Origin of the sequence: Mesorhizobium sp. L103C105A0 (assembly GCF_000502215.1) — a bacterium.
Classification (GTDB): domain Bacteria; phylum Pseudomonadota; class Alphaproteobacteria; order Rhizobiales; family Rhizobiaceae; genus Mesorhizobium.
Genome location: NZ_AYXF01000003.1, coordinates 284,186 through 338,567, shown reverse-complemented (window position 1 = coordinate 338,567; position 54,382 = coordinate 284,186). Strand labels below are relative to the sequence as shown.

Here is a 54,382-nt window from a genome sequence, read left to right as displayed (position 1 = left end):
ACTTTTCTCGGCGCCGGCGGCAGGATAGAGAAGGCGCCGGCTTCGTCGAATCCCAGCACCAGGCCGTCGCCCGCCGTCACCACGCCACTGGTGAGGCCGCTGCAGCGCAGTCCGTCGACGGTCTCGCGCTCGGTGGCATTGGCATCGACGCCGGCCAGCACCATGGCCTCGCGCCGGTTCATGAAGACCTGCGCGAGTTCCTTCAGCACCGGTATCAGCCGCACCACCTTGGCCGGCGAAATGGCGATGGCGAACACCGGCTTGCCGGCGGCGACCCCCACCAGCCGCTCCAGCGCCGTTGATGGCAGATTGGCGTCGCAGAGCACCGCATCGACCTCGGCGACCACCTCGCGCACCTTGGAGCGGCGGATCTGCTTGGGGAACGCCAAATCGTAGAGCGCCATATCGGCAAAGCCGGTGATCAGCTCGCCGTCGCGATCGATCAGCGCCGTGTAGCTCGGCGTGGTGCGGTCGAGGAACACCGCCGACAGATCGGCAATGCCGGCCTCAGTGATGGCGCGCGCAACCGTCTCGGCCGAGGCATCGCCGCCGCGCACCGACAAAAGCGAGGCCGAGACGCCGCGCCGCACGAGGCTGCGCAGCGCGTTGAAGACGCCGCCGCCGACATCCTCGCGCATCGTGCCGGGGTTGGACGCCGCCGGCACGTAAGCACCGGACACCTGACCGCGCCGGTCGATATGGGCGCCGCCCACCGCCAGTATTTTTGCTGATTTCACCATGTAGGCGATATGACCTTTGTTATTCGAACCAGACAAGCGCTAGGCTGTGCGACGGAGCTTCGCAAGCAAGCCAGCGATTCGGGCGGAGCCAAACCGCCGGAGCGCCTGGCCCAATGGTGGATACATCCGGAAACGAAACCATGAGACAAAAAAAGAACAAATCCGGATAAAGATTGCTTTTCAGATATTTGACCCCTCTTGCCAAACGAGAACAAAAAAGGTACAAATAGGGCAGGGATTACGGATTGTCCGGCCTTCATTGACGACCAAGGGGTGATGTATCATGGCTCAGAATACTTTGCGGCTTGTAGAGGACAAAGCGGTGGACAAATCAAAGGCTCTGGACGCGGCGCTGTCGCAAATCGAGCGCGCCTTCGGCAAGGGCTCGATCATGCGGCTGGGCGCCAACGAGCAGGTCGTCGAGATTGAAACCGTGCCGACCGGATCGCTTGGCCTCGACATCGCGCTTGGCGTCGGTGGCCTGCCGCGCGGCCGCATTGTCGAGATCTACGGGCCGGAAAGCTCGGGCAAGACGACACTGGCGCTGCACACAGTTGCCGAAGCCCAGAAGAAGGGCGGTATCTGCGCCTTCGTCGATGCCGAGCATGCGCTCGACCCGGTCTATGCCCGCAAGCTCGGCGTGGACCTCGAAAACCTGCTGATCTCGCAGCCCGACACCGGCGAGCAGGCGCTGGAAATTTGCGACACGCTGGTGCGTTCCGGCGCCATCGACGTTCTGGTGGTCGATTCGGTGGCCGCCCTGACGCCGCGCGCTGAAATCGAGGGCGAGATGGGCGATTCGCTGCCCGGTCTCCAGGCTCGTCTGATGAGCCAGGCGCTGCGCAAGCTGACCGCCTCGATCTCGCGCTCCAACACCATGGTCATCTTCATCAACCAGATCCGCATGAAGATCGGCGTCATGTTCGGTTCGCCGGAAACCACGACCGGCGGCAACGCGCTGAAATTCTACGCTTCGGTGCGCCTCGACATCCGCCGCATCGGCTCGGTCAAGGACCGCGACGAGGTCGTCGGCAACCAGACCCGCGTCAAGGTCGTCAAGAACAAGCTGGCGCCGCCCTTCAAGGTGGTCGAGTTCGACATCATGTATGGCGAGGGCGTGTCCAAGACCGGCGAGCTGGTCGACCTCGGCGTCAAGGCCGGCGTGGTCGAGAAGTCGGGCGCGTGGTTCTCCTACAATTCGCAGCGTCTCGGCCAAGGTCGTGAAAACGCCAAACTGTTCCTGCGCGACAATCCCGACACGGCGCGCGAGATCGAACTGGCACTGCGGCAGAATGCCGGGCTGATTGCCGAGAAGTTTCTCGAGAATGGCGGCCCCGAGCGCGGCGAAAGCGACGACGGCTTCGAGGAAGAATCCGGTGCCATGTAGGGTACGGCCAGAGTTCGGCCATAAATCCGGTCTATTACCCGATGCTTAAGTAACCGAGTTCTTTAGTATTGCGTTTCAAACCGCCGGCCTTCGCGCCGGCGGTTTTCGTTTTTGGGCAGCGTGAAGCCGGCTTGGCAGTTGCCGGATTGGCCCAATTCCGTGTTTCTGGACAGGGTGGGGCGTGCCCGCTAAAAGGCCAAGTCAATCTTCTAAAAAGCAGAGACCAGTGTCCGCCGGCCGTGCCGGCGGTTTTCGCGAAAAGGCAGCAGTCATGAGTGGCGTGAACGAGATCCGGTCGACATTCCTCGACTATTTCCGCAAGGAGGGCCACGAGGTCGTGGCCTCGAGCCCGCTGGTGCCGCGCAACGACCCGACGCTGATGTTCACCAATGCCGGCATGGTGCAGTTCAAGAACGTCTTCACCGGCCTGGAGAAGCGGTCCTATTCGCGCGCCACCACCGCGCAGAAAAGCGTGCGCGCCGGCGGCAAGCACAACGACCTCGACAATGTCGGCTACACCGCGCGCCATCTGACCTTCTTCGAAATGCTCGGCAATTTCTCCTTCGGCGACTATTTCAAGGAGCGCGCCATCGAACTGGCCTGGAACCTGATCACCAAGGAGTTCGGGCTGAACAAGGACAAGCTGCTGGTCACCGTCTATCACACCGATGACGAGGCGGCCGGCTTCTGGAAGAAGATCGCCGGTTTCTCCGATGACCGCATCATCCGCATCCCGACCTCCGACAATTTCTGGGCTATGGGCGACACCGGACCGTGCGGGCCGTGCTCGGAAATCTTCATCGACCGTGGCGAGCACATCTGGGGCGGCCCTCCCGGCAGCCCGGAGGAGGATGGCGACCGCTTCCTTGAATTCTGGAACCTGGTGTTCATGCAATATGAGCAGGTCACCAAGGATGAGCGCATCGACCTGCCGCGGCCGTCGATCGACACCGGCATGGGCCTGGAGCGCATGGCCTCCATCCTGCAAGGGGTGGAGAGCGTCTTCGAGACCGACCTGTTCCGTCATCTGATCGATGCGGCCTCGTCAGCGCTCGGGCAGGGCCCGGACAAGGAGACGGTCGCCTCCTTCCGCGTCATTGCCGATCATCTGCGCTCGTCCTCCTTCCTGGTTGCCGACGGCGTGCTGCCGTCGAACGAAGGCCGCGGCTATGTGCTGCGCCGCATCATGCGCCGCGCCATGCGCCATGCGCAGTTGCTCGGCGCCAAGGAGCCGTTGATGTGGAAGCTGGTGCCGGCGCTAGTGCGTGAGATGGGCCAGGCCTATCCCGAACTGCTGCGCGGCGAACAGCTGATTACCGAGACGCTGAAGCTCGAGGAGACCAGGTTCCGCAAGACGCTGGTGCGCGGCCTCGGCCTGCTCTCGGAGGCGACAGATACGCTGCACGCCGGCGATATGCTGGATGGCGAGACGGCGTTCAAGCTCTATGACACGTACGGCTTCCCGCTCGATCTGACGCAGGACGCACTGCGCCAGCGCAACATCTCGGTCGACCTTGCCGGCTTCACCCATGCGATGGAGCAGCAGAAGGCCGAAGCGCGCAAGCATTGGGCTGGCTCCGGCGACGCGGCCACCGAGACCATCTGGTTTTCTGTACGCGAGAAGGCCGGCGCCACNGCGCCACCGAATTCCTCGGCTACGAGACCGAACAGGCGGAAGGCCTCATCCAGGCCCTGGTCAAGGACGGCAAGACAGTCGATAGCGCCGGCAAGGGCGACGCGGTGGCGGTGGTCGTCAACCAGACGCCGTTCTATGGCGAGTCGGGCGGCCAGATGGGCGACACCGGCATCATCTCCGGCGAAGGTTTCTCGATCGAGGTTTCCGACACGCAGAAAAAGGCCGACGGCCTGTTCGTGCATCTGGGCAAGGTGACGAACGGCACGGTCAAGCCAGGTGCAGCCGTCGAGCTGAAGGTTGACCATGCGCGCCGCACCCGGCTGCGTGCCAACCATTCGGCAACGCATCTGATCCATGAGGCGCTGCGCGAGGTGCTGGGCACCCATGTCGCGCAGAAAGGTTCGCTGGTCGCGCCCGAGCGCCTGCGCTTCGACATCTCGCACAACAAGCCGATCTCGGCCGAAGATCTCGAAGAGGTCGAGCGCATGGCCAACGAAATCGTCGTCCAGAACAGCCCGGTGACGACGCGCCTGATGTCGGTCGATGACGCCATTGCCGAGGGCGCCATGGCGCTGTTCGGCGAGAAATATGGTGACGAGGTGCGTGTCGTCTCGATGGGCACCGGCGTGCATGGCGCCAAGGCCAATAGACCCTATTCCGTCGAACTTTGTGGCGGCACCCATGTCCGGGCGACCGGCGATATCGGCCTGGTCCGTGTCGTCTCCGACAGCGCGGTCGCCGCCGGCGTGCGCCGCATCGAGGCGCTGACCGGCGAAGCCGCGCGCAAACATCTCGATGAGCAGGACAGGCGCCTGAAGGCAACTGCGGCCGTGCTGAAGATCTCGCCGGCCGACGTGCCGGCGCGTGTCGAGACGCTGCTCGAGGAGCGCAAGAAGCTCGAGAAGGAGCTGAGCGAAGCGCGCAAGAAACTCGCGCTGGGCGGTGGTGCCGCGGCCGATGCTCCGGCCACCACCGAAACCGTCGCNGCCGGTATCGGCTTCCTCGGCAAAGCGGTTTCCGGCGTGTCGCCGAAGGATTTGAAGCCGCTGGCCGATGCCGGCAAGACATCGCTCGGCTCCGGCGTCGTCGTCTTCGTCGGTGCGGGCGAAGACAACAAGGCAAGCGTCGTGGTCGCCGTGACGGACGATCTCGTCGGCCGCTTCAGCGCTGTCGATCTGGTGCGCGTTGCCTCGGCCGCATTGGGCGGGCAGGGCGGCGGCGGACGGCCCGACATGGCGCAAGCCGGCGGTCCGGACGCCTCGAAGGCCAATGATGCGATCGCCGCGGTGAGGGCGGCGCTGGAGGCAGCCTGAAAGCCACCCTATGTCGTATCTGGTTCGTGTGCGGCTTTCCGGCCTTCGCCGCCGTGCTTGCCATTCTGTGGCTGATAGTGGCAAGCCGGCAATCAGCTCTTAGACGGTCCGTCTAGCTAGTCTAGTTCTTTTCGCCGCCTTCAGGGCGCGCGTCATTCTGCTGGAATCGCCCCAGGTGGACAGCCAGATCAGCACGTCCGTGGCGATCGAAATCAGCGACCGTAAAAAGTTCAGCGCCGGGCCGGGCGATTTCAGCTGCTCTTCGGCGTGATGGAGATGGGCGAGCTCTTCCTCGCGGATCGCCAGGATGATGCCTTGCAAGTCGTGGTCGCGATTGGCGAGGAAAAACAGCTGATCGTCCAGATGGCGATGCACCGCCGCTTCAACCGCCGCCGTGCAGGCCCAGATGCCTTGCGGACCGAGCAGGGCGGTGACAGAACCCAGCAGCCAGCCACCCCAGCTCCAGAATTGCATCACCCGGCACGGTCGCGCCTTCCGCGCCGGCATGGCGGCACGGAAGGCGGCGCAATGCGTGCGCTCGTGCCCGAGCATCTCCGACAAGGATGGCACGCAATCCGGCCAGAAGCGCCTGGCGACAAGAATCTGCGCCGAATAGATCCTGATCGCACCGAACTCACCGGCGTGGTTGACCCTGACAATTCTGGCGATGGTGAGCGCGTCCTGGCGAGATGGGTCAGCCATGGCCCGAACCCATATCAGCCCGCCGCCAGGCTCGGACGTTTTGCGATGCCGTCCCACCAGGCCTGGATGTCGGCGAACGCCGCAAGCAGCTTTTGCCCGTCGGCGACCTTGACGAAATAGGCGATGATGGATGCCGCATGCAGGTCGGCCAGCGTCAGCTGGTCGCCGAGCAGCCACGGCCCGGGAGGCTTGAGTGCGGTGAGCACCCGCAGCACCGTTTCCGCCTGGCGCAGCCCGTTGGCGACCAGTGCCTCGTCTGGCGCTTCCTTCTCAAGCCGCTCGACGGCGACGTCCCAGACCATCGATCTGTAGGCATAGGCGTCGAGCATGCCGATGATCTGGTTCATCGTTGCGCGGGTGCGGGCGTCTTTTGGCTGCAGTGCCGGGCCGTCGAACGCCTCGTCGACATAGCGGGCGATTGCGCTGGTTTCGAACAGGCGAAACCCGTCATGCTCGACGGCCGGAATGCGGCCGAAAGGGTGATGCTCGAAGTACCAGGCGGGAGTGCCCTCGGCGGCAAAGACATCGACCGGCACAAGGTCGTAGTCGATGCCTTTTTCCGCCAGCACGAGGCGGACGATGCGCACATAGACGCTGTAGTCCGCCCCGTAGACGACCGGCTTGGCCATGGCTGCCGGCTTACGCCATCGCCTTCTGCAAATTCTCGTCGATCTTGTCGAGGAAGCCGGTGGTCGACAGCCATGGTTGGTCGGGACCGATCAAGAGCGACAGGTCCTTGGTCATGAAGCCGCTCTCAACCGTCTGGATGCAGACCTTCTCCAGCGTGTCGGCAAACCGCTTCAACTCGGCATTGTCGTCGAGCTTGGCGCGGTGGGCGAGGCCACGCGTCCAGGCGAAGATCGAGGCGATCGAATTGGTCGAGGTTTCCTCGCCCTTCTGGTGCTGGCGATAGTGGCGCGTCACTGTGCCGTGCGCGGCCTCCGCTTCCACCGTCTTGCCGTCCGGCGTCATCAGCACGGAGGTCATCAGGCCGAGCGAGCCAAAACCTTGCGCCACCGTGTCGGACTGGACGTCGCCGTCATAATTCTTGCAGGCCCAGACATAGCCGCCAGACCATTTCAGGGCGGAGGCCACCATGTCGTCGATCAGCCGGTGCTCGTACCACAGCTTCTTCGCCTTGAACTCGGCCTCGAATTCAGCCTCGTAGACCTCCTGGAAAATGTCCTTGAAGCGGCCGTCATAGGCTTTGAGGATGGTGTTCTTGGTCGAGAGATAAACCGGATAATTGCGCAGCAGGCCGTAATTCAACGAGGCGCGGGCGAATTCGCGGATGGAGTCGTCGAGATTGTACATCGCCATGGCAACACCGGCGCCGGGTGCGTCGTATACGTCGTGCTCGATCACCTTGCCGTCCTCGCCGACGAACTTGATGGTCAGCTTGCCCTTGCCGGGGAAGCGGAAGTCGGTGGCGCGATACTGGTCGCCGAAAGCATGACGGCCGACGATGATCGGCTTGGTCCATCCCGGCACCAGACGCGGCACGTTCTTCATGATGATCGGTTCGCGGAAAATGGTGCCGCCGAGAATGTTACGGATGGTGCCGTTCGGCGACTTCCACATCTTCTTCAGCTTGAATTCCTCTACGCGCTGCTCGTCGGGCGTGATCGTCGCGCATTTCACGCCGACGCCCCATTTCTTGATGGCATTGGCCGAATCGATGGTCACCTGGTCGTTGGTGGCGTCGCGGTGCTCGACGCCGAGGTCGTAATATTCGAGCTTCAGGTCGAGATAAGGGTGGATCAGCTTGTCCTTGATGAACTGCCAGATGATGCGGGTCATCTCGTCGCCGTCGAGCTCGACGACCGGGTTCGCCACCTTGATCTTCGCCATGAAAAGAATGCCTCGCTTTTGGGGAACAAAACGGCCTCGCCCGCATGGCTTCGGCCGGGTATGCGGAGCGTATATCAAAGCCTATTTGGCCGCGCAAACGACCATCCGTGCAGAATGGGTCGTCTGTGCCGCGACCGGTGTTTGCAAAAGCTTCATTTTGCCGAGCGGATGTGGCAGGGAACGCTGAAATGCCGCAAACAGCAGTTCATTGAGATCATGTCCGCCGTCGATCATCCTGAAAACGCATCCGCCGCCGCGCCGGCGATCATCCTGGTCGAGCCGCAGCTCGGCGAGAATATCGGCATGGTTGCGCGCGCCATGGCCAATTTCGGCCTTGCCGAGTTGCGTCTCGTCAATCCGCGTGACGGCTGGCCGAGCGAGAAGGCGCGCGCCGCCGCCAGCCGCGCCGACCATGTCATCGATGCCGTAACAGTGTTCGGCGACCTGGCGTCCGCCGTCGCCGACCTCAACTTCGTCTTCGCCACCACGGCGCGCGAGCGCGACGGCTTCAAACCCGTGCGTGGTCCGGTCGAGGCGGGCAGGGCGCTCAGGGCGCGTCAGATAGCCGGCCTGCGCACCGGCATCTTGTTCGGCCGCGAGCGTTTTGGGCTCTACAATGACGAGGTCGGGCTGGCCGACGAGATCGTCACCTTCCCGGTCGATCCCGGCTTTTCGTCGCTCAACATCGCCCAGGCCGTGCTGTTGATGTCCTATGAATGGATGAAATCCGGCCTGGAGGACGAGACGGCGACTAATTTCTCCAGTCCTGAAATGAAGCCGGCGAGCAAGGAAGAGTTGCACGGCCTGTTTGCCTATCTCGAAGGCGCGCTCGAAGCGCGCGGTTATTTCCGCCCGGCGCCCAAGAAACCCAAGATGGTCGACAATCTGCGCGCCGTCTTGACGCGCGCCGGTTTCGCCGAGCCGGAACTGAAAGTGCTGCGTGGCATCATCTCGTCGCTCGACCGGTTTTCGCCGGCCATGCCGCGCGGTGACGGCTCGCCGGGAGACGATCCAAGGCGTTTGCCGGCCGCTGCGCGAAAACGCCAGGCAGACAAAGAAGATTAGAAATCGCTAAGCTTCGAACGGCTGAAGTAACCGAATTTTATTTGCCTCTCGTCCATTGTTGTCAAAACGGTGTGGTGGCAAATGTTCACGTCCAAAATCGGCCGTATGCGCTTCTTCTTCTATTCGCTCGGCGTAGCCCTGCTCGAGGCCATTCTTGCTGTGCTGTACATCGTTGGCACGATCGGCTTTGAGGGGCTGGTCAACTCGGCGCCCGGTCCATCGCGGCAAGGCATGGCAGGCGCGGTTCTGATAGTTTCCCTCCTGGCTGTGGTCATGCGTGCCAACATCGCCTGGCGACGCAGCCGCGACGCCAACGGCAAAGCCTGGATCCTGTGGTCCTACATCGTGTTCTGCGCCATCTACGCCTTTCTGCAGGCAGGCACGCTGCTGGTCATCGATTTCAACAATCCGGAAAGCACGTCCAGCGGTTTGAACCTGCTTGCGCTGTCGATCTTTGGCCTTTGGTGCACGATCCTGGTGGCTAAGCCGGTGGCGGGCATCAATATCGACGAACTGACATCGGTTTTCGATTTCGATGGCGATACGCCCATGCCTGGGGGATCCGGCCGGATGGCCAGCAGCACGGCACAGTCTTCCATGCGCAACGCCACACCGGCCACGCGCTCGGTGCCGTCCGCCCAGCCTATGGGCCGCCCGCGGCCCGCCGGCTTCGGCAAGCGCGGGCTCTAGGCCGAGGCAAGGTCGTCTTCGCCGGCTTTGCATAGAACTTGCTGACATTCGCCACTTCAAGACCATGATGGTTGCAGATAGAAGAACGGCATTGGCCAATGACCGCCAAGCCTTCTGATCCAGCCTCTTTCATGGTCCGATATCAATGAGCCACCGTCCGATCCTGATGTTCGATTCCGGCGTTGGCGGATTGACCGTGCTGCGCGAAGCGCGCGTGCTGATGCCCGACCGGCGCTTCGTCTACGTCGCCGATGACAAGGCCTTTCCCTACGGCGCGTGGGAAGAGCCGGCGCTGCAGGCCCATATAGTCGAGCTCTTCGCCAAGCTGCTCGACCGTTTTGATCCGGAAATTTCGGTCGTCGCCTGCAATACCGCTTCGACGCTGGTGATCGATGCGTTGCGGGAAAAATTCCCTGACCATCCCTTTGTCGGCACGGTGCCGGCAATCAAGCCGGCGGCCGAGCGCACCCGGTCCGGGCTGGTCTCGGTGCTGGCGACGCCGGGCACGGTGAAGCGCCAGTACACGCGCGACCTGATCGGCAAATGGGCGCAGAAATGCCATGTCCGGCTGGTCGGCAGCAACAATCTCGCCGGACTGGCCGAGTATTTCAGGAAATTGCACGGCCATNACTGGCCGAGGCCTACATGCGCGAGGGCTTTGTCGACGAGGAGGCCGTGCGTGCCGAGATCGCACCGTGTTTCGTCCAGCATGACGATTTGCGCACGGACATCGTCGTGCTCGCCTGCACGCACTATCCGTTTCTGGCCAATCGCATGCGCAAGACCGCGCCCTGGCCGGTCGACTGGATCGACCCGGCCGAAGCGATTGCGCGGCGTGCTCTGTCGCTGCTTCCGGCTGTCGACGGACCATTGCCGCAAAGCGAGCCCGACATCGCCGTCTTTACCTCGGGAAAGGCGGATTTCGCCATCAGCCGGCTGATGCAGGGTTTTGGATTGAGCGCGCGCTAATGCATGTCGCCCAAAAGTGCGCAGCGGTTTTGGGACAACGACATGCATAAAACGAAAAACTAAAGCGCGTCGCCGACGCGCTTTAGGCAGGCTCGAAGACAATGACGCGTCGATCCGGATCGGCCGAAACAAGCCTTAGCGTCAGGCCATCGCCCTGCCTGAACCCTGAGGCCTTCACATTCGCAACGACAGGCATGTCCGAGAGCTGAACGCGCACACGCCGATCACCGACGTCGGTGACGACGGCCTTGAATGTTTCACCCATGCGCCCCCTCAGCATCACCGCCTCGGCAAGGTCGATGGCCGCGTGGTTGATCTGCGAGGCGCGGGCGCCTGCGCGGCCCATCACCTTCGGCAGTCTGGAAAACGCCTCGGTAACGGCTTGCGGCACCGGCTGGCCGTTGACGATGGCCAGCACGCATCGCACGACATAGCGATCGGCCAGCCGCCTCAGGGGTGCGGTGGCGTGGGCATAGGTCGCGGCCATCGCCTCGTGCCAGGGGACAACGCCTTCTTCATAGGGCTGGTAGGACGCACCGGAGCCGGCGCGGCGGATTTCCAGCATCAGCGCTGCCTGTTGCATGTTGGCAGGATCGAGGGTTCGCTGATAGTCGGGCAGGCTGGTCGAAGGAGGCCAGGACAGGCCTAAGGCCCGTGCCGCGCTGCGCAGTCTTTGCACTTTGGAAGCATCGGGCGGCGCCATCACCCGAAACAAGCCGGTCCGGTGTGCCAGCATGGCGTCGGCAATCGCCATGTTGGCGGCCAGCGAAAGTGCTGCGTTGTCTTGCTCGGATTGCAGCAGCGGTCTGAACGCAAGCTGGAATGTGCCATCGGCAAGCTGTTCCACCTCCTGCTCGGGCGGGTCGACGCGCGAAGCGCCGCGACGGTCTTCGGCCGCCGCCATGCGCCGCGCGATTTCGGCGAAGCCGACTGGGACGTCGGCGGCCTGCACGCTGTCATAGGCGAGCTTGGCGCGGCTTTGAATGATTGCCCGCTCCGCGCCATCCAGCCTTACCGCTCCGTCGTCGGCGATCCGGACCGTGAAGATGACAGCCGGACGCGGACCGCCGGGCAGCAAGCTCGCGGCGCCCTCGGCAATGACCCGGGGATAGAGCCCGGCCTTGCCGTCCGGCAAATACAGGGTTTCGCCCCGCGCCCAGGCTTCGCGATCCACCGCGTCGCCGTCTGCGACGAACCAGGCTACGTCGGCGATGGCATAGTGCAACAGAAGGTCGCTACCGCTCGCTTCGATCGAAAACGCTTGGTCAAGATCGGTGGAAGCCGCGGGATCGAGCGTCACGAAGGGCATCGCCGTGCGGTCGGCATGCTGGTCGGGCACGCACCTGGCCGCCGTCTGTGCCATGACCACTACATCAGGGGGAAATCCCTCCGGCACATGGAACTCGGTGCGGATTTTCGCGAGGCCGGTGGCGAGTGCCTGCGAGGGATCGTTCAACGATTTCATGGCGCCGTCCTACACCGGCGTTGCGGGCACGGGAAGGTGGTTTTGCCGGCAGTGCCGGCCGACCATGGGCAGGCATGAGCGCGGAACGGAAGTTGACCGCCAGCGCTGGAACCGTCGCCGGAGCGCAACGTTTCCTCCTCTGGCAAAGGAGGAGCCGATATGCCTGCAACCTCAAAAGCACAGCAAAAGGCCGCTGGCGCAGCCCTGTCGGCCAAGCGCGGCGAGACCAGGAAGAGCGAACTTCAAGGCGCGTCGAAGTTAAGTACAATTCGATGAGCGAAAAGCAGCTCGAGGAATTCGCAGAGACCAAGCGCAAAGGCCTGCCGGAGAAGAAATCGGCAGACTGAAACATTGAACCGAGTCGATAAACAAAGCCCGTGGCCGAAACCACGGGCTTCTTCGATTCAGGCCAAGCCCGAAACTCCTGACGTCACCAGCAGCGCTTCACCTTGTAGCGGATGACCTTCTTGTGGCCATGCCGCCAGATGATCTTCTTCTTCACCACGACATGGCAGGTCTGACGATGCTTGTGGCCCTGCCAGTGCTTGGCCATCGCTGGCTCGGGCACGGCGATCGACATCGTCCCGGCCATGACGGCTGCACCGACCAACGAGAGGAAAAACTTCTTCATGCGACTTCGGGCTCCTTTGGCTCCAGTCCCTTCCTAAATGCCGTCGGCGCAACAACCTCCCGCCGCATCCGGCACGGCACTCAACGCCAAAAGACGTGATATGGTTGCCGGGCCCAGCGCCAGCGACGCGCTTGACTCTGCTCAAATCTCCGTTTATCGAGCGCACCAACACCGGGCCGCAATGCCCGGTTGTTTCTTTTGCATGGCAAGCCCGGGAAAGCAGGTTTATCGTTTCCTGGGTTTTGTCTAGACTGACGTGTCCCGTGGGTTTTCCGCCGCGTTGCGTGGGAAAACCCTGTCAGGCCTCGAAAACGGAGGCCAGAGGAGGGCGCGTTTCCTTCACCCGGACCATGAGGCTCCGGGTGGTTTGTTTTGAAAGGGAATGCGATGAGCAAGCGCGAATCCGCGAAGTACAAGATCGACCGCCGTCTCGGCGAAAACATCTGGGGCCGCCCGAAGTCCCCGGTCAACAAGCGTGAATACGGCCCCGGCCAGCACGGCCAGCGCCGCAAGGGCAAGCTTTCCGATTTCGGCCTGCAGCTGCGCGCCAAGCAGAAGCTGAAGGGTCACTATGGTGATGTCTCCGAAAAGCAGTTCCGCAAGGTCTATGAAGAGGCTGATCGCCGCAAGGGCGACACCTCCGAGAACCTGATCGGCCTGCTCGAGTCGCGTCTCGACGCGGTCGTCTACCGCTCCAAGTTCGTGCCGACCATTTTCGCGGCTCGCCAGTTCGTCAACCACGGCCACGTCAACGTCAACGGCAAGCGCGTCAACATCGGCTCGTACCGTTGCAAGCCGGGCGACGTCGTCGAAGTGCGCGAAAAGTCGAAGCAGCTGGTCATCGTGCTGGAAGCGGTCGGCCTCGCCGAGCGCGACGTGCCGGACTATATCGAAGTCGATCACAACAAGATGGTCGCGACCTTCTCGCGCATCCCCGGCCTGGCCGACGTACCGTTCGCCGTGCAGATGGAGCCGAACCTGGTCGTCGAATTCTATTCGCGCTGATCGATCGCTTTCTGCGATACCGGAAAGGGCCGCCCGTCGAGGCGGCCTTTTCTTTGTCGGCCATGTCCGCTAATCCGGCACTCTCGGCTATGGAAAGCGACAAGCCATGAACATGCTGGCAGACATCGAAACAGTTGAACCGATTGCTGAAGGCGGCTTCCATCCGCTGTTTGCCGACGTGCCGTCTTCCGTCGAGTTCAACAAACTGCGCAAGCGGCTGTTGCGGTTGACCCGTCAGGCGGTCGATGATTTCGCCATGGCGAGGCCCGGCGACCGCTGGCTGGTGGCCTTGTCCGGCGGCAAGGATTCCTACGGGCTGCTGGCCGTGCTGCTCGATCTCAAATGGCGCGGGCTGCTGCCGGTCGAGCTGCTGGCCTGCAATCTCGACCAGGGCCAGCCGAATTTCCCGAAGCACATTTTGCCCGATTACCTCGATGCGCATCGCATTCCCCATCGCATCGAGTATCAGGACACCTATTCGGTGGTCACCGACAAGCTGCCTCAGGGCAGCACCTATTGTTCGCTGTGCTCGCGGCTGCGGCGCGGCCATCTCTATCGCATCGCGCGCGAGGAGGGCTGTTCGGCGCTGGTGCTCGGCCACCACCGCGAGGACATTCTCGAAACCTTCTTCATGAATCTAATCCATGGCGGCCGCCTTGCCGCCATGCCGCCAAAGCTGCTCAATGACGACGGCGACGTCATGGTGCTGCGGCCGCTGAGCTACTGCGCCGAGGTCGATCTGGAAAAATTCGCGGCCGCTATGAAATTCCCGATCATTCCCTGCGATCTCTGCGGCAGCCAGGAAGGCCTGCAGCGCAACGCCATGAAGGCGATGCTGGACGACATGGAAAAGCGCATGCCGGGCCGCAAGGACACGATGCTGCGCGCGCTGTCCAACACCAGGCCGTCGCATCTGCTTGACAGAAAGCTGTTCGACTTTGCCGCCCTCAATGGCAGCCTCAGCACAGGACAAGACGTTTCCGATGATATTTGACGACCAAGCGATCGACTGGCTGGCCGAGCTTCTCGCCGATGCAGCCAGGGCCGAAATCATGCCGCGCTTCCGCCGGCTGGGCGAGGGTGACATCAGGCAGAAAACCTCGGCCGCCGACCTGGTGACCGAGGCCGACATCAACGCTGAGCGGCTGATCACGGCCAGGCTGCGCGAGCGCTATCCCACGGCGATGATCGTCGGCGAGGAAGCCTGTTCCGACAGTCCGGCGCTGCTTCAGGGGCTCGGCGATGCCGACCTCGCCTTCGTCGTCGACCCGGTCGACGGCACCTTCAACTTCGCCTCCGGCGTGCCGCTCTTCGGCGTCATGCTGAGCGTCGTCGTCAAGGGCGAAACCGTCGCCGGTATCATCCATGACCCCGTAGGCCGGGACTGGCTGATCGGCGCCAAGGGCGCCGGCAGCCATATCCGCCATGCGCATGGCGCGCTGGAGACGGTGCATGTCGCCGATGCCGTGCCGATCTCGCAGATGACCGGCTCCGTCTCCTGGCAATATCTGGCGGAACCGCAACGCTCGCTCCTGGCGCGCAACCAGACCAAGACCCTGTCGCAGTTCGGCTATCGCTGCGCGGCACATGAATACCGTCTTCTGGCCAGCGGCCATGCCCATTTCGTCGTCTACAACAAACTGATGCCGTGGGACCATCTGGTCGGTGTGCTGATCCACGCCGAGGCCGGCGGCTACACCGCGCGGATCGACGGCAGCGCCTATCTGCCCTCGCATATCGACGGCGGCATTCTTGTCGCCCCGGACAAGGAAAGCTGGCAGGAGTTGCGCAGGGAACTCTGGGCGCAATAATCGGTCCAACTGCTGGTAGAGGCTTTCGTCAAGTATATTGGCTCTGTTATAGTGTCCAATCTCTCGCGAAGTCGGAAGCTGCGAAATGAAACATCGGTCCGCAATTGTTGCAACGGCGCTTGCACTTGCCTTGGCCGCCGCTGGCGCCACTGAGGCAAGATCGCAGGAACGCGCGTGCGGCAGTCGCGATCCCGTCGATACCATAGACGAGATGTTTTCCGCGATCTTTGCCTGTTGGCAGCCGCCGCCTGGAAGTGCTGGCATGACCCTGACGCTGAGTTTCTCAATTCGCAAAAACGGCACGCTGATGGGCAAACCGCGCGCCACTTTCTCCCATATGGGAGATGATGCCTCGCTCAACCGGGTCTTTGTGTCATCCGTGCTCGAAGCTCTCGACAAGGCTCTGCCGATGCCTCTTTCGGACAGCATGGGTGGCGCCATCGCAGGGCGCCCGCTGTTCCCTCGTTTCACGGCAGTGATTGGCGGCGCATCCTGAAACGCGTCGCTTGAAGGTGGCTGCGGTCTGAGACAAATAAAACTCGTAGCGCAGAACAGTTGCTCAATGCAGGTCGGTGACGTGCCCTGAAATGGGTGGGTTGTGCGGCTGGAACATCTTGCCGCGCTCGGCGATCAGGATCATCAGCAGGGCCGCGACCGAGACGCTGCAGAAGCCGGCGGCAAGCGGCGTCACCGTGCCGTTGAAGGCCTGGCCGATCAGCGTGCCGAGGATGCCGCCGAGAAAAGTCTGCATGAAGCCCAGGATGGACGACGCGGTGCCCGCCAGTTGGCCGAGCGGCTCCATCGCGAGCGCGTTGAAATTGGCGCCGAGCGCGCCGAACGGGAGCATCGCGCTGGCGAAGAAGGTGATGAACAGCCAGAGTGGCATCTTCATTTGAAGCGAAACGGTGAGCCAGGCAAGGCTGATCACCAGGAACAACAGCAGTGCGCTCTGCGACAGGCGGCGCATGCCGATGCGGCCGACCAGGCGCGAGTTGAGGTAGTTCGAAAAAGCGAGAACGCCGGCGACACCCGCGAAGATGACAGGAAACAATTCGCCGACATGAAAAATGTCGACATAGATCTGCTGTGCGGAGGCGATGAAGCCGAACATGGCGGCGAAAATGAAGGTGCTGGCAAAGGCGTAGCAAAGCGCCATGCGGTTGGTGAGCACGATGCGGAAACCACCGACGACGGATGAGACTGTCAGCGGCCGGCGGTACTCCGGATGCAGCGTCTCCGGCAGCCGCAGCAGCGACCACGCCGACACGATCAGCGCTCCGACGGCCATGGTGACGAAGATCCAGTGCCATGTTGCGAACAGCATGATGAACTGGCCGATCCCAGGCGCGATCACCGGGATGGCCATGAACACCATGAAGATCAGAGACATCACCTCGGCCATGCGCCGACCGTCGAACGTGTCGCGCACGATCGAGACGGCGATGACGCGGGTCGCCGCCGCACCGATGCCTTGCACCAGCCGGCACAGCAGCAGGACGGCGAATGACGGGGCGATGGCGGCAGCTGCCGCCGCCACGACATAAATCGCCAGCCCGGCAACGAGCGGCGCGCGGCGCCCGAACCGGTCCGAGATCGGTCCGAAGAAAAGCTGTCCGCCACCGAAGCCCAATATATAGGCGGTGATCACATACTGGCGGTGGTTTTCATTCTCAACGCCAAGCGTGGCGCCGATTTGCTGCAGTGCCGGCAGCATGATGTCGATGGCCAGCGAGTTCAACGCCATCAGTGCCGCGCAAAGCGCGATGAATTCCCAGCGCGGAATAGGCAATTTGCGTGCCTGTTGCGGCGCTTTTGCTGGCTGGTCCACGGCGGGTCCGATCTTCAAAACGAATATGCGCCGGCATGCCGGCGCATAAGTTCGTCCTCACTCCGATAGGGGGAGGTAACATTTTGCCGGGGCGGGGCTGCCCCGTCTCAACTCAGAATCAGGCTGTCGCTTTGACGCTGACGCCCTTGTCGACGAGCAACGTCTGCAGCTCGCCCGCCTGGAACATTTCGCGGATGATGTCGCAGCCGCCGACGAATTCGCCCTTGACGTAAAGCTGCGGGATCGTCGGCCAGTTCGAATATTCCTTGATGCCTTGGCGCAGTTCGGCCGAGGTCAGCACGTCGACGCCCTTGTAGTCGGCGCCGATGTAATCGAGGATCTGGACGACCTGGCCGGAAAAGCCGCACTGCGGAAAACCGGGCGTGCCCTTCATGAAAAGGACGACGTCGTTGCCCTTCACTTCGCTGTCGATGTAGTCGTTGATGCCGCTCATGAGATATCCTTTCACGCCTGTGGGAGTCAGGCTCGAAGCATAGCCATCAAATAAACCCATAGATGGGCCGAAACAAGATGTTTGCGCCGCCGTCGCGGAAATGGCGCAAAGGATCGCCTGTCTTGGGCCAAGCATCCCTGCCGATTGCAGCCTCCGGGACATGATGAAAAGACGATATGGCGCCGCCCTTCTGATCGCCATCCTGCTGGCCGCGATTGCCGTTGTCTGGTGGCCGAGACGCCCGGAGCCGCCGCCGCTGGTCATTGGCGGTGACCTGCCCGCGCCTTGCCGGAATGTCGCCTTCGAGGCGGTGACCTATGTCGTCTGCACGGTCGACCTGCGGACCTACAACCTCGCTGTCTTTCACGTCGGTGCCGACGGCAAGCCCTTCGGCTCGCTGGAGGCCTTCGGCAAGGCGGTTGCGGGCGAGGGGAGGCCGGTGCTGCTCGCCATGAATGGCGGCATGTATCACGAGGATTTGTCGCCGGTCGGCCTGCTGGTCGAGAACGGCAGCGAAAAGTCGCCGCTCAACCTTGCCGATAGCGAAGGTAATTTCTTCCTGAAGCCGAACGGCGTCTTTCTGGTCGGCAAGGACGGCAAGGCGGCTGTCATGGAAAGCAACGCCTATGCCGCCGCCAAACCCGATGTCGCCTTCGCCACGCAGTCGGGCCCGATGCTGGTGATCGATGGCCAGATTCATCCACGCTTCGAGCCGAACGGAACCTCGCGCTACGTCCGCAACGGCGTCGGCGTGCGCGATGAAAACACCGTTTTGCTGGCGATCTCGCGGTCTGAGGTAAGTTTCGGCAGCTTTGCGCGGCTGTTTCGCGACGCGCTACAATGCCGCAACGCGCTGTTCCTCGACGGCGCGGTCTCCGCGCTGTCGGATGGCGACAGGATGATTGTCGGCGGAAGATATCCGGCAGGGCCGATCATTGCCGTGTTGGCAAGCCAGCCGCCGACGCGCTAGGCCAGCCTGGCGTCAGTCCGGCACACTGGTCTGCAACGCCAGCGCGTGCAGCACGCCGCCCATATTGCCCTTCAGCGCATCATAGACCATCTGGTGCTGCTGGACGCGGCTCTTTCCGCGGAAGCTTTCAGCCACCACTTCGGCTGCATAGTGATCGCCGTCACCGGCGAGGTCGCGGATCGTCACCTTGGCGTCCGGAATGCCGTCCTTGATCAGTTTTTCGATGTCGTGGGCATCCATTGCCATGGCAAAATCCTGTTCTGGGCGGCTAGGCACGAGTGACTCGGACGGCAGCCTAAAGCCTTTCTGGTCCGGGTTGAAGCCGTTCTGTCGGCGACGCAGTGTCTAAGGGCCATCCTGCCGCGGGTGAACCACACCATCTTCTGTAATGTCGTCGCGGGTCGAGAACCCCCGGCCAAGGCTGAACACCAGGACATAGAGCGGGATGTTGAGCGCCAGGGTGATAATCGGGAGATAGCTGGTCATCTGCCACAAGGGCGAAAAGAATGGTTGGCCATAGCCGTCGCAGATCAGCGATGACCCGTATTCCCACAGCGCGCCGGTAATGACCGCAATGGCAAATAGCTTGATGCAGGTGGCGACATGCCTTGCGCGCGCCGGGTTCGGCAAAAGGCGGCTCCACAGCACCAGGCAGACGATGGGGATCGCATAGATCAGACTTTGCAAGGCCAGCATCTGCAGTGTGCCATTGGCCGCCTCAAGGAACTGGTCACGCCTTTCCAGCAGCGGACAGACCTCGCTCGAGGTCGTCGACAGCAGGAAAAAGACGAACGGCCCGAGGAACCAGAAGAAGAACAGCGACGGCCAGAAGACGACTGCGATCAGCGTCCGGGCTGCCAGGCTGGTCAACTGGACTTGTCCATGAAGTTCGGGAACCAGCCTTCGTGGGCGGCGGTCAATTCGCTGACCGGGATCGCCCTGGCATCGCCGAGCTTCAGTTCGTTTCCACCGGTCGAGCCGATCCATGGCGCAAAGATGCCGAGCTTGCTCTGTTCCTCGCGGATGGCGTCCCATTCCTTGCTCTGCGGATCGACGGACAGCGTCAGGACGTAACGGCCCTGGTCTTCGCCGAACCAGACCGGGATCGGGTCGGTGCCGGCGAGCCCCGGAATGGTGGCGCCGATGCCGGACGCCATCGCCATTTCGGCCAGGGCTATCGCCAAGCCGCCATCGGAAAGGTCATGCGCCGCGGTCACGACGCCCGACGCGATCAGCGCGCGCACGTGGTCGCCGACGCGCTTTTCATGGGCGAGGTCGACGGATGGCGGCGGCCCGTCGGTACGGCCATGGATGTCCCTGAAATAGGCGGACTGGCCGAGATGGCTGCCCCAGCTTGCGGGTGCGCCGACCAGCAGGATCATCTGGCCCTCGGCGGCAAAGCCGATACGGGTCATCTTCGACCAGTCGGCAATCAGCCCGACGCCGCCGATGGTCGGCGTCGGCAGGATGCCCTGGCCGTTGGTTTCATTGTAGAGCGAGACATTGCCCGACACGATCGGGAAGCCGAGCGCGCGGCAGGCATCGCCAATGCCTTTCACCGCGCCGACCAGTTGGCCCATGATCTCGGGCCGTTCCGGATTGCCGAAATTGAGGTTGTCCGTCGCCGCCAGCGGCAGCGCGCCGGTGGCGGTAAGGTTGCGCCAGCATTCGGCCACCGCCTGCTTGCCGCCTTCATACGGGTCGGCCTCGCAATAGCGCGGCGTCACGTCGGAGGAGAAGGCGAGCGCCTTGGTCGGATGGCCTTCGACGCGCACCACGCCGGCGTCGCCGCCCGGAAGCTGCAGCGAATTGCCCTGGATCAGCGTGTCGTATTGCTCCCATACCCATCGCCGCGACGACAGGTCCGGCCCGCCGAGCAGTTTCAGCAGCGCGTCGGCGACATCGGCCTTCGGCGCATCGCCGGCGGCAAGCGCCGCAGGTTTCTTCGGCTCGACCCAGGGGCGGTCATATTCCGGCGCCTTGTCGCCAAGGTCCTTGATCGGCAGGTTGGCGACCTCGTCACCCTGGTGAATGACGCGGAAGCGCAGATCGTCGGTGGTCTTGCCGACAATGGCGAAGTCGAGGCCCCATTTGTGGAAGATCGCCTCGGCTTCCTTTTCCTTCTCGGGGCGCAGCACCATCAGCATGCGCTCCTGGCTCTCCGACAGCATCATCTCATAGGCGCTCATGCGCTCTTCGCGCACCGGCACCTGGTCGAGGTGAAGCTCGATGCCGAGGTCGCCCTTGGCGCCCATCTCGACCGCCGAACAGGTGAGGCCGGCCGCACCCATGTCCTGGATGGCGATGACGGCGCCGGACGCCATCAGCTCAAGGCAGGCTTCGAGCAGGCATTTTTCGGTGAAGGGATCGCCGACCTGCACGGTCGGGCGCTTCTCGTCGATCTTGTCGTCGAACTCGGCCGAGGCCATCGTGGCGCCGCCGACGCCGTCGCGGCCGGTCTTGGCGCCGAGATAGACGACCGGCAGGCCGACGCCCTTGGCTTCCGACAGGAAGATCGCATCTGTCTTGGCGAGGCCGGCGGCAAAGGCGTTGACCAGGATGTTGCCATTGTAGCGGGCGTCGAAATTGACCTCGCCGCCGACCGTCGGCACGCCGAACGCATTGCCGTAGCCGCCGACGCCGGAAACCACGCCGCTGACAAGGTGCCTGGTCTTGGGATGGTCGGGTGCGCCGAAGCGCAGAGCGTTCATCGCCGCAATCGGCCGCGCGCCCATGGTGAAGACGTCGCGCAATATGCCGCCGACGCCGGTCGCCGCACCCTGGTAGGGCTCGATGTAGGAGGGATGGTTGTGGCTCTCCATCTTGAAGACGACGCAGTCGCCGTCGCCGATATCGACCACGCCGGCGTTCTCGCCCGGACCCTGGATGACCTGCGGCCCGGTGGTCGGCAGCGTGCGCAGCCATTTCTTCGAGGATTTGTAGGAGCAGTGCTCATTCCACATCGCCGAGAAGATGCCGAGTTCGGTAAAGCTCGGTTCGCGCCCGACCAGATCGAGGATGCGCTGGTATTCGTCGGGCTTCAGCCCATGCGCGGCTATGAGTTCCGGGGTAATCGGCACGGAATTGGAAATGGTCATGGGCGGCGATTGGTGTCCATGGGAGAGGGGAATTTGAGTCCCCTCATATCGCAAGCTTTGGCGTGATACACCCCATCGGATGACGAAAAACGCCGGAAAACCACAGGGCGACGATGGTAGCGGGGAGCCGCTGGGGAACGCTATGGCATCCCGGCCGTTAGGCCTCAAACCAATCAGGAGATTTCGACATGGCCACCAAGCAAGGCAAGAAAGACAATCGCCTCTCCGACAAGGAGGCCATGCATATTGCCGAGACCACCGACGTTTCGCCCAAGCAGGCCAAGGACCTGGCCGAGAAGCACGGCAAGGACAAGGGCGCGAAGGAAGCCAAAAACTTCAAGGCAGAGGGCTGAACCTGAAGATCGGGATACAGGAGGATCGAGTCAGGACGAACTGTCGTAGCCGGCGCGGCCTTCCTCCAGCAGCCGCCGGATCACCGCGACGCCGCCGGTGATGTCCTCGCGCCGCCTTGGCTGCGAGACGCCGAAACGCACGCCGTGAAAAACCTGCTCGGAACGCCCCGCCTTGAACTCGTCCTCGTCGTCGAGGAGCACGCCATTTTCGAGGCATGCGCTCCTGAAAGTGCCGGACAGCCAAGGATCGGGCAGCGTCAGCCAGACGAAGGGCACGCTGCCGTGTGACTTGAAGGCGAAACCGGCCAGTGTCTCGCGCACGATGGCGATCCGGGCGGCAATTTCGGCAATGCTGCGTTTGCGGATATCGCCAGCCTGCCCTGACAGCACCAGCCGCGCATTCACCTCCGCCAGCAGGAACGGCATTCCGCCGGTCATCATCTTGTGGGCGACGCGGATGCGATGGCGATAGGCGGGCGGGCAGGAGAGCCAGCCGCCGCGAACACCTGCCGCGACCGATTTCGACAGACCGCCGGCGACAATGGTGCGCTCGGGCGCATATTCGGCGATGAGCGGCGTCGGATCTTCGGTCAGGCCGCCATAGAGATCGTCCTCGATGACGATGACATTGTACGCGCGCGCGACGCGGGCGATCGCCTCGCGGCGCGAAACCGACAGGATCGCCAGCGTCGGGTTCTGCACCGTCGGCATCAGGAAGATCATCTTCGGGTGCTTCTGCGCGCAGACGCGTTCGAAATCCTCGGGATCGAGGCCTTCTTCGTCCGATGCCACCAGTGCTATGCGCCGCCCGATCAGCCCGGCGCTGCGGGCGATCTGCGAATAGGTGAGGTGCTCGAAGACGACATAGTCGCCCGGCGTGGTCAGTGCCGCAATCGCCGCCATCACCGCGGCATGCGTGCCAAGCGTGGGAACGATGGTGTCGGCCGCCGGACGGAACGAATTGCGCGACAGCCACCGGGCGCCGGCCTCGAACCAGCGCTCCGGAAAATCCCTGGTGTAGCTCGAAATCTCGTGCGGGTGTTCCTGCACCGTGCGCGAGAGCACGTCAGCGACAATGGCGCCCTGGCCGATGTCGGGCGCGGCAGTGCTGTCGAAACGCAGTTTGCCGGGCGGCGCATCGACATAGCGCGTGCCTTGCACGGCAGGCTCGGCGAATTCGGGTGACGCTTCCGATTGCTGCGCCAGCACATAGGTCCCGCGACCGACTTCCCCGCTCACCAGGCCGCGCTCGCGCAGCAGCTGATAGGCTCGGCCGATCGTGCCGACCGTCGTGCCGATATCATAGGCGAGATCGCGCTGCGGCGGCAATTTTGCCCCGGCATCGATGACGCCCTTGTCGATGTCCGACTCGATGCTGTCGGCAAGGCGCTGGTAAAGCGGGCCGGAACCGATGGTGAGGTCAGGGAGCCAATTTGTCATGGTGACAATTCTGTATATTGCACCAGATCGGGTGTCAATGCATATCAGAACCGTACCAAGATGGGTACAATTTGCAAGGTTGGCAGAAAGACAATGGATACAATCGAGACAATTCGCTGCGCGGGCATTGAATTGGTCGGGCCTTGCCCGTCCAGCCGGCGAGGCTTTGTCGGCCGGATCGTGCATGTGGTCAGATCGCTGGCGCGATGGATCGACGTGCTGATCGAGCGCCGTCGCGGCCGCCTGGCTTTGCTCGAAATGACCGACGAGCAGCTCAGGGACATCGGTGTGTCGCGTGACGACGCTCACCGCGAAGGCATCAGGCGATTCTGGGACTAACTTGTAGTCTGGTCAGCGGCGTGTGCCCGGAGCCCTGAGGCGTGAGACGCCCTTATCGGCAAGCACGGCGAGGATGCACAGCACCAGGAAAACACCGGTGACGGCCAGCGCCGCAAGGGCGACGTTGGCCGCGCCGTTTTTCGCAACGTCGAGGAACGGGTAGGGCACTTCGCCTGCGATCGGTGCGCGCGCCAGCGCATAGGCGAGATAGGCGATCGGATAGGCCATCCACCACGAAATGTCGCTCCAGCGTGTCCTGCCGTCAGCGCCTGCAACAAGCCACCACAGCACGAACAGCACCGGCGTCACATAGTGCAGCAGCACGTCACAGAGCAGGAACAGCCCCTGCGGCTGCCAGAGCTGCGCCAGAACCGTCGCATAGACGATGAAGACAAGCGCGATGGACACGGCGACGCCGGCCCGCATCCGCGGTCCGGCAAAGGCGGGCAGCCAGGCGTAGCCCGAAGGCGACAGCAGCGAGACATGGACCAGCACCGCACCGATGTTGGTCAGGATGGTGAAGAAGCTGAACAGAAAGACGATGGAGCCGAGAAAACTGCGGCCGGCCTCCATCGATGCCGGGATGGTGATGCACGCTTGCAGGACAAGCCCGGCCAGACCTATGACCAATCCCGCAAACTGCAGGAAGCGGCCCATGGCGTCAGGCGGCCGCGTTGCAGGAGGGGTTGCCCGTTTGCCAGCGCGCAATGTCGGATCCGATGCGCGCGCCGAGCGGATCGTCCATCAGCGGACCGAACACGTCGACGCGGCTGGAATTGCCTTGCGCCTGGACGACCAGCAGCGGCTTGCCGCCATAATGCTTGGCCGGCACCAGCAGGAAGCGGGGCGTGCCGCTGAACGAATTCAGCTCATTGGCCATCTGATAGGATTTGAAGGCGGGATCCTTGCTGGCGATCCAGCATTTGTGGGCCGATATCGCTACCTGTTCCATGGCCAGCAGCGAAGCGCTCTTGCCCGTGGGGACCGGCGCGCTCTTCGGGCTGGACTGGCAGGACGCCAACGCCAAGCCGGCAGCAGCCAGGGGACCTAGGCGAACAATCATCAGTCTCATGGTCAACCGCCCCCGCGTTTTGAAAGGAATTCGAAGAGATATCAGGCGGCGATGCCGAGCGCGCCTTCGAACAGGGCGCGGCCGTCGCTTCCGCCATGCGCTGCCTCGATCAGGTTTTCGGGATGCGGCATCAGGCCGAGCACATTGCCCTTCTCGCTGACGATACCGGCAATGTCGTTCATCGAGCCATTGGGATTGCTGCCCTCGGCATAGCGAAACACCACCTGTCCTTCGCCTTCGAGACGGGCAAGCGTGTCGGCGTCGGCGAAATAATTGCCGTCGTGATGCGCCACCGGCGTGCGGATGATCTGACCCGGCTGGTAGCGGCGGGTGAACATGGTGTTGGCGTTGGCGATTTCGAGCTTCACCTCTCGGCAGACGAATTTCAGCGAGGCATTGCGCATCAGCGCGCCGGGCAAAAGGCCAGCCTCGACCAGGATCTGGAAGCCGTTGCAGACGCCGATGACCATGACGCCCTTGGCCGCCTTTTCCGCCACCGCCCGCATGACCGGCATGCGCGCGGCAATGGCGCCGCAACGCAGATAGTCGCCGAACGAGAAGCCGCCGGGAATGGCGATCAGGTCCACATCAGGGATTTCGGTGTCGGTCTGCCAGACGGTCGCCGGCGCCTGCCCGGAGATCTTGGTCAGCGCCGCAATCATGTCGCGGTCGCGGTTGAGGCCGGGGAGAAGAACGACAGCTGATTTCATATCAAGCGATCTCCACCGCGTAATTCTCGATCACTGTGTTCGCCAGCAGCTTGTCGCACATGGCTTTCAGATCGGCTTCGGCCTTGGCCTTGTCGGTCTCTGAGAGCTCGAGGTCGAAGACCTTGCCCTGCCGCACCTGGCCGACGCCGCCGAACCCCAGTCCGGACAGAGCGTGCTCTATGGCTTTTCCCTGCGGGTCGAGCACGCCGTTCTTGAGGGTGACGGTGATGCGGGCCTTGATCATGCTGGACAGGTTCCTGTTCGAAGACTTAGCAATTCCAGGAAAAGTCTGAAGCGGTTTTTCGTCCGGAATCGCGTCAAGAAATGAAGACTTAGTGCGGCTTGCCTTTGAGGCCATCGGTCGAGGCGACGAGCACCGGGCCGGTCGGGCGCGGCGGCTCGTTCTCGTTCATGATGCCGAGGCGGCGGGCAACTTCCTGATAGGCTTCGACGAGGCCGCCCATATCGCGGCGGAAACGGTCCTTGTCGAGCTTGTCCTGCGTTGCCACGTCCCACAGCCGGCACGAATCCGGCGAGATCTCGTCGGCAACGACGATGCGCATCATGTCGCCCTCGAACAGGCGGCCGCATTCGATCTTGAAATCCACGAGCTGGATGCCGACACCCATGAACAGGCCGGAGAGGAAGTCGTTGACGCGGATGGCCAGCGCCATGACGTCGTCGATCTCCTGCGGGCTTGCCCAGCCGAAAGCGGTGATGTGCTCTTCCGACACCATCGGATCGTCGAGCGCATCGGCCTTGTAATAGAATTCGATGATCGAGCGCGGCAGAACGGTGCCTTCCTCGATGCCGAGGCGCTTGGACAGCGAGCCGGCGGCGACATTGCGCACCACCACTTCGAGCGGAATGATCTCGACTTCCTTGATCAACTGCTCGCGCATGTTGAGCCGGCGGATGAAGTGGGTCGGAATGCCCATGCGGTTCAGATGGTTGAAGATGTACTCGGAAATGCGGTTGTTGAGCACACCCTTGCCGTCGATGACCTCATGTTTCTTCTTGTTGAATGCGGTCGCATCATCCTTGAAGAACTGGATAAGTGTGCCCGGTTCCGGTCCCTCATAGAGGATCTTGGCCTTGCCTTCATAAATGCGGCGGCGATTTTTCATCTGATTTTTCTCTGGATTTGCGGGCAGGCGGCAAGCGACCAGTTCCTGTCCGTCTGCCTAAATTGGTGCGGCGACGGGTGGGGTTCAATGCCGGGTCTATCCCAATCACAGCGTTTGCTCAATCGGCAAATCCTTTCCATCGACCGCTTTCAGGAATGAAATGCCGCAGCGCAGCAAGCGATGTAGCATATTGACCGGCCCGCGCCCTTTTGGTTTGTGCTGCGGCAGCACACATATCCATCACCAACGCGAATCGATTTCATCGGAGGGAAGCCATGAGCAGCATGAAAGACCGCGAAGAGGGTTTTGAGCGCAAATTCGCCTTCGACGAAGAACTTCGCTTCAAGGCTTCCGCACGCCGCAACAAGGCGCTCGGTCTGTGGGCCGCCGAAAAGCTGGGCAAATCCGGCACTGACGCCGACGCCTATGCCAAGGAAGTTGTGGTTTCCGACATCGAGGAAGCCGGCGATCACGACGTATTCCGCAAGATCCGCAAGGATTTCGACGCCGCCGGCGTCGACCAGACGGATCACCAGATCCGCCGCACCATGGACGAACTGATGGCGCAGGCGATCGAGCAGATCAAGAACACCTAGAGCGAGTAGCGCTGGACCAATCGACCGCCCGGTCCAGCCGGGCGGTTTTTCTTTGCCTTTTCAGCCTTTTCCGGCTGAAACTGTGCGTAGGCCTGTTACAAGGCTCTACCCAACGAGGAAAGCACCCATGTCCCTGAAGTCACGCCTGGCGGCGGATGAAACGCTGTTCACCGCCTGGTCCGGCGTTCCGGACGCTTTGACGGTCGAAATCATCGCCAAGCAGGGTTTTGACGCCGTCACCCTGGATATGCAGCATGGCGGACACCACGAAGACTCGGTCTTGCGCGGCCTGGTGCCGGTGCTGGCCGCCAACAAGCCGGCGCTGGTGCGCATTCCGGTCGGCCGCTTCGACATGGCCAGCCGCGCCCTCGATTTCGGTGCCGAGGCGGTGATTGCACCGATGGTGAATTCGGTGGCCGATGCAAAACTCTTTGCCGCGGCGATGAAATATCCGCCGATGGGCGAGCGCTCCTGGGGCCCGACCTATGCTTTTCCGCGCCATGGCAAAGGCGACCACGCCGAATGGCTGCGCGACACCAATCAACGCACCATGGCCTTTGCCATGGTCGAAACGCGCGCCGCACTCGATGCGCTGGACGGCATCCTCGACACGCCGGGCATTGACGGCATCTTCCTCGGCCCATCGGATTTCTCCATCGCCTGGTCGAATGGCGCCACCGTCAATTCGACGCTGGAAAGCATGATGGAAACCGTCGCCTCCATCGCCGAGCGGACGCGCAAGGCGGGCAAGCATGCGGCGATCTACGTCGTTGAGCCGGCGATTGCCGGCCGCGTCGTGGCGATGGGCTACCGGCTGCTGGCGATGGGCTCGGACCATGCGCTGATTTCGCTCGGCGCAAAGACACTCATCAAAAGCATGAACGATTCGATCAAGGGCTGAGGCGTGGTGCCTTGCCCGGTCAGGCCTTGAGGTCGGTCAGGAACTTGGCGAAGGTCATCGACCCTTCCGGCCACGGGCCGAAGCCGGCATCCTCATTGAGGTGACCGGCTTCGCCGGCATCGATGAACAGCGAACCCCAGGCAGCGGCAATGTCCTCGGCAACCTCGAAGGCGCAGAACGGATCGTTGCGGCTGGCGATGACGATGGACGGGAAGGGCAGCGGTTCGCGCGCATAGGGACCAAAGGTCATCAGGTGACGCGGCCTTATCTCCGGGTTGGCGACGTCGGGCGGCGCGACAAAAAACGCGCCGGCGACCGGCTTCCTGAACTGCGGAATGGCCTGCACCGCGGCCGCCACACCGAGCGAATGGGCAACGATCACCACCGGCCGCTCGGCCTCGTTGACAGCGTTCGCCACGCTCGTCGTCCAGTCCTCGCGCACCGGCTTCGACCACTCCGCCTGTTCGACCCGACGCGCTGTCGACAGTTTCGACTGCCAGCGTGTCTGCCAGTGTTCGGGGCCGGAATTGGTGTAGCCCGGCACGATCAGAATATCTGCGTCTTTGACTTTCATGGCGCTGAGATAGCGAGCGGCCGTGTCTCCTGCAACCCGCGCTGACGCATGCGGTGCATCACAATTGTGAACAACCTGTTCGATTCTTTCCATCTTGTGTGAACGATCAGGATCGACGATTTGAGGCAGGAAGAGATGGACGACAGAATAGACTGGTGGCGCGGCCTGGGATAACGCGCTGAACGGAGAGTTTTATGAGCGAACTGCCTTTTGCCGCGACGACCCCCGTCAGCGTGTCACGCGTGGGCCTGAAGGCGCGCGACGCCGAAGGACTTGCCGATTACTACCGGGCTGTTGTCGGCCTGCAGGAATTGAGCCGCGCCGATGGCGCCATCACGCTGGGCGCTGCCGAGCGCCCGCTGCTGGTGATCGAGCCTGACGCAGCGGCCAAGCCCGACGATCCGCGCAGCGCCGGCCTGTTCCACACCGCTTTCCTGCTGCCCAGCCGCGCCGATCTCGGCCGCTGGATAAACCACGCCGCCGCCAACAAGATCCGCATCGAGGGCGCCTCCGACCATCTGGTCAGCGAGGCTCTCTACCTGACCGACCCCGAAGGCAACGGCATTGAAATCTATAGGGACCGTCTGCCGCAGGAGTGGAAGTGGAACGGCGACAAGATCGCCATGGCGACCGAGCGGCTGAACCTGGCTGCCGTGGTTGGCAGCGTGCCGGCCGGTGACGCCGGCTGGCAGGGCGCGCCGCAAAACAGCATTGTCGGCCATGTCCATCTGCGCGTCGGCCGGCCGGAAGATGCCGAGGCCTGGTGGCACGACGAATTTGGCTTCGACACGGTCGCTAAGTATGGAGGGCAGGCGGTGTTCCTGTCGTCGGGAGGCTACCACCATCATATCGGTGGCAATTCGTGGCACAGCGCCGGTGCCGGCCGCCGCGATCCGTCCCGCTCGGGTCTGACCTGGGTCGAGATGCGCTCGGACAAGACAACCGCTGAAACCACTCGGGAAGATCCGTGGGGCACGGTTATCCGCACCGTGCCGGGCGCCGGCTGAGCGCCCGCTCGGTTCTTACAAGGAATTGGCGGCGTAGCCCGTCAGCAGCCCATGCGCCCAGCTGTCGAAGCCGGTGGCTGTCGCGCGGGTGGACGCCTCGGTCCAGTCATAATTGACCACGTGATGGCTGAACGACCATTGTCCGTCCTTGCGCGTAGCGAGGGCGTAGCGGGCATGCGGACTGCCGGTCACGGTCAGGCCGGGGAATGCCTGGACGCCGACGCTGCCCGGGTTGAGGATTGTCCGGTTGTCCGACAAGCGCACAACGCGCGGCGTATGTGTATGGCCGCACAAGATCAGCCCGGCGCCGGCGCTGCCCAGCTTGTGCCTGATCTGCTTTTCATTGGAGGGGTGGAAGTGGCTGCCTCCGTCTTCCTCGAGCAGGAACACGTCGTCGTCACTGGGGCTGCCATGGCAAAGCAGGATGTCCGGGGCAGGCGACAGGGTGACCGGCAAGGCCGAGAGCCAGGTCAGGGATGTCTCAGAGAGGCGTTGGTGGGTGAAAGCATCGACGTCTTCCAACCCGGAAGCAGGCGGCTCGACCAGCACACGGTCGTGATTGCCGCGCACGGTCGGCCAATTCTGCGCCATCAGATATTGCGCGGTTTCTTCAGGCCATAGCGGCCCGGAAAGACAATCGCCCAGATTGACGATTATGTCGGGAGAAGCGTCTTTGATCTGCGCATGAACCGCCTCAAGCGCGCGCAGATTCCCATGGATGTCGGAAAGGGCAGCCAGCCGCATGGAAGATCCTATCCGAAAACCCGCTTGAAGATCGTATCGACATGCTTGGTGTGATAGCCCAGGTCGAATTTCTCGCGGATCTCGGCTTCGGGCAGCGCTGCGGTGACTTCCTTGTCGGCCAACAATTCCTCAAGGAAATCAGCGCCATGTTCCCATACCTTCATGGCGTTGCGCTGCACCAGGCGGTAGGCATCCTCGCGGCTGACGCCGGCTTGCGTCAGCGCCAAAAGCACGCGCTGCGAATGCACAAGGCCACGGAACTTGTTCATGTTCTTCAGCATGTTGTCGGGATAGACCAGCAATTTGTCGATGACGCCGGTCAACCGCGACAGCGCGAAATCGAGTGTTACCGTGGCGTCCGGGCCGATCATTCGCTCGACCGAGGAATGCGAAATGTCGCGCTCGTGCCAGAGCGCGACATTCTCCATCGCCGGCAAGGCCATGGACCGCACCATGCGGGCAAGGCCGGTGAGGTTTTCGGTCAGCACCGGGTTGCGCTTGTGCGGCATTGCCGACGAGCCCTTCTGGCCCGGCGAAAAATACTCTTCCGCTTCCAGCACCTCGGTGCGCTGCAGATGGCGGATCTCGGTCGCCAGCCGCTCGACCGACGAGGCGATGACGCCGAGCGTGGCAAAGAACATGGCATGGCGGTCGCGAGGGATGACCTGCGTCGACACCGGCTCCGGCTTCAGCCCAAGCTTTTTCGCCACATGTTCTTCGACATAGGGATCGATGTTGGCGAAGGTGCCGATCGCGCCCGATATGGCGCAGGTGGCAATATCCTCTCGCGCGTGCACCAGCCGCTCGCGGCAGCGTGAGAACTCGGCATAGGCCTGCGCCAGCTTGACGCCGAACGTGGTCGGCTCGGCGTGGATGCCGTGGCTGCGGCCGATGGTGACGGTGTCCTTGTGCTCGAAGGCCCGGCGCTTCAGCGCGGCGAGCAGGCCGTCGAGGTCGGCCAGCAAAATATCGCTGGCGCGGCTGAGCTGCACCGCAAGGCAGGTGTCGAGAACATCCGATGAGGTCATGCCCTGGTGGATGAAACGCGCATCCGGCCCGACGAATTCGGCGAGATGGGTGAGGAAGGCGATTACGTCGTGCTTGGTCACGGCCTCGATCTCGTCGATCTTGCCGACGTCAAATTTTGCCGCATTGCCCCTTTCCCAGATGGTCTTGGCGGCTTCCCTGGGGATGACGCCGAGCTCAGCCAACGCATCGCAGGCATGGGCCTCGATTTCGAACCAGATGCGGAAGCGGGTTTCCGGCGACCAGATGGCGACCATTTCCGGCCGGGAATAGCGAGGGATCATCCGTCAGTCCTGATATGTCGGTGGTTAAGTGCGCCTCCTATCAGAGGCGGACCGAATGCTCAACGCTGCCGGCGTGCAAACCACACGCTGGCGGCGGCAAGCGCGATGAATCCGAGCGGAAAATAGAGCCTGATACCCAGCACCACGAACTGGTAGAGCGCCGTCAGCGAGGTGAAGACCAGTTCGAACGCCCACCGGGCGGTGAAGGCCTCCGCGTGCCATTCGGCATAGTAGGAGCGGTATTGCAGCGCAAACAACCCGCCGGTGAAGGCGAGCGTCGTGGCAAGCAGGCAGACGAAGGCGGCGGCGAACGCCACCTCCCAATGCCGGTCGAGCGAGACCAGCCGCGCCGCGAACAACCCGACGGGAAAGGCCAATGCCGCGCCGGTCGCAAACAGCAGGGCGACGAAGCGGATCTTTTCCGGGGTCTCCCAATTGTCGAGCCAAAGACCGGTCAGCGCGCTGGCGCCCATGGCCATCGCCCACAGCAAGGCGCCGACAAGCGCCGTGCCCGTCGCTGGTACGGCGCGGCTGACGCGTTTTCCGGCGCGCTTGCGCCAGCTGGATTGATCGAGCGCAGTCACAGGCGTCCGGTCACGGCGATCCAGCGAAAATCCGGCCCTTCGAAGCCGTATTGGCGCACCGCGATCAGCACCGCATAGGCGCTGATGCTGTCCATCGAGAACGTCTGCACCGCGCCGATCCTGTAGCCGTTCGGGCAGCCACGGCTTTTCGGGATCGATTTATCCTCATGCAGCAGATGGGTCTGGCCGCCATCCCTGGCCTCGATCCGCAGCAAGCGAAAACCGTTGATCTCGCCCTGGCTCTGGCAGCTTTCGGTGTCGTTCATGCCGATCTCGTCGAGCCGGAATTCCAGCGGCGGGTCGACCGGCGAAAAGATCGGCCGTGGGTTGACCACCATGCGGAACGGGTCGGCCGACAATTCGGTCACCGGGTTGAAGCCGGCGGTGATGCCGCGGTTGGCGGTAAGCTCGGCCTGGGCAATGATTGCTTCGCCTTTTTGCCTGGCTTGCTGACGGGCCGTCTCGAGCGAGGCGGTCTCATCCTTCAGCCGGACCCGGATTGGCGTGCCCTTCAGGAACGTGTCGTCGGCGGTGTTGATGTAGTAGCGATTGGCATAGGGAAAGCCCGAACCGTCTGCCACACCATATTCCTCGAAGGTGAAGACGCTGCCATCCTTGCTGAAGCCGAGGATTTCAAGCTCGGCGACATCGCCCGCTCGGGCGGCCATGGCGGATGCCAGATGGACCAGCAGGCAAACGCCAATCAGGACGAGATTTCGCATCGGGGTTCCGCTCCGCCTGCCTGGTTCGATCGTTCCCTATCACGAGACAGTCAAAACATCGTGCTATTCGAAAGGCGATGCATCCAATTTCGCCTCTGTTTGTTATCGTCGATCGTTTTCAAAAGGAGAACACCCCATGACTGAGGCCAGCAAGATTCGCGAGCATATGGAAGTGGTCGGCGCCGACGGCGTTCACATCGGCACCGTCGACAGGGTCGATGGCGAGCGGATCAAGTTGACCAAGGCCGACAGCGGCGAGGGCGCCCATCAGGGGCATCACCACTACATTCCCTTGAGCCTGCTTGCCGAGGTCGAGGGCCAGAAAGTCTGGCTGTCGGCGAATTCGGATGTCGCGGTCAGCTTCGAGGAAGAGGAGTCCGACCCGACCTGACTGAAAGTCAGCGCGACGACCACACCGGAAACAGATCGCCATCGGCCGGCGTCGCGGCATGGATGCCGCGGCTGATGGCGCGCGCCATGGTGGCGCCGGCGGCGGCAAAGAAATCGACGGCATCGTCGGCGCTGAGTTCTATGCCGCTCTTCCCCGTCGCCAGCGCGAACACCAGATCGCCGTCAGCCGGCGTGTGCACGGGCCAGATGGCGCGCACGAAGCCGTCATGCGCTGAAATGGCCAGCCGCTTGGCTGCCGCCTTGGTCAGCACGGCGTCGGTGGCGATGACGGCGATGGTGGTGTTGCCACCGGCCTCGGCTTGTCCACCGACACGCTTGTCGCGGTATTTCAACAGGATCCGCCTGGCATCGTCCGGCATTGGCGAGGGATAGCCGAGCCCGCCGAACTCATCGCCGATCTCGAAGGGCGCCGCCCAGAAATAGCGTGTACGGGCAATCGTCACCGAGCCGGTCGGGTTGGCGGCGGCGAGCGCGCCGATGGTGACGCCGCTGTCGAGCACAGTCGAGGCAGAGCCAAGGCCGCCCTTCAGCCCGGAACTCAGCGCCCCGGTGCCGGCGCCGATTGTGCCGAGCGGAAAGTCGACTGTTGCCGCCTGGGCGGCTTGGTAGCCGAGGTCGCGGTAGGGAGGATAACGGCCCCAATCCTTGTCGCCGCCATTGCGCAGGTCGAACAGGATCGCCGCCGGCACGATCGGCACGCGAAAGCCGCCGACATCGATGCCTATGCCGTTTTCACGCAACGCCGCCTGCACCCCCGATGCGGCGTCGAGGCCGAAGGCCGAGCCGCCCGACAGCACGACGGCATGAACCGCCTCGATGGAATTGTGCGGTTCGAGCAGGTCGGTCTCGCGCGTGCCCGGCGCGCCGCCGAGGATCTGCACGCCACCGACCGCCGGTTCATCGCACAGCACGGTCGTGACGCCCGATTTCAACCTTGCGTCCGACGCGTTGCCGACGCGCAGGCCGGCGACATCGGTGATCAGATTGCGCGGCCCGGTGCGAAACATCAATTCTTCTCCGCCGGCACGAAATGCGTCCCGTCGAAGCGGAAGGCGCGATAGAGGTTTTGGCTCAGATCGCCTTTGTCGTCGAACCGCAGCGGGCCGATCGCGGTGGTGAAATCATGCCCGGTTAGCGCGTCGGCCAGCCCCTTGCCCGAGGTCTCGGGCGCGGCCGAGGCCGCCTTGGCAATCTCCACCGCCGCGTAGGCCGGCAAGGCATAGCCATCCGGCGCGATGTTTTTGGCCGTAAACGCCGCCAGCACCTTGGGATCGGCGACATCGGCCCATTCCGGCGGCGCGATCATCAGCGTGCCGATGGCGTAAGGCACATCGCCGGGTGGCGTGCGCAAATTCTCGCCGCCGGCAAAGACGATGCCGGCCTCGAGCTGGCCGGCGTCGCGGCCCATAATGGCGATGTCGTCGCCGTCGCCACCGGCAAAGACATGCGTCGCGCCTGATTTCTTCAGCCGGCCGATCAGCCCGATCTGGTTGTCGAGCTGGGGCCGGAACGTGTCTGTGAAGACCGGCTTCAGCGCCGCCTGTTCGGCCGCTGCGCGCAGCGTCTCGGCGATTTCGCGGCCATAGATGGTGCCGTCATCGACGATGGCGAACAATTCGCTCTGCCACAGCCGGGTCAGGATGGCGGCCACCGCATTGCGCTCGTCGTCGCCGCGTGGCCCCAGCCGGTAGACCGGCCAGCCGGTTTTGGCGCGGCGGTCGGTCAGGCTTTCGGTGCGCACGCCAACGGTGATGACCGGTATGTCAGCGTCCTTGAGGATCGGCAGCGCCGCCTGGATCGCCTCGGTGCAGAGGAAGCCGACGACGATATCGACCTTCGCAGCGGCGAATTCCCTGGCGGCGGCAGCCCCGCCATCGGCGGTGCAGGCATCGTCGACCGTCTTGATCTCGGCGCTGTTGGCTTCTGCTGCCAGGGCAGCACCCGCCTCGATCTGCTTGCCCAGGATCGCCGACGGACCGGACAGGGGCGCGGCGACGCCGACAAGCAGCGTCTGCGCGCCGGCGCTTGCCGGCAGCAGCCAGAGCAGTGCCGCTATTACAGCTGTTGGGGGTCGCATTCTGAAGACGAATTCCTCCGTGCCGGTCGCATGCTTCCAGCGTCTCTTCCGCCAAGACCTAAAGGCTGCCCGTCCCAGGCGCAACACGGGAATTTGCGGATTGGCGTCAACCACTTCGCTTGTGGCCTATTGTGTGCCGCCATATATAACGCTTGGATTCCCGCTTATGGAAAATCATCGGTGTTGAAGTTGAACGACATAGGGCCTCAGGCCTATCGCGACGCGATGGCGCATTTTGCCGGCCACGTCCATGTGGTGACCACCGACGGGCCCGCCGGCAAACGCGGCACGACGGTGATTGCGGCCTGTTCGGTGTCGGACACGCCGCCGACGGTTCTCGTCTGTCTCAACCGCGAGAATGCCAAGAACGAGCTCTTCGTGCAAAACGGCCGGTTTGCGCTGAACACGCTGGCTTCGCACCAGCAGCCCCTATCGGTGGCGTTTTCAGGCCTGACCGGGCTGTCTGCCGATGAGCGTTTCGGGCTTGGCGAGTGGGATGTCATATCGACGGGCGCGCCTACCCTGAAGGGCGCTCTTGCGGTTTTCGACTGCGAATTGATGGACACCAAGGATCTCGCCACCCATCGTGTGCTTTTTGGCAAGGTGACAGGCCTGCGCATGGGCGATAATTTGCGGCCGCTGATCTACCACGCCCGCGACTACCACGTGCTGCAGAGCGGAGCAGAGGCGGCAACGGAGAAAGAATGACCGAGCTGAAACCGCGCCCCGCGCCGCGGACGATCGACGAAACGCTCGATCTCCTGACCGGCGCGGACTATGTCGCGGACCGCTCGCTCGCAACGGTGCTGTTCCTGTCGCTGCGCATGCAGCGGCCGCTCTTCCTCGAGGGCGAGGCCGGCGTCGGCAAGACCGAGATCGCCAAGGTGCTGGCGCAGGCACTCGGCCGCCGGCTGATCCGCCTGCAATGCTATGAAGGGCTCGACGTCTCGTCCGCTGTCTATGAGTGGAATTACGCCGCGCAGATGATAGAGATCCGCATGGAGGAGGCGGCAGGCTCGGTCGACCGCTCCGACATGGAGCGCAATGTCTTTTCCGAAAAATACCTGATCCGCCGGCCGGTGCTCGATGCGCTGACCGGCAAGGCGGGTGCGGCCCCGGTGTTCCTGATCGACGAGCTCGACCGCACCGACGAAGCCTTCGAGGCGTTCCTGCTCGAAATCCTGTCCGATTTCCAGGTGACGGTGCCCGAGCTTGGCACGATCAAGGCGGAGGAGCCGCCGATCGTCATCATCACCACCAACCGCACCCGCGAAATCCACGACGCGCTGAAGCGGCGCTGCCTCTATCACTGGGTCGATTATCCCAATGCCGAGCGCGAGCTGGAGATCGTGCGGCGCAAGGTGCCGCAGGCCAACAGCCGGCTTTCGGCCGAAGTGGTGTCGTTCATCCAGAAGCTGCGCCAAGTCGAACTATTCAAGGCGCCGGGCGTTGCCGAGACCATCGACTGGGCCGGCGCGCTGACCGAACTCGACAAGGTGGCGCTCGATCCCGAAACCGTCTCCGACACGATCGGCGTTTTGCTGAAATACCAGGACGACATTGCCCGCATCGGCGCGGGCGAGGGCCGGCGCATCCTCGATGAGGTCAAGGCCGAACTGGCGGCGGCGGAGTAGGGCAGTGAAGGCGCCGGGTGCTTACCCCAAAGAGACCGAACCCAGAGAGGCGACGGAAGACGGGCGCATCGCCGACAACATCGTCTATTTCGCCCGCACCTTGCGCAAATCCGGCATGCGGGTCGGGCCGGCTTCGGTCAAGGATGGGATCGAGGCGGTGCTGGCAGCCGGCATCGGTTCGCGCGACGATTTCTACTGGACGCTGCATGCCGTGCTGGTGTCGCGGCACGAGGATCACCCTGTTTTCGACGAAGCCTTCCGGCTGTTCTGGAAATCGCGCGAGCTGATCGAGAAACTTCTGGTGATGTTCTCGCCGGTGGCGCCCGACACCAGGGAGAAGCAAAAGCCGCGCGCGGCAGAAAACCGCGTCAGCCAGGCCATGTTCGAAGGCCACGAGAAGAATCGGCCGGTCAGGGAAATCCCGGAGATCGAAGTCGACGCCCGGCTAACCTTCTCCGGGAATGAAGTGCTGCGCGGCAAGGACTTTGCCCAGATGAATGCCGACGAGATGGCAGACGCCAAGAAGGCGATTGCCCGGCTGCGGCTGCCGTTCGACATGGTCCGTACCCGACGCTTCAAGGCAGACCTGCATGGCCGCCGTATCGATCCACGCGCCATGATGCGCTCGGCCGCGCGCACCGGCGGCGAACTGATCCTGCCGAAATTCCGCTCAGCCCGCGAAGTGCATCCGCCGCTGGTGGTTCTCGCCGATATCTCCGGTTCGATGAGCCAGTACACGCGCATCTTCCTGCACTTTCTGCATGCGCTGACCGAAAAACGGCGGCGCGTGCACACCTTCGTCTTCGGCACGCGGCTGACCAATCTCACGCGGCAGATGCGCCATCGCGACCCCGATGCCGCCCTTGCCGACTGCTCGGCGGCGGTGAAGGACTGGTCGGGCGGCACCCGCATCGGCGATACGCTGGCGGAGTTCAACAAGCACTGGTCACGCCGCGTGCTCGGGCAGGGTGCGGTGGTGCTGCTGATCACCGACGGGCTGGAGCGCGACGATGTCGCCGGCCTGTCGGAGGAGATGGATCGCCTGCACAAATCCTGCCGGCGGCTGATCTGGCTGAATCCCCTATTGCGCTTCGACGGTTTCGAGGCCCGCGCCCGCGGCGTCAGAGCGATGCTGCCTCATGTCGACGAGTTCCGCTCGGTACACAATCTCGATGCGCTGGCCGACCTCTGCGCCTCGCTGGACAAGAAATCCGCCGCTTCGGTCGATCCGCGTCGCTGGCTGGACGCTGGTGTCAGGCGCGCCGCATAGCCATATTGGATTCCGAAAACAGGCTCCCAGAGAAAAACAGACTTTGAGGCAAGCGATCATGGACAACAGCATCTATCTCGATGAGGCCCGCGACCCCTTGATCATCGCGGAAGGCTGGATGAAGGACGGCAAGGATGTCGCCATCGCCACTGTGGTCGAGACCTGGGGTTCGGCGCCGAGGCCGGTTGGCAGTCATCTGGTCATCGACGCCGAAGGCAATTTCCACGGCTCGGTCTCGGGCGGCTGCGTCGAGGGCGCCGTGGTAAGCGAGGCGATCGACGTCATCGATAGCGGCAAGGCCAAAATGCTGGAGTTCGGCGTTGCCGACGAAACCGCCTGGCAGGTCGGCCTGTCCTGCGGCGGCCGCATCAAGGTCTATGTGGAGCGGCTTGGTTAGGCATGGATCCCTACGCTCTCAAAACGCTCAATGCCGAACGCCGGGCCCGCCGCGCCGCGATCCTGGTCACCGATCTCGGCGACGGCCGCGACCGCATCGTGCGCGAAGGCGACCAGGTTGCCGGCGATCTCGGGCAAGCGATCGCCAAGGCATTTCGCACCGGCAATTCCGGTTCGGTCGAGGCTGAAGGGCGCACCTTCTTCCTCAACGCGCATTTGCCGCAGCCGCGCCTGGTGGTAGTCGGCGCCGTCCATATCAGTCAGGCGCTGGCGCCGATGGCCAGGATCGCCGGCTATCCCCTGGAGATCGTCGATCCGCGCACCGCCTTCGCCACCCCGGACCGTTTTCCCGATGTAGCACTCCATGCCGAATGGCCGGAGGATGTGCTGAAACGCCAGCCGCTCGACAGCTATACGGCGCTCGCCGCCGTAACCCATGATCCGAAGATCGACGATTTCGCACTGAAGGCCGCGCTCGACGCCAACTGTTTCTATGTCGGCGCACTCGGCAGCCGCAAAACACACGCCAGGCGCGTCGAGCGCCTGCTGGCGCTCGGCGCCAGCGCCGACCAGATCGCCCGCATCCACGCACCGATCGGTATCGACATTGGCGCGGCGAGCCCGGCCGAGATCGCCGTCGCCATCCTGGCGCAGACGATCCACGCCTTTCGCTCGCGCGGGCTGGAATCGAAAGGCGCTGCGGCGTGAGATTCGGTCCGGTTCCAATCGACAAGGCGCAAGGCGCGGTGCTGGCGCATGCCACGACGGCGGGCGAGCGGCGTTTCCGCAAGGCGCACAGGCTGAGCACGCAGGACGTGGCGGTGCTGAAGGCGGCCGGCATTACCGAGATCGTCGTGGCGGTGCTTGCCGCCGATGACCTCAGCGAGGATGCGGCGGCCGAAAAGATTGCTGCCAGCATGGCCCACCGCAACATAGAGGCAAAACCGGCCGCGACCGGCCGCGTCAACCTCCATGCCAAGGCCGCCGGTCTCTTCACCGTCGATGCCGCCATGATCGACGCCATCAATGCGGTCGACCCGACCATCACCATCGCCACGCTGGCGCAGCACGCGCCGGTTGAGCAGGGCCAGATGGTGGCGACGGTCAAGATCATCCCGTTCGCCGTTGCCTCGGCCCTTGTCGATGCGGTGACAAAGATCTGCGCCGGCGGCGAGATCTTCGCCGTCAACGCCTACCATCCGGTGCGCATCGGCGTCATCCAGACGGTGCTGCCCGGCATCAAGGCGAGCGTGCTCGACAAGACGCTACGCGTCACCGAAGCGCGGCTGGCACGCTCCGGCGGCCGGCTGACGACGGAGCGCCGCACGCCGCACGAAATTGCGCCCGTCGCCGAGGCCGCCGCCGCGCTGGCGCGCGACAACGACATGGTGGTGATCTTCGGCGCCTCGGCGATGAGCGATTTCAACGATGTCGTTCCGGCGGCGATCGAGGCAGCAGGTGGCACGGTGATCCGCGCGGGCATGCCCGTCGATCCCGGCAATCTGCTGGTGCTGGGCACGCTCGACGGCAAGCGCGTCATCGGCGCGCCCGGTTGCGCCCGCAGCCCCAAGGAGAACGGTTTCGATTGGGTGCTCGACAGGCTGATCGCCGGTCTCGACGTCACCGCCAAGGACATCGCCGGCATGGGCGTTGGCGGCCTCTTGATGGAAATCCCGACCCGGCCGCAGCCGCGCGAGCCGCTGCCGGCGAGAGCCGGGCTGAAGGTCGAGATCGTGCTTCTGGCCGCCGGTCGCTCCAGCCGCATGGGCGGGCCGAACAAGCTTCTGGCGCTGTTCGACGGCAAACCGCTGGTGCGCCGGACAGTCGAGCGCGCACTGGCCTCGAAGGCAACCAGCACCGTTGTCGTCACCGGCCACCAGCGTGAGCGGGTGCACCAAGCCTTGACCGGCCTCGACGTGATCTTCGCCGACAATCCGGATTTTGCCGACGGCCTTTCCTCGTCTCTAAAAGCCGGCATTGCCCGCGTTGGAGCCGAGGCGGCCGGCGCCATGATCGTCCTCGGCGACATGCCGGGTATCTCATCGGCCGATCTCGACCGGTTGATCGAGGCCTTCCGTAGGGACGGCGGCCGCTCAGTGGTGCGTGCCGCCCATGACGGCCGCCGCGGCAATCCGGTGCTGCTGCCACGCGCGCTGTTTGGAGGCATCGCTCACCTCGAGGGCGACACCGGCGCCCGCCATCTGGTCGAGGCCGAGGGACTGGATGTCATCGACGTCGAGATCGGCGACGGCGCGTCGATCGATGTCGACACCCGTGAGGCGCTGGAAGACGCCGGCGGCGTGCTGCAGGATTGACAAAGCGAAGCCGAAAAACGCATGCCTTTAGCATGGCTCTCTCTTTACTTGCCTCAGCGCTTCTACCCCCCTCTGGCCTGCCGGCCATCTCCCCCTCAAGGGGGGAGATCAGCAGCCTCGATGGCGGCGTCTATCCTGCAGCTTTGAAGATTGGCGGAAGGCGGCGTGATATCCAATCTCCCCCCTTGAGGGGGAGATGGCCGGCAGCCCAGAGGGGGGCGGCCGCGCTCCATAGCCTTCTGATTTCGCTCTTTTTCCTGTTCTCTGCCGCCCACGCCGACGCGCTCGAACTAAAACCCTACAAGGATGACCTCTTCGCCTATCCGGCGACGCTCTCGTCCACGGACAAAGGCGCCTACACCGTCATCGACTATCGCGAGATGCGCGACATCAACGACCGCGACGAAGTGCCGGAAAAGCGCGTGCATGCGCAGTATACCGACACCGGCGTGCGCAAGGTGCAGCAGGATTTGATGCTGAAAACCGATGCCGGGGATGTCAGGCATGTCGCTGTCGGCAAGACCGATGGCGCCGGCATCATCGTGCTTTACCTGCACGGGCAGGGCGGCAGCCGCAAGCAGGGTGTCGACGACTTCACCTTCGGCGGCAATTTCAACCGCATCAAGAACCTGATGGCCGGCAATGGCGGCCTTTATCTCTCACCCGATTTCACCGATTTCGGCGACAAGGGCGCGGCGCAGATCGCAGCCCTGATCGGCCACTATGCCGAGGCCTCGCCGGACGCGAAGATTTTCGTCGCCTGCGGCTCGATGGGTGGTGCGCTGTGCTGGAAACTTGCCGGCCGCGACGATACCGGACGGCGCATCAGCGGGCTGCTGCTGCTCGGCTCGCTATGGGATGACAGCTTCCTTTCGAGCCCGGCTTACAGGCGTCACGTGCCGGTGTTTTTCGGCCAGGGCAGCAAGGACCCGGTCTTTCCCGTGGAGAAACAGGAAGCCTTCTTCCGCTCCATCATTGCGAACTCGAAAGCCTATCCGACCCGGTTCGTCCGTTTTGAAACGGGCACCCACGGCACGCCGATCCGCATGGTGGACTGGCGCCAAACGTTGAACTGGATGCTGTCAAAAGCGCCCTGAGGCATATGGCCCAGAGGTGCCCGTTGGTTTTGGCGATCATGGTTCGGCCGATATCCTTACTGGGGTAGGCTGATATGATCCAACAGATCGGAAGCACAGCGATGGACGCTCACCCCTTCAAGATCCAAATTCCGAACGAACAACTTGAAGATCTCCAGCGCCGGCTTAGCGCAACACGATGGCCAATTCCGCTAAGCGAAGCGGGCTGGAGTGATGGGGCCGACCTGCCGTTCATCAAGCGCCTTGCGGATTACTGGCGAGACCGCTTCGACTGGAGAGTGCAAGAGGCGCGGCTGAACCGGCTGCCGCAATATCTGACGAGGCTGAACAACCTAGATGTCCACTTTGTCCACCAGCCAGGCAACGGACCGGCGCCGCTGCCGCTGATCATAACGCATGGCTGGCCCGGCTCGTTCATCGAAATGGAACACGTCATTCCATTGCTGGCAGACCCAGCTGCCCATGGTGGTGACCCGGCCGACGCTTTCCACGTGGTAGTTCCCTCCTTGCCCGGATACGGCTTTTCCCAGGCGCCGACGGAACCAGGCTTCCATTCCGGCCGCATCGCGGAGTTATGGGTACAGTTGATGCGGGGGCTCGGCTAAGACCGCTTCGCTTCCCAAGGAGGCGACATCGGGGCGGGCGTTTCCGCCTGGATGGCACGGCTCCATTCCGAAAGCGTGCTTGGCGTCCACGTCAATTACATTCCCGGGAGCTATCGGCCACCCTTGGGTGCAGGTCTGCCACCCGTCACCGTTGAGGAGCAGGCCTTTCTGGACAACGCCGCGGCCTGGACGGCAACGGAGGGCGCCTATGCCCATCTGCAGGGCACGAAGCCTCAGACGCTTGCTTATGCTCTGACAGACTCGCCGATCGGTCTCGCAGCCTGGATGATCGAGAAGTTCCGTAGCTGGAGCGATTGCGACGGTGACGTGGAGCGCACCTTCGGCATGGACACGCTCCTTACGGATGTTTCGCTCTATTGGTTCAGCAACGCGCTCACCTCGTCCTTGCGGCTCTACAAGGAGAATCGACTGTTCCCTCTTGCGTTCGAGACGCTGGAACGCGTTTCGCCGCCATTTGGGGTAGCGCTTTTCCCTCGCGAGTTGCCGATGCCGCCTCGATCCTGGGTGGCGCGGGTCTTTGACGTTCAGCGATGGACATCGATGCCGCGAGGCGGCCATTTCGCTGCGCTGGAGGAACCGAGTCTTCTGGTCGAAGACATTCGCGCCTTCTTCCGGCCGATGCGTTCCCGGCCTGAAACGAGAAGGCGAATGTGAAGGACTGCTTGAGCGCGGCGGTTCCTGCTAAGACCCCTACGGCGCGGTGTTGTAGTCGACCACCGTCTGCGGGTTCTCCTCGCCATCGTAAGACGCGTCCACATCATATTGGACGAGGGAGAAATCGCCGTTACGGAACAGGTATATCCCCTTGTCCGAGGCGTCGCCGATGCCGCGCCATTTGTTGAACGTGGTCAGCGTCTTGGCTTCTTCGTCATATTCGGAATTGGCCGCCCAGCCGGTTGTGCGGAAGCCGATGATATCCATGCCCAGCAGTTTGCCGTCGCTGTCATTGTTCTCGTAACGGATATCCATTTCGGGCTCGGTGAACTGCAACTGCCGCACGCCCGATACTTCGTCGGTCATGTAGTAGACCGAACTTGCGTTATAGGCTGCCGCTTGGCAGTAGAACTCGAAAAGCCGCGTTTCCTTGTCGGGATCGCTGGCAGCCGCGTCCTTTGCCTTGTATTTGATCGAAAAGATGTTCGGCTCCTCGCCGAGAAATTGCTTGTCACACTGATCGCCATAATCAGCGGCGAACAGTTTCTTCACGTGCTCGAGTGCGGTGTCCTTCTTCGGCGGCGGCGGCCCGTCACCACAGCTTGGCGGCAGCGCCCCCTCGAAATCGGCCTTGGATGGCTTCAGCGCGCCCTTGTCGATAAAGATCGGTCGGAACGGCGGGGCCTGGATCTGAGCGCTGACCTGGCGCAGCGTGTAGCAGCCGGCGAAAACTGCTTCCTTGCCGTCCTTGTCGGTGGCGCGGATGGCGACCGGAACGCTGTAATAGATGCTGCCGGCCGCACCTTCATCGGAAATGGCGCCGGTTTCGACGTCGACCTTGTCGGTGCCGTCATAGCCCTTGACGAAGGTATCAAAATCCTTTGCCGGCTTGGTATCGCCGTAGTAAGCCCAGGCGCGGGCGAATTCGTGCCGGTTGATGGCGCTGTAGAGCGAGCGGATGACGGCTGCGGCGTCCGACCTGTCATCGACGTAAGGGGCTTGGTCATCGGCTGCCGGTTCATCGTCGGCGAACACAGCCTGGCCGGATGCGGCAAGGGAGCAAAAGGCGGCCGCTGCCAGAAAGACGCGTCTCATCGGAGAATCTCCACCACGAAAGGAGTCTATCATAGAGATTGCGGCGACGTGGTGACGCTTGAAAAATCCTCCGGGAAGGCGCTACGTCCCGCCGTCGGCGCTTCAGCCGCAATGGAGATTTGAACGTGACACTATCGATGTATGAAGCCTCGGTGCCGGTGTTTTCGGCCAGGCTGAAGGCGCTGTCCGGCGTGCTGTCGGCGGCCGAACAGAATGCAACCGAGCGCAAGATCGACCCGCAGGTGTTTTTGACCGCGAGGTTGGCGCCCGACATGTACGCGCTGGTCAGGCAGGTGCAGGTCGCCACCGACCACGCCAAGGGCGCGCCATCACGGCTGGCCCGTCGCGAGGTGCCGAAATACGAAGACAATGAAGCGACCTTCGCCGAGTTGCAGGCGCGCCTGACCAAGACGCTCGATCTGCTGGCGTCATTCTCAGCCGCCGAATTCGAGGGTTCGGATGAAAGGGTGGTCGAACTGAAGTTTGGCCAGCGCGAAGCCTCGATGCCAGGCATGCAGTATCTGCTGCATGTCGCCATGCCCAACTTCTATTTCCACGTGACCACGGCTTACGACATCCTGCGCCACAATGGCGTGCCGCTGACCAAGGGTGCCTATCTCGGGAATCGTTGACGAATTCGGCATTCCGAGGTTTCCCGGTCGCTGCCGGGAAACCTCGTCTCGCGCTGGTTCAGCGCACGGACATTTCGCGGGCTATGCGCGGGAAGTCGGCCGGCTTGATGCCGATGTCGGCGCGGTCGGCATTGCTCATCGAATGCAGCAACGCCAGTGCGGAACGATAACGCAGATGCTCCTGCGGACGCGGACGGGCAAACATTTCAGTGAAGAACCCCATGATTCGGCCCCTTGTTGATCCTCCACGGCGCCGAGTATAGGAAAATTGTGAAGATTGTGCAGTGCAGCATTTGCATGGCAGCCATTCCAAGCGAATTTTTTTCGGCACAATTGCCGCGTGCGCTGAAACTTGTGGCGCATCCCCACCGTATGCATAGACGCTGGCACATGGCCGGCTTTTCCTCGCCACTCCTGGCGAATTTCCGGACTGCATGCAAATGCAGTCCGGCTTTTTGTTGAGCTGCACCATCAACCGGTCGCGCAAGCCCGGCGAACGCCTAAACTGGTTAAGATCAGTGGCATTCATTTTTAACGAGCCGGTTCTATGGTGCGACCGGCTCTGTTCGCATGCGCAAAACGAGGGGGAGGCTGACATCGGCGCCAAGCGGGATTTCGCTTCCTTGCTCGACGATCTGTTCGTCGCCTCCGACAAGGACGAGGCTGGCGGGGAGACAGGCGCGCGGCCGTCGATCCCGTTCGACTATCTCTCCGTGGCCGACGAGCTTCATTCCGGCCGCATCAAGGTCTCCGGCGAAACCTTCACGGCCGAGTATCGCGAAGCGGGGTCCGATCTTGCCGCCGAATTCGCAGCCCTTCTCGACCAGGCCAAGCTGGCACTGGCCGGCGAGGAAGCAAAGCCCGAGGAGAAGCTGCCACCGATCGATCCTGACGCAATCGCGGTCGAACTCGGCCTCGATCATCCCGTCAAGAACGCCGATCTCGGCCGCATGCGCCGCAGCTTCGCTTTCGCCAACCATCCCGACCGTGTCGCGCCGCATCTGCGCCAGCGCGCCATGATCCGCATGCAGGTGGCCAACATGTTGATCGACGAAGCCAAGCGGCGGGCTTTGGCTGGGGCACGCCGTTAGAGCACTCTCACAATTCACGCAAAGGTTGGAGCCGAGTAGTGTATCAGCCTGGTCGATGAAAGAGCGTTGCGAGAAGATGGACGCGCGTTGCGCCAAAGCCGGAAAAGCGCGGACCTTGCAAAAAAAGCGACTGGGATGAGCACTGTACTCAAAACGATCTATCGAGATGATCGGCTTGCACGGGCCAATATCGTCAGATTTGAAGTAGGTGAAGCTTCTTATTACACGTTCCGTGAGGACGCTTGGTACGAAGGCGAACACGGTCTCGACGAGAGATATGCTTACTGGGCACCCTCCGAAAACAGCTTCGGAGGAGGATTTTACGAGACCGCTGAGGCGGCTGAGAGTGAATGCCGTGCGACTATCCCGTGGCTCAGGAATTCAAACTGAGGCACCACCCGGAGCCGGCAGGGGGTTGGAGAAGCCGCAGCCTTTGCTTTATGCTGGAATCTCCTCCCCGCGCCGTCCGCGCAAACCTCCCGCCGGAGAAACCCCATGCACAAACGCCGTCTCGGTCGGACCGATCTTCTTGTTACCCAGATCTGCCTGGGGTCGATGACCTGGGGCGAGCAGAACACCGAGGCCGAAGGCCATGCGCAGATGGATCTGGCCTTTGAGCGCGGGGTCAATTTCATCGACACGGCCGAGCTCTACCCGATACCGCCCAAGGAGGAGACGCAGGGGCGGACGGAGAAGTTCATCGGCAGCTGGATGAAGGCCAAGGGCAATCGCGACAAGGTCATCCTGGCCTCGAAAGTGGTCGGCCGCACCGCCAACCGCTGGTTTCGTGGCGACCGGCCGTCAAAACTGGTGCGCGCCGACATCTTTGACGCCATCGACAAATCGCTGGCCAAGCTCGGCACCGACTATCTCGACCTCTACCAGATCCACTGGCCGGAGCGCGACATCCCCTGGGGCGCCAACCCGACCCGCGTGGGTGCTGTGCCGCGCCGTGCCGATGCCGTTGGCGCGCCGCCCGGCGAGACGCCGATCGCCGAGACACTCGCCGTCTTCGAGGAGCTCGTGAAGGCGGGAAAGATCCGCCATCTCGGCCTGTCGAACGAAAGCTCCTGGGGCGTCATGCGCTTCATCGCCGAGGCCGACAAGGGCGTCGGCCCGCGCGTCGTTTCGCTGCAGAACGCCTACAATCTGGTCAACCGCACGTTCGAGGTGAACCTCGCCGAGGCCTGCGAACGCGAGGATGTCGGCTTTCTCGCGTATTCGCCGCTGGCGCAGGGCTATCTCACCGGCAAATACGACCATGGCGCACGGCCGCAGGGTTCGCGCTCGCAGCTGTTCAACCGCGGCCAGCGCTACGAGACGCCAAATGCGGCGGAGGCGCAGCTCGCATACAATAAACTGGCGCGTTCCTTCGGCCTTGAACCGGCGCTGTTTGCCAACGCCTATGTCGCCAGCCGGCCTTTCGTCACTTCCAGCATCATCGGCGCGACGACGATTGCCCAGCTTGAGATGGCGCTGTCGTCAGCCGACGTGACCTGGACCGACGAGATGCAGAAGGGCGTGGATGCGATCCACCAGCGCGTCGGCAATCCGTGCCCATAAGCAGACCATTTGGCCGGAATTGCCGAGCAAAGACAAGGGGAAGGGACAGCCATGGATTTTCCGATCGAGACCGTCAGGGGAAAATTTCCGGCGCTGGACCTGACCGACAAGGGCCGCCGGCGCATCTATCTCGACAATCCGGCCGGCACGCAGGTGCCGCAAGCGGTTGCCGACGCGGTGGCGCGCTGTCTCCTCACCACCAACGCCAATCTCGGCGGCTATTTCGAAACCACGCTTGCCGCGCAAAAGGTGTTCGACGACGCCCATGCGGCGATGGCCGATTTCCTGGGTGCAGCGAGCGCGGAGGAAATAATCATCGGCGCCAACATGACGACGCTGACCTATCACATGTCGCGCACGCTCGGCCGCGGCTTCAAGCCGGGCGACGAGATCATCGTCACCCGCATGGATCATGAGGGCAACGTCTCGCCCTGGCTGCAGCTGGCCGAAGATCTTGGCCTCGTCGTGCGCTTCCTGCCCTTCGACGAAAAGAGCTGGCAGGTCGAGGAGGCGGCGCTCAGCGCTCTGCTCACCGACAAGACTCGGCTCGTGGCGCTGAACTATGCCTCGAACCTCACCGGCTCGATCAACCGGGTCAAGGCGCTGACGCGAATTGCCAAACAGGCCGGGGCGCTGGTCTATGTCGATGCCGTCCAGTTCGCGCCGCACGGGCTGGTCGACGTGCAGGATCTCGGCTGCGACTTCCTGATCTGCTCGGCCTACAAATTTTTCGGCCCGCATATGGGCATATTGTGGGGACGCCGCGACATCATCGATGCGCTGCAACCCTACAAATGCCGTTGCTCTTCCAATGGCCTGCCGGAGCGCTTCGAACTCGGCACGCCGCAGATCGAACTGATGGCCGGACTTACCGCAGCGGTCGATTACTTCGCCGAACTCGGTGCTGCGGCCGGCGAGGGCGGTTCGCGAAGGCAAAAGATCGCAAAGGCATACGAAGTGTCGATCGCCTACGAAAACCCGCTGGCGCTGAGGCTGATCGATGGGCTGTCCGCCATTGAGGGCCTGACCATCCGCGGCATCACAGATCAGAAGCGTGTCATTGAGCGCGTGCCGACCGTGTCCTTCACCGTCGACGGCATCGTGCCAGAGACGATCGTGCGGCAGATGAATGCCGAGAACATTTTTCTATGGTCGGGTCACAACTACGCCTGGGAGATCGTCCACCATCTCGGCATTCCGGCCGAGCAGGGAGTCGTGCGCATCGGTATTGCGCACTACAACACGGCGGCAGAGATCGACGAGACGTTGGAAAGCGTGCACCGGGTGATCGCCATGCTGAGGCAGCAGCGCTAGTCAGCTATCGCTGTTTGCCGCCGAAACCGGTGAGGAACGCCGTGAGATTGTCGCCGAGCGCGTCGCAGAGATAGCCGCCTTCCTGGACGATAACCGTCGGCAGGCCAAGCTTGGCAATTGCCTCGCCGATCCGCGAGAAACCGGGCGTGGTCACCGAAAGCCCGCCGAACGGATCGCCCTCGAACGGATCGAGACCGAGCGCCACGACCAGCGCGTCCGGCGAAAAGGCGCGGATACGCTGGAACGCCACTTCGAGGGCCTCCAGAAACGCCGCGTCGGCTGATTTGCGCGGCAATGGCAGGTTGAAATTATAGCCGAGGCCCGGACCTTCGCCGCGCTCATCGGCATGGCCCCAGAAGAACGGATAGAAGCGCACCGGATCGGCGTGCAGCGACACCGTCAGGACGTCGGAACGCGTATAAAAGATGCCTTGCGTGCCGTTGCCGTGATGCAGGTCGACATCGAGGATCGCCACCCGCGCCGCCTGCTTGCGCAACACCTGGGCTGCGACCGCCGAATTGTTGATGAAGCAGAAGCCACCGGCGACATCGGCAAAGGCGTGGTGGCCGGGCGGCCGGCAGAGCGCATAAGCGGCAGGCGCGCCCGATATCACCGCTTCGGCTGCCTCGACTGCACTCCAGGCGCTCCACAGCGCGCTTTGCCAGGTTTCGGCGGAGATCGGGCAAGCGGTGTCGGCCATGTGGTAGCCGGCCTGGCCGACCGCCGAGGCCGGATAGGACCCTGTGCGGGCCAGTGGATGGATGTTGGGCATGACTTCCGCGGATGCGCCCTCGATGCGCTGCCAGCGCGCAAAAATGTGTTCGAGGAAGGCGAGATACTCCGGCGTATGCACGGCCGCCACCGGGCCTAGGCCATGTTCCCTGGGCCGCTCGATCATCAATCCGGCGGATTTCGCGCCGGCTAACAATCGCTCTACCCGCTCCGGCTGTTCGGGATTGGGCTGCGGCGCACCGCTGGACAGAAAGGCCTTCGGGTCGTGGCGTTTCTGCTCCTCGGCAAAGAAGGCTTTCATTCCGCGTCCCCATCCTGCGCTGCATCGGCAAAGGCGAAAAAGGCATCGCCAACAATCTTCTGCGTCTGCTCGTAGCTCGACCAGGCGATGCCCAGCCGCTCATAAAAAGCCTTGGCGCCGTCATTGTCGGTGTCGACGGACAGCCTGAGATAGGCGCCGCCATCCCGGCGGCAGTCGCGCGCGACCCGGCGCAGCAGTCTTTCGCCGATCTTGCGGCCGCGAAACCGGTCCTCGACATAGAGGTCCTGGATATAGACGCCGGGCCGCCCCATCCATGTCGAGAAGATCGGGAAATGCAGGCAGAGCCCCGCAAAATCGCCGCCGATCTCGGCGATCAGGGTGGAGAAGGCGGGTTTGTCGCCAAAGCCGTAGCGGCGGAGATCGCCTGCGGTGGACGTGATCTCCTGATGCGCGCCGATATGGGTGCCAAGCTTGAGCAACGCGGCGTGGATGGTGTCGACGTCGTCGATGGTGCCGGAGCGGAGGGTGACTTTAGGCGAGGCAGTCACTGGAGGTATGATGCCAAGGCACCCCCCTCCGGCCTGCCGGCCATCTCCCCCTCAAGGGGGGAGATCAGCAGTTTCTGCGCTGCCGTCCATCCTGCAACTTTGGAAGTTTGCGAAGGCCGTGGCGACATCCAATCTCCCCCCTTGAGGGGGAGATGTCCGGCAGGACAGAGGGGGGTGCGACTGGGCGCCGCCATCTCAATCATCTCAAAACGCCACCCGGTCCCCACCCTTCAGCGCCAGCATCTCCCGCGCCTCCGCCGGTGTGGCCACCTCCAGCGACAGGCCATCGAGAATGCCACGTATCCTGCGCACCTGATCGGCATTGGATTTCGCCAGCTGGCGGCCATCATAGAGACTGTCCTCCAGCCCGACGCGGACATTGCCGCCCATCGCCGCCGCGATCGAGATCAATGGCATCTGGTTGCGGCCTGCTGCCAGGACCGAGAACTGGTAGCTGTCGCCGAACAGCTTGTCGGCGATGCGCTTCATATGGATGAGATTGTCGGGATCGGCGCCGATGCCGCCGAGAATGCCGATCACGAACTGGATGAACAGCGGCCCCGACACCAGCCCGCGGTCGCGAAAATGCGCCAGCGAATAGAGATGGCCGACATCGTAGCATTCGAACTCAAAGCGCGTGCCGCAGCCCTTGCCGAGCTTTTCGAGCACGCCTTCCATATCGGCAAAGGTGTTCTTGAAGATGGTGTCGCGCGTGGCTTCGAGCAGCTTTGGTTCCCACTCGTGCTGCCACTCCCTTGGCTTGTCGAGCATCGGGAACAGCGCGAAATTCATCGAGCCCATGTTGAGCGAGCACATTTCCGGCTCGGCCCGCAGTGGTGCCGCCAGCCGCTGGTCGAGCGTCATCAGCGACGAACCGCCGGTGGTGATGTTGATCACCGCATCGGTCGCTTGCTTGATGCGCGGCAGGAACTGCATGAACACCTCAGGATCGGCGGTCGGCCGGCCGTCTTTGGGATCGCGGGCGTGGAGATGCAGGATTGAGGCGCCAGCCTCGGCCGCCGCGATGGCGTCGGTCGCGATCTGGTCCGGCGTCACCGGCAGATAGGGCGACATGGACGGGGTGTGCACCGAGCCAGTGACCGCGCAGGTGATGATGACTTTCCTCGGCGCCATTCTTTAGCCCTCAGCCTTCGACCGGCAGGTCGAGTTCGGCGGCCAGAACTTCCAGCGAATCGCCGATGATGGAAATGATCTCGCCGACCTCTTCAGCCGTGACGATCATCGGCGGCGCCACCATGAAATTGTCGCCGTCGACACCGCCCTTGACCCTGCGGCCGTAGATGATCAGCCCGCGCTCGTAGGCGAGGTCGAGCAGGCGCTGCGTGGCTTTCTTGCCCTGTTCGATCGGCCGTAGAGTTTCGGGATCGGCAACCATCTCGGCGCCGGTGAGCAGGCCTTTGCCTCGGACATCGGCGATGAACGGAAAACGCTTCGCCAGCCCTTTCAGCCCGTCCATCAGCACGTCGCCCATCGCGGCGGCATTGGCGATCAGGTCGAGGCGGTCCATCTCGCCGAGCACGGCGAGCCCGGCCGCGCAGGCGAGCGGATTGCCAGCATAGGTGTGGCCATGCTGGAAGCCGCCCGACGCCAGCAGCGGCTCGACCAGCCGCATCGGGGCGGCCAGCGCGCCGAGCGGCGCATAGCCGGAGCCAAGCCCCTTCGACAGCGCGACGATGTCGGGCTTGCAGTTCCAATGGTCGCCGCCAAGGAATTTTCCGGTGCGGCCGGCGCCGCTCATCACTTCATCATGGATGAGCAGGATGCCGTAGCGGTCGCAGATCTCGCCTATACGCGGATAATAGCTGTCCGGTGCGACGAGGGCCGAAGTCGCCGCACCGCCGATCGGCTCCATGATGAAGGCGAGCACGCTGTCCGGACCCTCGGCCTGGATCTTCTCCTCCAGCATGTCGGCATAGCGGACGCCGCGCTGCTCCATCGAAAGATTGTCGCGGTCGCGCCATGCCGTCGGCGCCGGCACGGTCGGCATCACCCGCATCATCGGTGTGAACGTTTCGGCCAGCGCATCGTCGCCGGTTATCGAAAGCGAACCCAGCGTGCCGCCATGATAGGAGGGAAAACGCGTGATAACCTTCCAGCGCTTCGGCTGGCCGGTCGCGACCGCCCATTGCCGCGCCAGCTTGATGCAGGATTCCGTCGCCTCCGAACCGCCGGAGACGAAGAAGATTCGGTCCATGCCCTCCGGCAGTTTGCCGGCGAGTTCCCGCGCCAGTTCTTCCGCCGGTTCGTTCTCGAAATGCAGCCGGTAGGCGAAGGTGGCGCGGTCCATCTGCCGCTTCATGGCGTCGAGCACGTTGCGGTTGGAATGGCCGATATTGGCGACCATCGGCCCGCTCGATCCGTCGATGAAGCGGCGGCCGTCCTGCGTCCACATATAGATGCCTTCGGCGCGGTCGATCAGCGGCCGGCGCAGGCTGGAGAGGTAGAACAGGTGCGATGGCGCGCGCGTTTCTGAACCAGTTGATGAGGGCTTCTGCATGTCAGGACTTTCCGAGGTAGCGATCGATTACATTCCTGGTCACGCGCTCGACCATCGGATCCTGCCTGAGCAGGCCGGCCACCCATTCGCAGCTTCCGGCGTGGAAAACCTCGCCCTTGCCGCGCGGGAAATTGACGATCATGCCGTTGCCGCGTTTGACCTTTTCCAGATTGGCGTCGGTCGCCTCGCCAAACAGCGTTTCGGCCGTAAAGCGGCCATCCTCGTCGGTGAGAAACTGGTCCTCGATCGGGATGTCGGCGCTTTCCTCGACCTGGCTCGCCATGCCGACGGCCAGCACCTGCAGCCCGTCAGGCGCACCGCTGTCCGGTGTCGGATAGGGCAGGCCGCCGCGGATCTCGAAATCGAGCCCGTCGACCTCATAGCCATAGACATGGCTGTCGGCGCCAAGCAGGTCGCCATAATAGATGCCGGTGCCGGCAAAGGCCCAATGCTCGGGCCGATAGACCGGAAAGCCGCGCACGCCGCGCGGTGCGCACCCGCCCCAACCGGCATAGACGCCGCGCGTGGCGTTGAGGCCGAAGGTCATTGCACCGGGACGACCGATCTCAGGCGCTTCCCAGGAATTGGTGGCGCGGGTGACGTCGCCGCTATAGGCCGGGTCTTCGGCCCGCGCCCGGTATTTGTAGCAGACCTGCCGGCGGCCTTCGTCCTCGAGCCTTGTCTGCCACATGAAATTGCCGGCAAAGCGAGCCGCATGACCGCCGCGCTCGACGTAGCTGTCGACGGCGTCCCGCATTTCCCAGGTCCAGTACTCGTCATGGCCGACGAAGACCACGCAGTCATAGCCATCGAGGATTTCGGGCGAGAAGTGCAAATCGTGCTGGCTGGCGAGATCGACGCCGTAGCCGGCGCGCTCGGCAAAGCGGAAGAAGTGGCAGTCATAGCCCGCCCAGCCGGAGGAGGTGTATTTCTTCGAATGTCCGGTGGCGTACGCCCATTCCATGTGCGGATAGCGCGGCACGGTTTTCGGCGGCACCGCGACCTCCAAGGGCACGCGCGGCGCGTCCTTGGGCAGCACGACAAAGCCGCGGC

At 63.2% G+C, this 54,382-nt stretch carries 59 protein-coding genes and 3 pseudogenes (2 of these 62 cut by a window edge); 30 read left to right on the top strand and 32 right to left on the bottom strand.

Annotated elements, in window-relative coordinates; translation table 11 throughout:
* Nucleotides 1-740, bottom strand: partial view of a carbohydrate kinase family protein gene (locus X727_RS152500; protein WP_023834173.1) — the 5' portion only. Its footprint begins 205 nt before the window's first position; the window shows 740 of its 945 coding nt (coding positions 1-740); the start codon lies at nucleotides 738-740; the stop codon falls past the left edge of the window.
* A 283-nt stretch (nucleotides 741-1,023) separates the two neighbouring features.
* On the opposite strand from X727_RS152500, the gene recA reads away from it, so the two are divergent.
* Both recA and alaS read left to right on the top strand, forming a co-directional pair.
* Entirely contained in the window at nucleotides 1,024-2,127 is a 1,104-nt protein-coding gene (gene recA, locus X727_RS152505; RefSeq protein WP_023684868.1) for a recombinase RecA, read from the top strand.
* Between the two features lie 271 nt (nucleotides 2,128-2,398).
* A pseudogene (gene alaS / locus X727_RS01000000164645) lies at nucleotides 2,399-5,076 on the top strand (alanine--tRNA ligase).
* Between the two features lie 99 nt (nucleotides 5,077-5,175).
* On the opposite strand, the gene X727_RS152510 reads toward alaS, so the two are convergent.
* The 4 genes from X727_RS152510 to X727_RS1000000167905 form a co-directional block, all read right to left on the bottom strand.
* Entirely contained in the window at nucleotides 5,176-5,778 is a 603-nt protein-coding gene (locus X727_RS152510; RefSeq protein WP_023684870.1) for a demethoxyubiquinone hydroxylase family protein, read from the bottom strand.
* A 14-nt stretch (nucleotides 5,779-5,792) separates the two neighbouring features.
* Nucleotides 5,793-6,407: a glutathione S-transferase family protein gene (locus tag X727_RS152515; protein ID WP_023684871.1), complete on the bottom strand. Its 615-nt coding sequence runs from the start codon at nucleotides 6,405-6,407 to the stop codon at nucleotides 5,793-5,795.
* Between the two features lie 10 nt (nucleotides 6,408-6,417).
* Nucleotides 6,418-7,629, bottom strand: coding sequence for an NADP-dependent isocitrate dehydrogenase (locus X727_RS152520; protein WP_023669114.1), 1,212 nt, complete (start codon nucleotides 7,627-7,629; stop codon nucleotides 6,418-6,420).
* Nucleotides 7,630-7,710: 81 nt separating this feature from the next.
* Complete coding sequence (locus X727_RS1000000167905; protein ID WP_023756448.1) at nucleotides 7,711-7,863, bottom strand: hypothetical protein; 153 nt, start codon at nucleotides 7,861-7,863, stop codon at nucleotides 7,711-7,713.
* Here X727_RS1000000167905 and X727_RS152525 point away from each other — a divergent pair.
* The 3 genes and pseudogenes from X727_RS152525 (at nucleotide 7,846) to murI (ending at nucleotide 10,353) form a co-directional block, all read left to right on the top strand.
* The gene (locus X727_RS152525) at nucleotides 7,846-8,694 is read left to right on the top strand and encodes an RNA methyltransferase (RefSeq protein ID WP_023716001.1); all 849 of its coding nucleotides are present in this window, start codon (nucleotides 7,846-7,848) and stop codon (nucleotides 8,692-8,694) included. The genes X727_RS1000000167905 and X727_RS152525 overlap by 18 nt on opposite strands.
* A gap of 81 nt (nucleotides 8,695-8,775) precedes the next feature.
* On the top strand, nucleotides 8,776-9,384 hold the full coding sequence (locus X727_RS152530; RefSeq protein WP_023834172.1) for a hypothetical protein: 609 nt from the start codon (nucleotides 8,776-8,778) through the stop codon (nucleotides 9,382-9,384).
* 145 nt (nucleotides 9,385-9,529) lie between these two features.
* Nucleotides 9,530-10,353: pseudogene (murI, locus tag X727_RS01000000164640) on the top strand (glutamate racemase).
* An 82-nt stretch (nucleotides 10,354-10,435) separates the two neighbouring features.
* Here the strand turns inward: murI and X727_RS152535 are convergent.
* Nucleotides 10,436-11,818 carry an RNB domain-containing ribonuclease gene (locus X727_RS152535; protein ID WP_023834171.1) on the bottom strand — a complete coding sequence of 461 codons (1,383 nt, stop codon included), beginning with the start codon at nucleotides 11,816-11,818 and terminating at the stop codon, nucleotides 10,436-10,438.
* A 159-nt stretch (nucleotides 11,819-11,977) separates the two neighbouring features.
* Here X727_RS152535 and X727_RS01000000164635 point away from each other — a divergent pair.
* Nucleotides 11,978-12,165 (top strand): annotated as a pseudogene (locus tag X727_RS01000000164635) (DUF3008 family protein).
* A gap of 83 nt (nucleotides 12,166-12,248) precedes the next feature.
* On the opposite strand, the gene X727_RS152540 reads toward X727_RS01000000164635, so the two are convergent.
* On the bottom strand, nucleotides 12,249-12,449 hold the full coding sequence (locus X727_RS152540) for a hypothetical protein (protein WP_023834170.1): 201 nt from the start codon (nucleotides 12,447-12,449) through the stop codon (nucleotides 12,249-12,251).
* A gap of 387 nt (nucleotides 12,450-12,836) precedes the next feature.
* Between X727_RS152540 and rpsD the strand changes: the two genes are divergently transcribed.
* The 4 genes from rpsD (at nucleotide 12,837) to X727_RS152560 (ending at nucleotide 15,761) form a co-directional block, all read left to right on the top strand.
* Nucleotides 12,837-13,454, top strand: coding sequence for a 30S ribosomal protein S4 (gene rpsD / locus X727_RS152545; RefSeq protein WP_023669107.1), 618 nt, complete (start codon nucleotides 12,837-12,839; stop codon nucleotides 13,452-13,454).
* Between the two features lie 106 nt (nucleotides 13,455-13,560).
* Nucleotides 13,561-14,448 carry a tRNA 2-thiocytidine(32) synthetase TtcA gene (ttcA, locus tag X727_RS152550; RefSeq protein ID WP_023690199.1) on the top strand — a complete coding sequence of 296 codons (888 nt, stop codon included), beginning with the start codon at nucleotides 13,561-13,563 and terminating at the stop codon, nucleotides 14,446-14,448.
* Entirely contained in the window at nucleotides 14,438-15,265 is an 828-nt protein-coding gene (locus tag X727_RS152555) for an inositol monophosphatase family protein (protein ID WP_023690198.1), read from the top strand. The genes ttcA and X727_RS152555 overlap by 11 nt, the downstream gene beginning before the upstream one ends.
* 85 nt (nucleotides 15,266-15,350) lie before the next feature.
* Nucleotides 15,351-15,761, top strand: a complete 411-nt coding sequence (locus tag X727_RS152560) for a hypothetical protein (protein WP_023669104.1) — start codon at nucleotides 15,351-15,353, stop codon at nucleotides 15,759-15,761.
* Nucleotides 15,762-15,824: 63 nt separating this feature from the next.
* Here X727_RS152560 and X727_RS152565 read toward each other — a convergent pair whose 3' ends face one another.
* Together X727_RS152565 and grxD are read right to left on the bottom strand one after the other, a co-directional pair.
* On the bottom strand, nucleotides 15,825-17,093 hold the full coding sequence (locus X727_RS152565; RefSeq protein ID WP_023684881.1) for a multidrug effflux MFS transporter: 1,269 nt from the start codon (nucleotides 17,091-17,093) through the stop codon (nucleotides 15,825-15,827).
* Between the two features lie 118 nt (nucleotides 17,094-17,211).
* Nucleotides 17,212-17,547, bottom strand: coding sequence for a Grx4 family monothiol glutaredoxin (grxD, locus tag X727_RS152570; RefSeq protein ID WP_023669102.1), 336 nt, complete (start codon nucleotides 17,545-17,547; stop codon nucleotides 17,212-17,214).
* 160 nt (nucleotides 17,548-17,707) lie between these two features.
* Here grxD and X727_RS152575 point away from each other — a divergent pair, with 160 nt between their 5' ends.
* Nucleotides 17,708-18,517 (top strand): phosphodiester glycosidase family protein, encoded by an 810-nt coding sequence (locus X727_RS152575; protein ID WP_023706456.1) that lies wholly within the window; start codon nucleotides 17,708-17,710, stop codon nucleotides 18,515-18,517.
* Nucleotides 18,518-18,529: 12 nt separating this feature from the next.
* Here the strand turns inward: X727_RS152575 and X727_RS152580 are convergent, their stop codons facing one another.
* From X727_RS152580 to purL, 3 genes are all read right to left on the bottom strand, one after another.
* The gene (locus X727_RS152580; RefSeq protein ID WP_010909092.1) at nucleotides 18,530-18,763 is read right to left on the bottom strand and encodes a BolA family transcriptional regulator; all 234 of its coding nucleotides are present in this window, start codon (nucleotides 18,761-18,763) and stop codon (nucleotides 18,530-18,532) included.
* Nucleotides 18,764-18,862: 99 nt separating this feature from the next.
* A complete protein-coding gene (locus tag X727_RS152585; protein ID WP_023706458.1) occupies nucleotides 18,863-19,387 on the bottom strand; it encodes a hypothetical protein in 525 nt (174 codons plus the stop codon).
* Entirely contained in the window at nucleotides 19,384-21,615 is a 2,232-nt protein-coding gene (gene purL / locus X727_RS152590) for a phosphoribosylformylglycinamidine synthase subunit PurL (protein WP_023834169.1), read from the bottom strand. Before purL ends, X727_RS152585 begins: the two co-directional genes overlap by 4 nt.
* 188 nt (nucleotides 21,616-21,803) lie before the next feature.
* Here purL and X727_RS1000000168505 point away from each other — a divergent pair, with 188 nt between their 5' ends.
* Entirely contained in the window at nucleotides 21,804-21,968 is a 165-nt protein-coding gene (locus X727_RS1000000168505) for a hypothetical protein (RefSeq protein ID WP_023669098.1), read from the top strand.
* 30 nt (nucleotides 21,969-21,998) lie between these two features.
* Here X727_RS1000000168505 and X727_RS152595 read toward each other — a convergent pair whose 3' ends face one another.
* Nucleotides 21,999-23,408 carry a PLP-dependent aminotransferase family protein gene (locus X727_RS152595; protein WP_023834168.1) on the bottom strand — a complete coding sequence of 470 codons (1,410 nt, stop codon included), beginning with the start codon at nucleotides 23,406-23,408 and terminating at the stop codon, nucleotides 21,999-22,001.
* A 93-nt stretch (nucleotides 23,409-23,501) separates the two neighbouring features.
* Between X727_RS152595 and X727_RS152600 the strand changes: the two genes are divergently transcribed.
* Nucleotides 23,502-23,747, top strand: coding sequence for a DUF1127 domain-containing protein (locus X727_RS152600; protein WP_023834167.1), 246 nt, complete (start codon nucleotides 23,502-23,504; stop codon nucleotides 23,745-23,747).
* A 12-nt stretch (nucleotides 23,748-23,759) separates the two neighbouring features.
* Here X727_RS152600 and X727_RS152605 read toward each other — a convergent pair whose 3' ends face one another.
* The 5 genes from X727_RS152605 to purC form a co-directional block, all read right to left on the bottom strand.
* The gene (locus X727_RS152605; RefSeq protein ID WP_023834166.1) at nucleotides 23,760-24,404 is read right to left on the bottom strand and encodes a Pr6Pr family membrane protein; all 645 of its coding nucleotides are present in this window, start codon (nucleotides 24,402-24,404) and stop codon (nucleotides 23,760-23,762) included.
* Between the two features lie 4 nt (nucleotides 24,405-24,408).
* Entirely contained in the window at nucleotides 24,409-24,819 is a 411-nt protein-coding gene (locus X727_RS152610; RefSeq protein WP_023697575.1) for a hypothetical protein, read from the bottom strand.
* 41 nt (nucleotides 24,820-24,860) lie between these two features.
* A complete protein-coding gene (gene purQ / locus X727_RS152615) occupies nucleotides 24,861-25,529 on the bottom strand; it encodes a phosphoribosylformylglycinamidine synthase subunit PurQ (protein WP_023711489.1) in 669 nt (222 codons plus the stop codon).
* Between the two features lies 1 nt (nucleotide 25,530).
* Nucleotides 25,531-25,773, bottom strand: a complete 243-nt coding sequence (gene purS, locus X727_RS152620) for a phosphoribosylformylglycinamidine synthase subunit PurS (protein WP_023669092.1) — start codon at nucleotides 25,771-25,773, stop codon at nucleotides 25,531-25,533.
* An 88-nt stretch (nucleotides 25,774-25,861) separates the two neighbouring features.
* Nucleotides 25,862-26,656 (bottom strand): phosphoribosylaminoimidazolesuccinocarboxamide synthase, encoded by a 795-nt coding sequence (gene purC, locus X727_RS152625; protein ID WP_013532127.1) that lies wholly within the window; start codon nucleotides 26,654-26,656, stop codon nucleotides 25,862-25,864.
* Between the two features lie 275 nt (nucleotides 26,657-26,931).
* Between purC and X727_RS152630 the strand changes: the two genes are divergently transcribed.
* Complete coding sequence (locus X727_RS152630) at nucleotides 26,932-27,252, top strand: DUF1476 domain-containing protein (protein ID WP_023834165.1); 321 nt, start codon at nucleotides 26,932-26,934, stop codon at nucleotides 27,250-27,252.
* 127 nt (nucleotides 27,253-27,379) lie between these two features.
* The gene (locus X727_RS152635) at nucleotides 27,380-28,153 is read left to right on the top strand and encodes an HpcH/HpaI aldolase/citrate lyase family protein (RefSeq protein WP_023715987.1); all 774 of its coding nucleotides are present in this window, start codon (nucleotides 27,380-27,382) and stop codon (nucleotides 28,151-28,153) included.
* Between the two features lie 19 nt (nucleotides 28,154-28,172).
* Here the strand turns inward: X727_RS152635 and X727_RS152640 are convergent, their stop codons facing one another.
* Nucleotides 28,173-28,727, bottom strand: coding sequence for an alpha/beta hydrolase (locus tag X727_RS152640; protein ID WP_023834164.1), 555 nt, complete (start codon nucleotides 28,725-28,727; stop codon nucleotides 28,173-28,175).
* A 194-nt stretch (nucleotides 28,728-28,921) separates the two neighbouring features.
* Here X727_RS152640 and X727_RS152645 point away from each other — a divergent pair, with 194 nt between their 5' ends.
* Nucleotides 28,922-29,734 (top strand): VOC family protein, encoded by an 813-nt coding sequence (locus tag X727_RS152645; protein WP_023724197.1) that lies wholly within the window; start codon nucleotides 28,922-28,924, stop codon nucleotides 29,732-29,734.
* Nucleotides 29,735-29,749: 15 nt separating this feature from the next.
* Here X727_RS152645 and X727_RS152650 read toward each other — a convergent pair whose 3' ends face one another.
* The 4 genes from X727_RS152650 to X727_RS152660 form a co-directional block, all read right to left on the bottom strand.
* Nucleotides 29,750-30,478 carry a metallophosphoesterase family protein gene (locus tag X727_RS152650; RefSeq protein WP_023834163.1) on the bottom strand — a complete coding sequence of 243 codons (729 nt, stop codon included), beginning with the start codon at nucleotides 30,476-30,478 and terminating at the stop codon, nucleotides 29,750-29,752.
* An 8-nt stretch (nucleotides 30,479-30,486) separates the two neighbouring features.
* The gene (purB, locus tag X727_RS152655) at nucleotides 30,487-31,788 is read right to left on the bottom strand and encodes an adenylosuccinate lyase (protein ID WP_023834162.1); all 1,302 of its coding nucleotides are present in this window, start codon (nucleotides 31,786-31,788) and stop codon (nucleotides 30,487-30,489) included.
* A gap of 59 nt (nucleotides 31,789-31,847) precedes the next feature.
* Nucleotides 31,848-32,267, bottom strand: a complete 420-nt coding sequence (locus X727_RS01000000164630; RefSeq protein ID WP_245261990.1) for a hypothetical protein — start codon at nucleotides 32,265-32,267, stop codon at nucleotides 31,848-31,850.
* A 101-nt stretch (nucleotides 32,268-32,368) separates the two neighbouring features.
* Complete coding sequence (locus tag X727_RS152660) at nucleotides 32,369-33,094, bottom strand: DUF2259 domain-containing protein (RefSeq protein WP_023745980.1); 726 nt, start codon at nucleotides 33,092-33,094, stop codon at nucleotides 32,369-32,371.
* A gap of 136 nt (nucleotides 33,095-33,230) precedes the next feature.
* On the opposite strand from X727_RS152660, the gene X727_RS152665 reads away from it, so the two are divergent.
* Nucleotides 33,231-33,485 carry a DUF2171 domain-containing protein gene (locus X727_RS152665; RefSeq protein ID WP_023669083.1) on the top strand — a complete coding sequence of 85 codons (255 nt, stop codon included), beginning with the start codon at nucleotides 33,231-33,233 and terminating at the stop codon, nucleotides 33,483-33,485.
* Nucleotides 33,486-33,492: 7 nt separating this feature from the next.
* Here the strand turns inward: X727_RS152665 and X727_RS152670 are convergent, their stop codons facing one another.
* Together X727_RS152670 and X727_RS152675 are read right to left on the bottom strand one after the other, a co-directional pair.
* The gene (locus X727_RS152670; protein ID WP_023745981.1) at nucleotides 33,493-34,512 is read right to left on the bottom strand and encodes a P1 family peptidase; all 1,020 of its coding nucleotides are present in this window, start codon (nucleotides 34,510-34,512) and stop codon (nucleotides 33,493-33,495) included.
* Complete coding sequence (locus tag X727_RS152675) at nucleotides 34,512-35,582, bottom strand: branched-chain amino acid ABC transporter substrate-binding protein (protein ID WP_023745982.1); 1,071 nt, start codon at nucleotides 35,580-35,582, stop codon at nucleotides 34,512-34,514. Before X727_RS152675 ends, X727_RS152670 begins: the two co-directional genes overlap by 1 nt.
* A 180-nt stretch (nucleotides 35,583-35,762) precedes the next feature.
* Between X727_RS152675 and X727_RS152680 the strand changes: the two genes are divergently transcribed.
* The 9 genes from X727_RS152680 to X727_RS1000000168980 all read left to right on the top strand — a co-directional run bounded on the left by X727_RS152680 (nucleotide 35,763) and on the right by X727_RS1000000168980 (nucleotide 43,574).
* Nucleotides 35,763-36,290 carry a flavin reductase gene (locus X727_RS152680; protein ID WP_023834161.1) on the top strand — a complete coding sequence of 176 codons (528 nt, stop codon included), beginning with the start codon at nucleotides 35,763-35,765 and terminating at the stop codon, nucleotides 36,288-36,290.
* Nucleotides 36,287-37,216: a MoxR family ATPase gene (locus tag X727_RS152685; RefSeq protein ID WP_023711480.1), complete on the top strand. Its 930-nt coding sequence runs from the start codon at nucleotides 36,287-36,289 to the stop codon at nucleotides 37,214-37,216. The genes X727_RS152680 and X727_RS152685 overlap by 4 nt, the downstream gene beginning before the upstream one ends.
* Nucleotides 37,217-37,220: 4 nt before the next feature.
* A complete protein-coding gene (locus tag X727_RS152690; RefSeq protein WP_023834160.1) occupies nucleotides 37,221-38,486 on the top strand; it encodes a VWA domain-containing protein in 1,266 nt (421 codons plus the stop codon).
* Between the two features lie 58 nt (nucleotides 38,487-38,544).
* Nucleotides 38,545-38,883, top strand: a complete 339-nt coding sequence (locus tag X727_RS152695; RefSeq protein ID WP_023734542.1) for an XdhC family protein — start codon at nucleotides 38,545-38,547, stop codon at nucleotides 38,881-38,883.
* A gap of 2 nt (nucleotides 38,884-38,885) precedes the next feature.
* Entirely contained in the window at nucleotides 38,886-39,590 is a 705-nt protein-coding gene (locus X727_RS152700; protein WP_023745984.1) for an XdhC family protein, read from the top strand.
* Complete coding sequence (locus tag X727_RS152705) at nucleotides 39,587-41,197, top strand: molybdopterin-binding/glycosyltransferase family 2 protein (RefSeq protein WP_023736529.1); 1,611 nt, start codon at nucleotides 39,587-39,589, stop codon at nucleotides 41,195-41,197. The genes X727_RS152700 and X727_RS152705 overlap by 4 nt, the downstream gene beginning before the upstream one ends.
* A 185-nt stretch (nucleotides 41,198-41,382) precedes the next feature.
* A complete protein-coding gene (locus X727_RS152710; protein WP_245260151.1) occupies nucleotides 41,383-42,294 on the top strand; it encodes an alpha/beta hydrolase in 912 nt (303 codons plus the stop codon).
* Nucleotides 42,295-42,368: 74 nt separating this feature from the next.
* Entirely contained in the window at nucleotides 42,369-42,899 is a 531-nt protein-coding gene (locus X727_RS1000000168985; RefSeq protein ID WP_245265829.1) for an epoxide hydrolase, read from the top strand.
* Between the two features lie 123 nt (nucleotides 42,900-43,022).
* On the top strand, nucleotides 43,023-43,574 hold the full coding sequence (locus tag X727_RS1000000168980; RefSeq protein ID WP_245274158.1) for a hypothetical protein: 552 nt from the start codon (nucleotides 43,023-43,025) through the stop codon (nucleotides 43,572-43,574).
* 36 nt (nucleotides 43,575-43,610) lie between these two features.
* Here X727_RS1000000168980 and X727_RS152715 read toward each other — a convergent pair whose 3' ends face one another.
* A complete protein-coding gene (locus X727_RS152715; RefSeq protein WP_023690172.1) occupies nucleotides 43,611-44,669 on the bottom strand; it encodes a DUF1176 domain-containing protein in 1,059 nt (352 codons plus the stop codon).
* Nucleotides 44,670-44,794: 125 nt separating this feature from the next.
* On the opposite strand from X727_RS152715, the gene X727_RS152720 reads away from it, so the two are divergent.
* On the top strand, nucleotides 44,795-45,301 hold the full coding sequence (locus X727_RS152720; RefSeq protein WP_023690171.1) for a DUF1993 family protein: 507 nt from the start codon (nucleotides 44,795-44,797) through the stop codon (nucleotides 45,299-45,301).
* Nucleotides 45,302-45,359: 58 nt separating this feature from the next.
* Here X727_RS152720 and X727_RS1000000166345 read toward each other — a convergent pair whose 3' ends face one another.
* The gene (locus X727_RS1000000166345) at nucleotides 45,360-45,524 is read right to left on the bottom strand and encodes a hypothetical protein (protein ID WP_023706483.1); all 165 of its coding nucleotides are present in this window, start codon (nucleotides 45,522-45,524) and stop codon (nucleotides 45,360-45,362) included.
* Between the two features lie 400 nt (nucleotides 45,525-45,924).
* On the opposite strand from X727_RS1000000166345, the gene X727_RS152725 reads away from it, so the two are divergent.
* The 3 genes from X727_RS152725 (at nucleotide 45,925) to X727_RS152735 (ending at nucleotide 49,269) form a co-directional block, all read left to right on the top strand.
* The gene (locus X727_RS152725) at nucleotides 45,925-46,392 is read left to right on the top strand and encodes a hypothetical protein (protein ID WP_023745985.1); all 468 of its coding nucleotides are present in this window, start codon (nucleotides 45,925-45,927) and stop codon (nucleotides 46,390-46,392) included.
* 495 nt (nucleotides 46,393-46,887) lie between these two features.
* The gene (locus X727_RS152730; protein ID WP_023834159.1) at nucleotides 46,888-47,955 is read left to right on the top strand and encodes an aldo/keto reductase; all 1,068 of its coding nucleotides are present in this window, start codon (nucleotides 46,888-46,890) and stop codon (nucleotides 47,953-47,955) included.
* Between the two features lie 51 nt (nucleotides 47,956-48,006).
* On the top strand, nucleotides 48,007-49,269 hold the full coding sequence (locus tag X727_RS152735) for a cysteine desulfurase-like protein (RefSeq protein ID WP_023834158.1): 1,263 nt from the start codon (nucleotides 48,007-48,009) through the stop codon (nucleotides 49,267-49,269).
* A 4-nt stretch (nucleotides 49,270-49,273) separates the two neighbouring features.
* Here X727_RS152735 and X727_RS152740 read toward each other — a convergent pair whose 3' ends face one another.
* The 5 genes from X727_RS152740 to X727_RS152760 all read right to left on the bottom strand — a co-directional run.
* Nucleotides 49,274-50,302: a histone deacetylase family protein gene (locus X727_RS152740; protein WP_023739369.1), complete on the bottom strand. Its 1,029-nt coding sequence runs from the start codon at nucleotides 50,300-50,302 to the stop codon at nucleotides 49,274-49,276.
* Entirely contained in the window at nucleotides 50,299-50,811 is a 513-nt protein-coding gene (locus X727_RS152745) for a GNAT family N-acetyltransferase (RefSeq protein ID WP_023834157.1), read from the bottom strand. Before X727_RS152745 ends, X727_RS152740 begins: the two co-directional genes overlap by 4 nt.
* 204 nt (nucleotides 50,812-51,015) lie before the next feature.
* A complete protein-coding gene (locus X727_RS152750) occupies nucleotides 51,016-51,945 on the bottom strand; it encodes a 3-keto-5-aminohexanoate cleavage protein (RefSeq protein ID WP_023739367.1) in 930 nt (309 codons plus the stop codon).
* 10 nt (nucleotides 51,946-51,955) lie between these two features.
* Nucleotides 51,956-53,329, bottom strand: coding sequence for an aspartate aminotransferase family protein (locus X727_RS152755; protein WP_023834156.1), 1,374 nt, complete (start codon nucleotides 53,327-53,329; stop codon nucleotides 51,956-51,958).
* A 1-nt stretch (nucleotide 53,330) separates the two neighbouring features.
* On the bottom strand, nucleotides 53,331-54,382 hold the 3' portion of the coding sequence (locus X727_RS152760; RefSeq protein WP_023834155.1) for a N,N-dimethylformamidase beta subunit family domain-containing protein. It continues 580 nt past the right edge of the window; only the last 1,052 of its 1,632 coding nucleotides appear in the window; its start codon lies beyond the right edge, outside the window; the stop codon is at nucleotides 53,331-53,333.

Excerpts from the sequence above, each read along its gene's own strand:
- recA (WP_023684868.1), top strand. The coding sequence starts at position 1,024 with ATGGCTCAGAATACTTTGCGGCTTGTAGAGGACAAAGCGGTGGACAAA.
- X727_RS152510 (WP_023684870.1), bottom strand. The coding sequence starts at position 5,778 with ATGGCTGACCCATCTCGCCAGGACGCGCTCACCATCGCCAGAATTGTC.
- X727_RS152515 (WP_023684871.1), bottom strand. The coding sequence starts at position 6,407 with ATGGCCAAGCCGGTCGTCTACGGGGCGGACTACAGCGTCTATGTGCGC.
- X727_RS152520 (WP_023669114.1), bottom strand. The coding sequence starts at position 7,629 with ATGGCGAAGATCAAGGTGGCGAACCCGGTCGTCGAGCTCGACGGCGAC.
- X727_RS152525 (WP_023716001.1), top strand. The coding sequence starts at position 7,846 with ATGTCCGCCGTCGATCATCCTGAAAACGCATCCGCCGCCGCGCCGGCG.
- X727_RS1000000167905 (WP_023756448.1), bottom strand. The coding sequence starts at position 7,863 with ATGATCGACGGCGGACATGATCTCAATGAACTGCTGTTTGCGGCATTT.
- X727_RS152530 (WP_023834172.1), top strand. The coding sequence starts at position 8,776 with ATGTTCACGTCCAAAATCGGCCGTATGCGCTTCTTCTTCTATTCGCTC.
- X727_RS152535 (WP_023834171.1), bottom strand. The coding sequence starts at position 11,818 with ATGAAATCGTTGAACGATCCCTCGCAGGCACTCGCCACCGGCCTCGCG.
- X727_RS152540 (WP_023834170.1), bottom strand. The coding sequence starts at position 12,449 with ATGAAGAAGTTTTTCCTCTCGTTGGTCGGTGCAGCCGTCATGGCCGGG.
- rpsD (WP_023669107.1), top strand. The coding sequence starts at position 12,837 with ATGAGCAAGCGCGAATCCGCGAAGTACAAGATCGACCGCCGTCTCGGC.
- ttcA (WP_023690199.1), top strand. The coding sequence starts at position 13,561 with ATGAACATGCTGGCAGACATCGAAACAGTTGAACCGATTGCTGAAGGC.
- X727_RS152555 (WP_023690198.1), top strand. The coding sequence starts at position 14,438 with ATGATATTTGACGACCAAGCGATCGACTGGCTGGCCGAGCTTCTCGCC.
- X727_RS152560 (WP_023669104.1), top strand. The coding sequence starts at position 15,351 with ATGAAACATCGGTCCGCAATTGTTGCAACGGCGCTTGCACTTGCCTTG.
- grxD (WP_023669102.1), bottom strand. The coding sequence starts at position 17,547 with ATGAGCGGCATCAACGACTACATCGACAGCGAAGTGAAGGGCAACGAC.
- X727_RS152575 (WP_023706456.1), top strand. The coding sequence starts at position 17,708 with ATGATGAAAAGACGATATGGCGCCGCCCTTCTGATCGCCATCCTGCTG.
- X727_RS152580 (WP_010909092.1), bottom strand. The coding sequence starts at position 18,763 with ATGGCAATGGATGCCCACGACATCGAAAAACTGATCAAGGACGGCATT.
- purL (WP_023834169.1), bottom strand. The coding sequence starts at position 21,615 with ATGACCATTTCCAATTCCGTGCCGATTACCCCGGAACTCATAGCCGCG.
- X727_RS1000000168505 (WP_023669098.1), top strand. The coding sequence starts at position 21,804 with ATGGCCACCAAGCAAGGCAAGAAAGACAATCGCCTCTCCGACAAGGAG.
- X727_RS152595 (WP_023834168.1), bottom strand. The coding sequence starts at position 23,408 with ATGACAAATTGGCTCCCTGACCTCACCATCGGTTCCGGCCCGCTTTAC.
- X727_RS152600 (WP_023834167.1), top strand. The coding sequence starts at position 23,502 with ATGGATACAATCGAGACAATTCGCTGCGCGGGCATTGAATTGGTCGGG.
- X727_RS152605 (WP_023834166.1), bottom strand. The coding sequence starts at position 24,404 with ATGGGCCGCTTCCTGCAGTTTGCGGGATTGGTCATAGGTCTGGCCGGG.
- X727_RS152610 (WP_023697575.1), bottom strand. The coding sequence starts at position 24,819 with ATGAGACTGATGATTGTTCGCCTAGGTCCCCTGGCTGCTGCCGGCTTG.
- purQ (WP_023711489.1), bottom strand. The coding sequence starts at position 25,529 with ATGAAATCAGCTGTCGTTCTTCTCCCCGGCCTCAACCGCGACCGCGAC.
- purS (WP_023669092.1), bottom strand. The coding sequence starts at position 25,773 with ATGATCAAGGCCCGCATCACCGTCACCCTCAAGAACGGCGTGCTCGAC.
- purC (WP_013532127.1), bottom strand. The coding sequence starts at position 26,656 with ATGAAAAATCGCCGCCGCATTTATGAAGGCAAGGCCAAGATCCTCTAT.
- X727_RS152630 (WP_023834165.1), top strand. The coding sequence starts at position 26,932 with ATGAGCAGCATGAAAGACCGCGAAGAGGGTTTTGAGCGCAAATTCGCC.
- X727_RS152635 (WP_023715987.1), top strand. The coding sequence starts at position 27,380 with ATGTCCCTGAAGTCACGCCTGGCGGCGGATGAAACGCTGTTCACCGCC.
- X727_RS152640 (WP_023834164.1), bottom strand. The coding sequence starts at position 28,727 with ATGAAAGTCAAAGACGCAGATATTCTGATCGTGCCGGGCTACACCAAT.
- X727_RS152645 (WP_023724197.1), top strand. The coding sequence starts at position 28,922 with ATGAGCGAACTGCCTTTTGCCGCGACGACCCCCGTCAGCGTGTCACGC.
- X727_RS152650 (WP_023834163.1), bottom strand. The coding sequence starts at position 30,478 with ATGCGGCTGGCTGCCCTTTCCGACATCCATGGGAATCTGCGCGCGCTT.
- purB (WP_023834162.1), bottom strand. The coding sequence starts at position 31,788 with ATGATCCCTCGCTATTCCCGGCCGGAAATGGTCGCCATCTGGTCGCCG.
- X727_RS01000000164630 (WP_245261990.1), bottom strand. The coding sequence starts at position 32,267 with ATGGCCATGGGCGCCAGCGCGCTGACCGGTCTTTGGCTCGACAATTGG.
- X727_RS152660 (WP_023745980.1), bottom strand. The coding sequence starts at position 33,094 with ATGCGAAATCTCGTCCTGATTGGCGTTTGCCTGCTGGTCCATCTGGCA.
- X727_RS152665 (WP_023669083.1), top strand. The coding sequence starts at position 33,231 with ATGACTGAGGCCAGCAAGATTCGCGAGCATATGGAAGTGGTCGGCGCC.
- X727_RS152670 (WP_023745981.1), bottom strand. The coding sequence starts at position 34,512 with ATGTTTCGCACCGGGCCGCGCAATCTGATCACCGATGTCGCCGGCCTG.
- X727_RS152675 (WP_023745982.1), bottom strand. The coding sequence starts at position 35,582 with ATGCGACCCCCAACAGCTGTAATAGCGGCACTGCTCTGGCTGCTGCCG.
- X727_RS152685 (WP_023711480.1), top strand. The coding sequence starts at position 36,287 with ATGACCGAGCTGAAACCGCGCCCCGCGCCGCGGACGATCGACGAAACG.
- X727_RS152695 (WP_023734542.1), top strand. The coding sequence starts at position 38,545 with ATGGACAACAGCATCTATCTCGATGAGGCCCGCGACCCCTTGATCATC.
- X727_RS152700 (WP_023745984.1), top strand. The coding sequence starts at position 38,886 with ATGGATCCCTACGCTCTCAAAACGCTCAATGCCGAACGCCGGGCCCGC.
- X727_RS1000000168985 (WP_245265829.1), top strand. The coding sequence starts at position 42,369 with ATGATCCAACAGATCGGAAGCACAGCGATGGACGCTCACCCCTTCAAG.
- X727_RS152715 (WP_023690172.1), bottom strand. The coding sequence starts at position 44,669 with ATGAGACGCGTCTTTCTGGCAGCGGCCGCCTTTTGCTCCCTTGCCGCA.
- X727_RS1000000166345 (WP_023706483.1), bottom strand. The coding sequence starts at position 45,524 with ATGGGGTTCTTCACTGAAATGTTTGCCCGTCCGCGTCCGCAGGAGCAT.
- X727_RS152730 (WP_023834159.1), top strand. The coding sequence starts at position 46,888 with ATGCACAAACGCCGTCTCGGTCGGACCGATCTTCTTGTTACCCAGATC.
- X727_RS152735 (WP_023834158.1), top strand. The coding sequence starts at position 48,007 with ATGGATTTTCCGATCGAGACCGTCAGGGGAAAATTTCCGGCGCTGGAC.
- X727_RS152740 (WP_023739369.1), bottom strand. The coding sequence starts at position 50,302 with ATGAAAGCCTTCTTTGCCGAGGAGCAGAAACGCCACGACCCGAAGGCC.
- X727_RS152750 (WP_023739367.1), bottom strand. The coding sequence starts at position 51,945 with ATGGCGCCGAGGAAAGTCATCATCACCTGCGCGGTCACTGGCTCGGTG.
- X727_RS152755 (WP_023834156.1), bottom strand. The coding sequence starts at position 53,329 with ATGCAGAAGCCCTCATCAACTGGTTCAGAAACGCGCGCGCCATCGCAC.